Origin of the sequence: Mesorhizobium sp. CO1-1-7, from assembly GCF_020164885.1 — a bacterium.
Classification (GTDB): domain Bacteria; phylum Pseudomonadota; class Alphaproteobacteria; order Rhizobiales; family Rhizobiaceae; genus Mesorhizobium; species Mesorhizobium australicum.
Map to the genome: position 1 here is coordinate 1 of NZ_JAIUHA010000001.1, position 57,062 is coordinate 57,062.

At 64.0% G+C, this 57,062-nt stretch carries 52 protein-coding genes (1 of these 52 running past the window's edge); 22 read left to right on the forward strand and 30 right to left on the reverse strand.

All coding sequences use genetic code 11. The features are described from left to right. The 6 genes from LB516_RS00005 to LB516_RS00030 all read right to left on the reverse strand — a co-directional run. Positions 1-1,652: VCBS domain-containing protein (locus LB516_RS00005; RefSeq protein WP_224718686.1), on the reverse strand; the 1,652-nt coding region annotated here is incomplete at its 3' end. Between the two features lie 758 nt (positions 1,653-2,410). Continuing rightward, on the reverse strand, positions 2,411-3,973 hold the full coding sequence (gene guaA / locus LB516_RS00010) for a glutamine-hydrolyzing GMP synthase (protein ID WP_140660887.1): 1,563 nt from the start codon (positions 3,971-3,973) through the stop codon (positions 2,411-2,413). A gap of 55 nt (positions 3,974-4,028) precedes the next feature. Further along, positions 4,029-4,697 (reverse strand): 5'-methylthioadenosine/S-adenosylhomocysteine nucleosidase, encoded by a 669-nt coding sequence (locus tag LB516_RS00015; RefSeq protein WP_140660886.1) that lies wholly within the window; start codon positions 4,695-4,697, stop codon positions 4,029-4,031. Positions 4,698-4,802: 105 nt separating this feature from the next. Further along, on the reverse strand, positions 4,803-5,261 hold the full coding sequence (locus LB516_RS00020) for a PaaI family thioesterase (RefSeq protein ID WP_023771340.1): 459 nt from the start codon (positions 5,259-5,261) through the stop codon (positions 4,803-4,805). A gap of 93 nt (positions 5,262-5,354) precedes the next feature. Then, on the reverse strand, positions 5,355-5,807 hold the full coding sequence (locus LB516_RS00025; protein ID WP_224718687.1) for a TspO/MBR family protein: 453 nt from the start codon (positions 5,805-5,807) through the stop codon (positions 5,355-5,357). Positions 5,808-5,879: 72 nt separating this feature from the next. Beyond that, positions 5,880-7,169, reverse strand: a complete 1,290-nt coding sequence (locus LB516_RS00030) for an RsmB/NOP family class I SAM-dependent RNA methyltransferase (protein WP_224718688.1) — start codon at positions 7,167-7,169, stop codon at positions 5,880-5,882. Positions 7,170-7,485: 316 nt separating this feature from the next. Between LB516_RS00030 and LB516_RS00035 the strand changes: the two genes are divergently transcribed. Next, the gene (locus LB516_RS00035; protein ID WP_140614553.1) at positions 7,486-8,163 is read left to right on the forward strand and encodes an MIP family channel protein; all 678 of its coding nucleotides are present in this window, start codon (positions 7,486-7,488) and stop codon (positions 8,161-8,163) included. Between the two features lie 68 nt (positions 8,164-8,231). On the opposite strand, the gene katG is transcribed toward LB516_RS00035, so the two are convergent. After that, positions 8,232-10,442 (reverse strand): catalase/peroxidase HPI, encoded by a 2,211-nt coding sequence (gene katG, locus LB516_RS00040; RefSeq protein ID WP_224718689.1) that lies wholly within the window; start codon positions 10,440-10,442, stop codon positions 8,232-8,234. A 177-nt stretch (positions 10,443-10,619) separates the two neighbouring features. Here katG and LB516_RS00045 point away from each other — a divergent pair, with 177 nt between their 5' ends. Beyond that, on the forward strand, positions 10,620-11,528 hold the full coding sequence (locus LB516_RS00045) for a hydrogen peroxide-inducible genes activator (RefSeq protein WP_015316520.1): 909 nt from the start codon (positions 10,620-10,622) through the stop codon (positions 11,526-11,528). Positions 11,529-11,547: 19 nt separating this feature from the next. Here the strand turns inward: LB516_RS00045 and LB516_RS00050 are convergent, their stop codons facing one another. The 4 genes from LB516_RS00050 to LB516_RS00065 all read right to left on the reverse strand — a co-directional run bounded on the left by LB516_RS00050 (position 11,548) and on the right by LB516_RS00065 (position 15,300). Then, positions 11,548-12,300, reverse strand: coding sequence for an amino acid ABC transporter ATP-binding protein (locus LB516_RS00050; RefSeq protein WP_167331151.1), 753 nt, complete (start codon positions 12,298-12,300; stop codon positions 11,548-11,550). 50 nt (positions 12,301-12,350) lie between these two features. Then, the gene (locus tag LB516_RS00055) at positions 12,351-13,292 is read right to left on the reverse strand and encodes an amino acid ABC transporter permease (RefSeq protein WP_140715522.1); all 942 of its coding nucleotides are present in this window, start codon (positions 13,290-13,292) and stop codon (positions 12,351-12,353) included. Positions 13,293-13,348: 56 nt separating this feature from the next. After that, positions 13,349-14,206, reverse strand: a complete 858-nt coding sequence (locus LB516_RS00060) for an ABC transporter substrate-binding protein (RefSeq protein WP_140660879.1) — start codon at positions 14,204-14,206, stop codon at positions 13,349-13,351. Positions 14,207-14,286: 80 nt separating this feature from the next. Then, complete coding sequence (locus LB516_RS00065; protein ID WP_015316516.1) at positions 14,287-15,300, reverse strand: isopenicillin N synthase family dioxygenase; 1,014 nt, start codon at positions 15,298-15,300, stop codon at positions 14,287-14,289. Between the two features lie 102 nt (positions 15,301-15,402). On the opposite strand from LB516_RS00065, the gene LB516_RS00070 reads away from it, so the two are divergent. Both LB516_RS00070 and LB516_RS00075 read left to right on the forward strand, forming a co-directional pair. Beyond that, entirely contained in the window at positions 15,403-16,347 is a 945-nt protein-coding gene (locus tag LB516_RS00070; RefSeq protein ID WP_224718690.1) for a nucleoside hydrolase, read from the forward strand. A gap of 103 nt (positions 16,348-16,450) precedes the next feature. After that, positions 16,451-17,125, forward strand: a complete 675-nt coding sequence (locus LB516_RS00075) for a TetR/AcrR family transcriptional regulator (RefSeq protein ID WP_140792903.1) — start codon at positions 16,451-16,453, stop codon at positions 17,123-17,125. Between the two features lie 16 nt (positions 17,126-17,141). On the opposite strand, the gene LB516_RS00080 is transcribed toward LB516_RS00075, so the two are convergent. Beyond that, positions 17,142-17,783, reverse strand: a complete 642-nt coding sequence (locus LB516_RS00080) for a class I SAM-dependent methyltransferase (protein WP_224718691.1) — start codon at positions 17,781-17,783, stop codon at positions 17,142-17,144. A gap of 174 nt (positions 17,784-17,957) precedes the next feature. On the opposite strand from LB516_RS00080, the gene LB516_RS00085 reads away from it, so the two are divergent. Next, positions 17,958-19,502, forward strand: coding sequence for an alpha/beta hydrolase (locus tag LB516_RS00085; RefSeq protein WP_224718918.1), 1,545 nt, complete (start codon positions 17,958-17,960; stop codon positions 19,500-19,502). A 7-nt stretch (positions 19,503-19,509) separates the two neighbouring features. Here the strand turns inward: LB516_RS00085 and LB516_RS00090 are convergent, their stop codons facing one another. The 4 genes from LB516_RS00090 to hisS all read right to left on the reverse strand — a co-directional run bounded on the left by LB516_RS00090 (position 19,510) and on the right by hisS (position 24,872). Then, positions 19,510-21,282: an AMP-binding protein gene (locus LB516_RS00090; RefSeq protein WP_224718692.1), complete on the reverse strand. Its 1,773-nt coding sequence runs from the start codon at positions 21,280-21,282 to the stop codon at positions 19,510-19,512. A gap of 92 nt (positions 21,283-21,374) precedes the next feature. Further along, positions 21,375-22,073, reverse strand: coding sequence for an ATP phosphoribosyltransferase (hisG, locus tag LB516_RS00095; protein ID WP_015316510.1), 699 nt, complete (start codon positions 22,071-22,073; stop codon positions 21,375-21,377). Next, entirely contained in the window at positions 22,070-23,188 is a 1,119-nt protein-coding gene (locus tag LB516_RS00100) for an ATP phosphoribosyltransferase regulatory subunit (RefSeq protein WP_224718693.1), read from the reverse strand. Before LB516_RS00100 ends, hisG begins: the two co-directional genes overlap by 4 nt. Positions 23,189-23,366: 178 nt before the next feature. Further along, on the reverse strand, positions 23,367-24,872 hold the full coding sequence (gene hisS / locus LB516_RS00105) for a histidine--tRNA ligase (protein ID WP_224718694.1): 1,506 nt from the start codon (positions 24,870-24,872) through the stop codon (positions 23,367-23,369). A 249-nt stretch (positions 24,873-25,121) separates the two neighbouring features. On the opposite strand from hisS, the gene LB516_RS00110 reads away from it, so the two are divergent. After that, entirely contained in the window at positions 25,122-25,373 is a 252-nt protein-coding gene (locus tag LB516_RS00110) for a hypothetical protein (protein WP_015316507.1), read from the forward strand. Positions 25,374-25,384: 11 nt separating this feature from the next. Here the strand turns inward: LB516_RS00110 and LB516_RS00115 are convergent, their stop codons facing one another. Next, positions 25,385-26,023 (reverse strand): DNA-3-methyladenine glycosylase I, encoded by a 639-nt coding sequence (locus LB516_RS00115; protein WP_140725614.1) that lies wholly within the window; start codon positions 26,021-26,023, stop codon positions 25,385-25,387. 212 nt (positions 26,024-26,235) lie between these two features. Between LB516_RS00115 and LB516_RS00120 the strand changes: the two genes are divergently transcribed. Both LB516_RS00120 and LB516_RS00125 read left to right on the forward strand, forming a co-directional pair. Further along, positions 26,236-26,982 carry a L,D-transpeptidase gene (locus tag LB516_RS00120; RefSeq protein ID WP_140660870.1) on the forward strand — a complete coding sequence of 249 codons (747 nt, stop codon included), beginning with the start codon at positions 26,236-26,238 and terminating at the stop codon, positions 26,980-26,982. A 289-nt stretch (positions 26,983-27,271) separates the two neighbouring features. After that, positions 27,272-28,192, forward strand: a complete 921-nt coding sequence (locus LB516_RS00125; RefSeq protein ID WP_140715542.1) for a bifunctional 5,10-methylenetetrahydrofolate dehydrogenase/5,10-methenyltetrahydrofolate cyclohydrolase — start codon at positions 27,272-27,274, stop codon at positions 28,190-28,192. Between the two features lie 8 nt (positions 28,193-28,200). Here the strand turns inward: LB516_RS00125 and glcF are convergent, their stop codons facing one another. The 4 genes from glcF to LB516_RS00145 form a co-directional block, all read right to left on the reverse strand. After that, positions 28,201-29,526 carry a glycolate oxidase subunit GlcF gene (gene glcF / locus LB516_RS00130; RefSeq protein ID WP_224718695.1) on the reverse strand — a complete coding sequence of 442 codons (1,326 nt, stop codon included), beginning with the start codon at positions 29,524-29,526 and terminating at the stop codon, positions 28,201-28,203. Positions 29,527-29,536: 10 nt separating this feature from the next. After that, positions 29,537-30,742, reverse strand: coding sequence for an FAD-binding protein (locus LB516_RS00135; RefSeq protein ID WP_224683113.1), 1,206 nt, complete (start codon positions 30,740-30,742; stop codon positions 29,537-29,539). A gap of 238 nt (positions 30,743-30,980) precedes the next feature. Further along, positions 30,981-32,477, reverse strand: coding sequence for an FAD-linked oxidase C-terminal domain-containing protein (locus LB516_RS00140; RefSeq protein ID WP_224683114.1), 1,497 nt, complete (start codon positions 32,475-32,477; stop codon positions 30,981-30,983). A 155-nt stretch (positions 32,478-32,632) separates the two neighbouring features. Further along, the gene (locus LB516_RS00145; RefSeq protein WP_140821116.1) at positions 32,633-33,955 is read right to left on the reverse strand and encodes a DUF3422 family protein; all 1,323 of its coding nucleotides are present in this window, start codon (positions 33,953-33,955) and stop codon (positions 32,633-32,635) included. 207 nt (positions 33,956-34,162) lie between these two features. Between LB516_RS00145 and LB516_RS00150 the strand changes: the two genes are divergently transcribed. From LB516_RS00150 to LB516_RS00160, 3 genes are read left to right on the forward strand one after another with little or no spacing between them, the layout of a single operon-like run. Continuing rightward, positions 34,163-34,966, forward strand: a complete 804-nt coding sequence (locus LB516_RS00150) for an FCD domain-containing protein (RefSeq protein WP_015316499.1) — start codon at positions 34,163-34,165, stop codon at positions 34,964-34,966. Between the two features lie 25 nt (positions 34,967-34,991). Further along, positions 34,992-36,128 (forward strand): alpha-hydroxy acid oxidase, encoded by a 1,137-nt coding sequence (locus LB516_RS00155; protein WP_015316498.1) that lies wholly within the window; start codon positions 34,992-34,994, stop codon positions 36,126-36,128. A 33-nt stretch (positions 36,129-36,161) separates the two neighbouring features. Then, positions 36,162-36,935 carry a metallophosphoesterase gene (locus LB516_RS00160; protein ID WP_140821705.1) on the forward strand — a complete coding sequence of 258 codons (774 nt, stop codon included), beginning with the start codon at positions 36,162-36,164 and terminating at the stop codon, positions 36,933-36,935. Between the two features lie 66 nt (positions 36,936-37,001). Here the strand turns inward: LB516_RS00160 and LB516_RS28795 are convergent, their stop codons facing one another. Continuing rightward, complete coding sequence (locus LB516_RS28795) at positions 37,002-37,133, reverse strand: hypothetical protein (protein WP_013893872.1); 132 nt, start codon at positions 37,131-37,133, stop codon at positions 37,002-37,004. Positions 37,134-37,422: 289 nt separating this feature from the next. After that, a complete protein-coding gene (locus tag LB516_RS00165; protein ID WP_224718919.1) occupies positions 37,423-38,121 on the reverse strand; it encodes a type 1 glutamine amidotransferase in 699 nt (232 codons plus the stop codon). Positions 38,122-38,208: 87 nt separating this feature from the next. On the opposite strand from LB516_RS00165, the gene LB516_RS00170 reads away from it, so the two are divergent. The 4 genes from LB516_RS00170 (at position 38,209) to LB516_RS00185 (ending at position 42,262) form a co-directional block, all read left to right on the forward strand. Beyond that, positions 38,209-38,856 (forward strand): hypothetical protein, encoded by a 648-nt coding sequence (locus tag LB516_RS00170; RefSeq protein WP_224598716.1) that lies wholly within the window; start codon positions 38,209-38,211, stop codon positions 38,854-38,856. 31 nt (positions 38,857-38,887) lie between these two features. Beyond that, positions 38,888-39,622, forward strand: coding sequence for a 16S rRNA (uracil(1498)-N(3))-methyltransferase (locus LB516_RS00175; protein ID WP_224718920.1), 735 nt, complete (start codon positions 38,888-38,890; stop codon positions 39,620-39,622). Between the two features lie 144 nt (positions 39,623-39,766). After that, positions 39,767-41,140, forward strand: a complete 1,374-nt coding sequence (locus LB516_RS00180; protein ID WP_224718696.1) for a glutamate--cysteine ligase — start codon at positions 39,767-39,769, stop codon at positions 41,138-41,140. A gap of 90 nt (positions 41,141-41,230) precedes the next feature. Further along, complete coding sequence (locus tag LB516_RS00185; RefSeq protein ID WP_224718697.1) at positions 41,231-42,262, forward strand: DUF937 domain-containing protein; 1,032 nt, start codon at positions 41,231-41,233, stop codon at positions 42,260-42,262. 160 nt (positions 42,263-42,422) lie between these two features. Here the strand turns inward: LB516_RS00185 and LB516_RS00190 are convergent, their stop codons facing one another. After that, positions 42,423-42,713, reverse strand: coding sequence for a DUF1127 domain-containing protein (locus tag LB516_RS00190; protein ID WP_023771371.1), 291 nt, complete (start codon positions 42,711-42,713; stop codon positions 42,423-42,425). Between the two features lie 234 nt (positions 42,714-42,947). Between LB516_RS00190 and LB516_RS00195 the strand changes: the two genes are divergently transcribed. The 3 genes from LB516_RS00195 to LB516_RS00205 all read left to right on the forward strand — a co-directional run bounded on the left by LB516_RS00195 (position 42,948) and on the right by LB516_RS00205 (position 46,728). Next, positions 42,948-43,904 carry a LysR substrate-binding domain-containing protein gene (locus LB516_RS00195; protein WP_140614583.1) on the forward strand — a complete coding sequence of 319 codons (957 nt, stop codon included), beginning with the start codon at positions 42,948-42,950 and terminating at the stop codon, positions 43,902-43,904. A gap of 72 nt (positions 43,905-43,976) precedes the next feature. Then, positions 43,977-45,608, forward strand: a complete 1,632-nt coding sequence (gene xseA, locus LB516_RS00200; protein WP_224718698.1) for an exodeoxyribonuclease VII large subunit — start codon at positions 43,977-43,979, stop codon at positions 45,606-45,608. Positions 45,609-45,612: 4 nt separating this feature from the next. Then, positions 45,613-46,728 carry a P1 family peptidase gene (locus LB516_RS00205; protein ID WP_224718699.1) on the forward strand — a complete coding sequence of 372 codons (1,116 nt, stop codon included), beginning with the start codon at positions 45,613-45,615 and terminating at the stop codon, positions 46,726-46,728. Between the two features lie 64 nt (positions 46,729-46,792). On the opposite strand, the gene LB516_RS00210 is transcribed toward LB516_RS00205, so the two are convergent. The 4 genes from LB516_RS00210 to LB516_RS00225 all read right to left on the reverse strand — a co-directional run bounded on the left by LB516_RS00210 (position 46,793) and on the right by LB516_RS00225 (position 50,732). Next, positions 46,793-47,044, reverse strand: a complete 252-nt coding sequence (locus tag LB516_RS00210) for a DUF768 domain-containing protein (protein ID WP_015316487.1) — start codon at positions 47,042-47,044, stop codon at positions 46,793-46,795. Positions 47,045-47,444: 400 nt separating this feature from the next. Beyond that, positions 47,445-48,134 carry an SDR family NAD(P)-dependent oxidoreductase gene (locus LB516_RS00215; protein ID WP_140660860.1) on the reverse strand — a complete coding sequence of 230 codons (690 nt, stop codon included), beginning with the start codon at positions 48,132-48,134 and terminating at the stop codon, positions 47,445-47,447. 284 nt (positions 48,135-48,418) lie between these two features. Further along, positions 48,419-49,438: an isopenicillin N synthase family dioxygenase gene (locus tag LB516_RS00220; RefSeq protein ID WP_224683119.1), complete on the reverse strand. Its 1,020-nt coding sequence runs from the start codon at positions 49,436-49,438 to the stop codon at positions 48,419-48,421. Between the two features lie 253 nt (positions 49,439-49,691). Then, complete coding sequence (locus LB516_RS00225) at positions 49,692-50,732, reverse strand: ornithine cyclodeaminase (RefSeq protein WP_224718700.1); 1,041 nt, start codon at positions 50,730-50,732, stop codon at positions 49,692-49,694. Between the two features lie 158 nt (positions 50,733-50,890). On the opposite strand from LB516_RS00225, the gene LB516_RS00230 reads away from it, so the two are divergent. From LB516_RS00230 to LB516_RS00245, 4 genes are read left to right on the forward strand one after another with little or no spacing between them, the layout of a single operon-like run. After that, entirely contained in the window at positions 50,891-51,829 is a 939-nt protein-coding gene (locus tag LB516_RS00230; RefSeq protein ID WP_140715566.1) for a MurR/RpiR family transcriptional regulator, read from the forward strand. Continuing rightward, a complete protein-coding gene (locus LB516_RS00235) occupies positions 51,826-52,473 on the forward strand; it encodes a cysteine hydrolase family protein (protein WP_015316481.1) in 648 nt (215 codons plus the stop codon). The genes LB516_RS00230 and LB516_RS00235 overlap by 4 nt, the downstream gene beginning before the upstream one ends. Next, complete coding sequence (locus LB516_RS00240) at positions 52,470-53,792, forward strand: glutamine synthetase family protein (RefSeq protein WP_224718701.1); 1,323 nt, start codon at positions 52,470-52,472, stop codon at positions 53,790-53,792. Before LB516_RS00235 ends, LB516_RS00240 begins: the two co-directional genes overlap by 4 nt. Further along, on the forward strand, positions 53,792-54,589 hold the full coding sequence (locus LB516_RS00245) for an N-formylglutamate amidohydrolase (protein WP_015316479.1): 798 nt from the start codon (positions 53,792-53,794) through the stop codon (positions 54,587-54,589). Before LB516_RS00240 ends, LB516_RS00245 begins: the two co-directional genes overlap by 1 nt. Before the next feature lie 162 nt (positions 54,590-54,751). Here the strand turns inward: LB516_RS00245 and LB516_RS00250 are convergent, their stop codons facing one another. Next, a complete protein-coding gene (locus LB516_RS00250; protein WP_015316478.1) occupies positions 54,752-56,098 on the reverse strand; it encodes an NAD(P)/FAD-dependent oxidoreductase in 1,347 nt (448 codons plus the stop codon). A 319-nt stretch (positions 56,099-56,417) separates the two neighbouring features. Beyond that, positions 56,418-57,062: the 3' portion of a mannonate dehydratase gene (uxuA, locus tag LB516_RS00255; RefSeq protein ID WP_140660852.1), read on the reverse strand. Its footprint extends 540 nt past the window's final position; the window shows 645 of its 1,185 coding nt (coding positions 541-1,185); its start codon lies off the right edge, out of view — the gene reads right to left on this strand; it ends in the stop codon at positions 56,418-56,420.

Consider the following 57,062-nt stretch of genomic DNA (forward strand, 5'->3'; position numbering starts at 1 on the left):
ACCGTGCCGGCAGCCTGGCCGACAGCCGTCGTGATCACCGGCGAATCGTTGGTCCCGGTGATCGTGATCGTCACCGTTTCCGTCGCCGTCGCGCCCTTGTCGTCCGTCACCGTCGCCGTGAACGTCTGCGTGTCGCTCTCACCCTCGGCCAGATGATCGGCCGCGCCCTGGTTGAGCGCAAAGGTCCATGCGCCCGTCGCCGGGTTGATCGCAAACGCCCCATAGGTGCCCGTCGCGTCACCGCTCCAGGTCGCCGTCGCAAGGTGGTCAACATCCGAAGACGTCAGCGTGCCAGACGCAGACGCCGTTCCGGGGACAACCGTCCCGTCGTCCAGATTGCCGGCCTCGACAACCGTGCCGGCAGCCTGGCCGACAGCCGTCGTGATCACCGGCGAATCGTTGGTCCCGGTGATCGTGATCGTCACCGTCTGCGTGTCGGTGCCGGTATGGCCGTCGTCGGCCTTGATCGTGTAGGTGAGCGTCAGAGTCTCGCCTTGGGCAAGGAAGTCGAAGGCTTGCGGTGTCGAGTTGAACGACCAATTCAGATTGTGCGTGTCGGTCGGACTGGCGGCAAGCGAGGCCGGCGACACCGTCAGCATGCCGAGCACCGCGGCGCTGTTCAGACCGCCCGTTGTGCCGGCGAGCGATACAGATGTCACGCTAGGAGTCACCGTATCGGAGAGGTCGGCATCGTTCACCGTCAGGGTGCCGCTCTTCATCAGGGCTGCATTGGTCTCGGTCAGCGAGGCTGTAGCGCTGTCGCCGGCGCCAACGGTGATGTCCGGCGCGTCATTGGTGCCGTTGATGGTGATCGTCACCGTCTGCATGTCGGTGCCTGTATGGCCGTCGTCGGCCTTGATCGTGTAGGTGAGCGTCAGCGTCTCGCCGACAGCCAGGAAGTCGAAGGCTTGTGGCGCCGAATTGAAGGTCCAGCCCAGATTGTTGGTTTCGCCAGGGTTAGCCGTCAGCGAGGTCGGTGAAACCGTCATCATGCCGATGACGGCGGCGCTGTTCAGGCCGCCAAGGGTGCCGGCGAGCGACACTGAGGCGACACTTGCGGTTACTGTGTCGGAGACGTCAGCGTCGTTCACAGTCAGCGTGCCGCTCTTCGTCAGAGCCGAGTTCGTCTCGATCAGCGACGCGGCCGCGCTGTCGGTCGTCACCAGATGGATATCGGGCTTGTCATTCGTGCCGGTGAACTGAACGGTGGCAGTGGCCCAGCTCAGCGTGCCGTTGCCGAGTTGAATAGCGTAGGTCACCTTATCGACGAGAACCTCACCCGCAGAAAGTGCCTGTAGCTGCCCAGCGATACTCGCCGTGTCGTAGTGGATTGTGCCATCGCTGGCCATCCAGATCTTGGCTCCCAAGAAGCTTGTGTCGGTGGTCCCGGCGGCTCCCGAACTATCAGTAGAATATGTCGTATCCCGCGTGAGCAGATCTGCGGGAGCATATGTCTTGGTTGCGGTCGACAAACTGTCTGCGTTGTCGATGGAGTAGAGCTGTTTGGCTGCGCCACCCAGATCATTCGCCAAAACGTTCAGGACAAGGACCCCGGTTGCATCTTCCGAATAGAGGAAGGTGTCATCGTTTGCCTGCGGTGTATTGGAGAATGACGCCGTGGTGCCGCCGGCACCGGTGACCTGAGTAGCCATTTTCAACCCCTGTTTGTGTAGCAGACGCCCCAACGCCTGTTTGTTGATAGTCCTGTACGACCACGCTCTGTCCGAGCACCGATCCCAAAGTCGCCACGCAGCTGGGTTGAAAGCGAGTGCGGCGCATCATCAGCGAGCCTGCCGGACAAGCAGGTGCCGGCTGGAGCTAGCGGATGATGATCGCATGATGGCGGCTGCGACGGCGTTGTCGCAGCGCTGCGTCTCCCAACCCAATTGCATCGCCTAAATCGCCGGTCTGCGATCAAGAGATTTTAGACAATGCTTATATTAGGAGATTATTAACTCTACTGGGGAGGAAGCGTCAACGTCCAACTTGGGCGAACGGTTAATATTCAACATGAAGGAGCTGCAGCCACCCGGATCGGCTTGTGAGATCGAACGAGCGCACGCCTGATATGAGCCAGCGCGGCAGAAGATGCGGGGCAGCGTAACGAGAGCCCGCCAGCGCACTAACGCTGGACCTTGATCGCTGCCACGGGCGAGCCGGACATCCGGAATTTTCACGCTCCAACGCAGATCACTCCAAGGATGACAAGGCGCGAAGCAGATCTTGCCTTTGTGCACGCCGTTTTACGCCGTAGCCCCCTTCTTAAAGGTCTTTACCTCGTAAGGGACTTGGGCAGATCGGACTTGCCAGATTGGAGATGAAGAATACCAGTTCAGCGAAAGTGAGACACGACACGAGAACAATTCTCGATGGCGAAAATCGCCGCCGAATCTACGCGATTGCCGCTCCTTCACTCCCACTCGATTGTGCCAGGCGGCTTCGACGTCACGTCATACACCACGCGGTTGATGCCGCGGACTTCATTGATGATGCGGGTGGCGGCGGCGCCCAGGAAGGCCATGTCGTAGTGGTAGAAGTCAGCCGTCATGCCGTCGACGGAGGTCACGGCGCGTAGCGCGCAGACGAATTCGTAGGTGCGGCCGTCGCCCATGACGCCGACAGTCTGCACCGGCAGCAGCACGGCGAAGGCCTGCCAGATCGCGTCATAGAGGCCGGCCTTGCGGATTTCGTCGAGATAGATGGCATCGGCCTCGCGCAGGATCTCCAGCTTTTCCCGCGTGATGCCGCCCGGGCAGCGGATGGCGAGGCCGGGGCCTGGGAACGGATGACGTCCGATGAAGCTTTCGGGCAGGCCGAGCTCCTTGCCCAGCGCCCTCACCTCGTCCTTGAACAATTCGCGCAACGGCTCGACCAGTTGCATGTTCATGCGCTCGGGCAGGCCGCCGACATTGTGGTGCGACTTGATGGTCACCGAGGGGCCGCCGGTGAAGGAGACGCTCTCGATGACGTCGGGATAGAGCGTGCCTTGCGCCAGGAAATCGGCGCCGCCGAGCTTCTTGGCCTCGTCCTCGAACACTTCGATGAACAACCGGCCAATGGTCTTGCGCTTCTTTTCCGGGTCGGACTCGCCTTCCAACTGCGAGATGAACTTGTCCGAGGCGTCGACCAGGATCAAAGGCAGATTGTAGTGCTGGCGGAACATCGCCACCACACCAGCGGCCTCGTCCTTGCGCATCAGGCCATGGTCGACAAGAATGCAGGTGAGCTGGTCGCCGACCGCCTCGTGGATCAGAAGGGCAGCCACCGAGGAATCCACGCCGCCCGACAGCGCGCAGATGACCTTGCCCTTGCCGACCTGCTTGCGGATCGCCTCGACCGCGTGCTCGCGATAGGCGCGCATCGTCCAGTCGCCTTCGATGCCGGCGATGTTGTGGACGAAGTTCCTGAGCAGCCTCGCACCATCCGGCGTATGCACCACCTCGGGGTGGAACATGATGCCGTACATCCTGCGTTCGACATTGCCGAAGATGGCGAAGGGCGAGCTTTCCGATTTGCCGAACACCTCGAAGCCAGGCGGCAGGGCGATGACGCGATCGCCATGACTCATCCACACCTGATGGCGCTGGCCTGTGGCCCACAGGCCCTCGAATAGCGGGCTGTCCTTCTCGATCTCGACAAAGGCGCGGCCGAATTCGCGATGGTTGGAGCTTTCGGCGACGCCACCCATCTGCACGCACATGGCCATCTGGCCATAGCAGATGCCAAGCACAGGCACGCCGGCATCGAAGACGATCTGCGGCGCGCGCGGGCTGCCGATATCGGACGTCGAAGCCGGGCCGCCGGACAGGATGACCGCTTTCGGGTTGATGCGCTTGAATGCCGCCTCGGCCGACTGGAACGGCACGATCTCGGAAAACACGCCGGCCTCGCGGATGCGGCGGGCGATGAGCTGCGTAAACTGGCTGCCGAAATCGACAATCAGGATGGTGTCGGTGTGATTGGCTGTCGTCATGGCGAGCCTTTAGAGAAAGAAACGAGTCTGCGCAATGGGTTGCGTCGCCTGACTTTCAGAGCGGTATCGCCTCGTCACCAGGTGAATCCGGCCGGAGCAAGCCCGAACCGATCGCCTGTTCGAGCCGCATGACGGCGTCGGCCAGCTTTTCATCGATGACGTGCAGATATTCGGTCCAGTCGCCGACGTGCCTGAGATCAGCCGCGCCGTCGGAAATGCCGCGCAGCCCGATGAGCGGGATGTCGAAAAGCTGACAGGCGCGCAGGCAGGCGAAGGTCTCCATGTCGACCATGTCGGCGGCGATCGCTTCGTACGCCGCGCCGGTAATGACGGCGCCGCCGGTCGACAGTGTCGCCTCCTTGATTTCGGGAATACGCAACGGCAACGGTACGATCACCGGCAGGTCGAGAAACGGCGTCGCGCCTTTTTCGAAGCCCAGCGGCGAGGCATCGATGTCGCGATAGCTGACGGAGACGGCCTGGTAGATTTCGGTCTGCTCCAGGGTCCGGCTACCAGCAGAGCCGAGCGATACCACCAGATCGGGCAATGCCTTGTCCGATTTCAACCAGGAGAGCTCAGCGCCCAGCCGCACGCCGGCCTCGACCGGGCCCACGCCCGTCATCAGCGGCGTGAACAATCGCTGCAGATGCGGGCCATATTCGGCCCGCGCCGCCATGACGAAGAGGACATCCTTGCCGCCAATGCGCACGACGTTGCCAGTCATGGCGATCCTCCTGCTTGCGCTACATTATGACCAACGGCATGGCCGCTGCCGGCGGCAGCTCCGTGCCGCCGGCACGATTAAATTCGCCCGCGGCGAACCGGCCACTCACCCAGCGATACCATCACGGCCTAGCACCGTCATCATCGTCCCGGTCATGGTGGCGATCAGCTTGGCCTCGCCGTCGGTGGCGAAGGCATAGGCCTGGCCGTCGGCAACGATGATGGTACGGCCGGGTTTGGTCACCGAACCGCGGAACAGAAAACGCTCACCCCGGCCCGGCGCCAGAAGGTTGACCTTGAATTCGATGGTCAGCACGCCAGAATTCTCCGGCATGAGCGAGAACGCCGCATAGCCGCAAGCCGAGTCCAGCGCCGTCGAAATGACGCCGGCATGCAGGAACCCATGCTGCTGGGTCAGCGCCGCTGAATAAGGCATCTCAATCTCGATGATGCCGGGGGTCACCAATGTCAGTTCGGCGCCGATCGTCGCCATCGCCTGCTGGCGTGCGAAGGACGCCCTGACGCGATCCTCATAGTCCGGAGCCGGTACGATCTTTGCTGCCATCGCCGTTGCCTTCACGTTTGCCGGGAAAGCTTATCGCAGAGGCATGAGCGGCAGGCAAATACTTTTGCTGCACTGCAGCAAACCGCACGTCACCTAGTTCAGCCAAAGAAGCGAGGCGTTGAGCAAGGTGGCGAACGCCACCCACGCCGCGTAGGGCACGAAAAGCCAGGCGGCGAGCCGATCGCGGGTCCAGACGCATGCGATAAACAGCGCGATGACGGCCAGAAGAAGCACGATGATGACCAGAGCAGGCCCCATCATTTTTGCGCCGAAGAAGATTGGCGACCACAGGAAATTCAGGACGAGCTGAGCGCCCCAGATCTTCATCGCGGTGCCGGCCGGGTCCCGCAACCATGTCCGCCAGCCGGCCACGGCGATCAGCACATAGAGCAGTGTCCAGGCAGGCGCGAAAATCCAGTTGGGCGGATTGAAGGAAGGCTTGGCCAGCGATGCATACCAGGCACCTGGCAAGGTGGCGAAACCGATCAGCAGGCCTCCGCCCAGCACCAGGACGAGGAACAGCAGAAGCGACAGATATCTTTGCAAGCACTCACCCTGTGGCGGCGCAACGCCGCGCATCTGCAATTGGGGCGCTGCGGGCAGCTGTCAACGACAGCGTCAGTTCGCCCGGCGCAAGGCGCAAAAATAAAATCCGTCTGTGCCGCTCAGCGCCGGCGAGAGCGAAATGCCACCCAGGGCACCGATCCGCATCGCGGCGGTATGGCCGGGAAAACGGCTGTCCCAGAGCTGGCGATGATCGACCGGGGCAAAGCCGCCGTGCCGCTCGCGAAACGCGGCGATTTGTTCACCGTTCTCCTCGTCGAACACGGAGCAGGTTACGTAGACCAGCAGGCCACCGGGTTTGACGTAGGTTCTGGCGGCATCGAGGATCGTCGCCTGCTCGCCCTTGCGGGCATCAAGCTGTCTCTGCGTCAGCCGCCATTTGGCGTCGGGACGCCGCCGCCAGGTGCCGCTGCCGGTGCAGGGCGCGTCGACCAGCACGATGTCCATGTGGCCGGTCAATGGGGCAAGCTCGGCCGGCTTGGTGGTGACCTGCACATTGCGGTTTTCCGAGCGGCGAATGCGGTCGAAGATTGGCGCCAGCCGCGCCTTTTCGGCATCGTGAGCGAAGATTTGACCGTGGTTGTCCATCGCCGCCGACAACGCCAGCGTCTTGCCGCCTGCGCCGGCGCAGAAATCGAGCACCTGCATGCCAGCCGTCGCGCCGGCAAGCGCCGCCGCAATTTGCGACCCCTCGTCCTGGACCTCGAACCAGCCTTTCTGGAAGGCCGGCTCGGCTTGCACGTTCGGATGCCGGCCGTCACCGTCGATCGGCGGGATGCGGATGCCGTAGGGTGCGATCCGTGCGGCACTGGCACCGGTCTGCGCGAGTTCAGCCAACACCTTGGCGCGATTGGCCTGCAGCGTGTTGACCCGGATGTCGAGCGGCGGACGTGTGGCGAGCGCCGCGCCCTCCTCGACCCATGTGTCGCCAAAGGCCCGCTGGAAAAGCGGTTCGCACCAATCGGGAATGTCGGCGCGAACAGCAGGCGGCGCGTCGGCAAGCCGGCGTTCCGCGATTGCCTGGAGTTCCGTGGCGCTCAGCAGCGGCGGCGCGAATTTGTCACCTTCGAGCGCTGCGTTGAGCGACTGCGCCGTCTGGCTCCATTCGAGCAGCAGCGCCCCGAAGCCGATGGCTCGCGGCGTGTCTTCGCCCAGCAACCAGCCGGCGGAGCGCTTGTGGCGCAGCGCGTCGTAGACGATGTTGCCGATCGCGGCGCGATCCCCACCGCCGGCGAAGCGATGGGACAGGCCCCAATCCTTCAGCGCGTCGGCCACCGGCCGGTGACGCCGACCAATGTCCTCCAGCACTTCAATGGCCGCAGCCAGCCGTCCGCCCAGTCGCATTCGTCATTCCATCAATCGAGCACATTATCCGGTCTGCTCTTAGAGCCTTTCACGTCCGGATTGAACCCCGCCCGGCCTCGCCGCGAGCGCAAGCTGGCGATGGTCGGCTAAACCTGTCCGACCGGTAAATCTTCGCGGCGGTTAGAAGCAGGCGGACTAGTAGATACAAGATCTCTAATGTTCTTAACTGGCGGCCGGAAGGACGGCGTGTGGCGCTACAGCTCTGCTTTCCAAGTTTTTCGGTTGGGAATACTCTTGCCGTCATGATTCGCGGCGCGGAAAACGTGGACCGGCGGATCGTCACGAGGAGAGGGCAATGAAGATTTATCTGGCGGAAGTTCTAGGCACATTTCTGTTGGTGTTCATCGGTACGGCGTCCGTGGTGACGGGGGGCTTCGGCGGCGCGCTGCCGCTTGGCCAGGAAGGCATCGGTCTGGCATTCGGCATCGGCCTCATCGCGGCGGCCTATGCGATCGGCCCGATTTCGGGCGCGCATCTCAATCCGGCGGTGACGCTCGGCGTGTTCCTGGCTGGCCGGCTGCCGGCCAAGGACGTCATCCCCTATTGGATCGCGCAGATCATCGGCGCCATCATCGCCTCGCTGGCGTTGTGGATCATCGTTTCCGGCCAGACCGGCGGCCATACCGGCGGCTTCGGCGCCAATGGCTGGGACGAGACGAAATGGGGCATGAGCTCGGCGTTCCTGTGGGAGCTGATCGGCACCTTCACCTTCGTCACGGTGATCCTTGGCGTTACCGCTGAAAAACACTCGACGGCGTTTGCCGGCCTGGTCATCGGCCTGACGCTAGCGGGCATTCACTTCGCCATGATCCCGGTCACCGGTACCTCGGTCAATCCGGCGCGCTCGATCGGCCCGGCGCTGTTTACCGGCGGTGCCGCACTCAGCCAGCTCTGGTTGTTCATCGTCGCACCGCTGATCGGCGGCGCCATTGCCGGCGTCGTCGCCAAGGTGCGTGTCTTCGAGAAGGATTGATTCCAGAGCCTGAATGCAAGAGGCGCGGGCCGTGGCCCGCGCCTCTTTCGTAGGTCCTCAAGCTCGGGTCAGGCCGCGATGTCAAAGCGGTCGGCGTTCATCACCTTGGTCCATGCCGCAACGAAATCCCGGGCGAATTTCTGCCCGGCGTCCGCCGATCCGTAGACCTCGGCCAATGCCCGCAGCTGCGCATGCGAACCGAAGATCAGGTCGGCACGGGTGCCGGTCCACCTGACTGCCTTGGTTTTGCGGTCGCGCGCTTCGTACACTTCTTCCGAACCCGGAACAGAACCGGCAGCCGGATCCCAGACCGTGCTCATGCTGAGCAGGTTGACGAAGAAGTCGTTGGTCAGCGTGCCGGGTCTGTCGGTAAGCACGCCGTGCCTGGACTTGCCGGTATTGGCGCCGAGCACCCGCAAGCCCCCAACGAGCACCGTCAGTTCCGGCGCCGTCAGGCCCAGCAACTGCGCGCGGTCAACCAGCATGGCTTCAACCGACATGGGCTGCTTGCCCCTGACATAGTTGCGGAAGCCGTCGACTTTCGGCTCGAGCGCGGCAAAGGAGTGGACGTCCGTCTGCTCCTGCGATGCATCCATGCGGCCGGGCGTGAACGGCACCTTCACGTCGTTGCCGCCATCCTTCGCGGCCTTCTCGACCGCGGCGATACCGCCGAGCACGATCAGGTCGGCCAGCGAGACCTTCCTGTCGCCGGTCTGCGCGGTGTTGAATTCCGTCTGGATGCCTTCGAGCCTGGCAAGCACCTTCGACAGTTCGGCCGGCTGGTTGACTTCCCAGTCCTTCTGCGGCGCCAGCCGGATGCGTGCGCCATTGGCGCCGCCGCGCTTGTCGGAGTTGCGGAAGGTCGAAGCCGAGGCCCAGGCCGTCGAGACCAGTTCGGAAACCGACAGGCCGGAGGCCAGGATCTTGGCCTTCAGCGATGCGATGTCCTGCTCGCTGACCAGTTCATGGTCGAGCGCCGGGATCGGGTCCTGCCAGATCAGCTCTTCCTTGGGCACCAACGGGCCGAGATAGCGCACCGCCGGACCCATGTCGCGGTGGGTCAGCTTGAACCAGGCGCGGGCGAAGGCATCGGCGAACTGATCCGGATGTTCATGGAAACGCCGCGAGACCTTCTCATAGGCGGGGTCAGCCCGCAGCGCGAGGTCGGTGGTCAGCATGGCCGGCGCGTGACGCTTCGAGGGGTTGTGCGCATCCGGCACCGTGCCGGCACCGGCGCCACCCTTCGGCGTCCACTGATGGGCGCCCGCCGGGCTCTTCGTCAGCTCCCATTCGAAATTGAACAGATTGTCGAAGAAGTTGTTGCTCCACTTGGTCGGCGTCGTGGTCCAGGTGACTTCGAGACCCGAGGTGATGGCGTCGCCGGCAATGCCTGACGCATGTTTGCTCGACCAGCCGAGGCCCTGCGCCTCGATGCCGGCACCTTCCGGCTCCGCGCCCACCAGCGAGGCATCGCCGGCGCCGTGGGTCTTGCCGAAAGTGTGGCCGCCGGCAATCAGCGCCACGGTTTCTTCGTCGTTCATCGCCATGCGCGCGAAGGTTTCCCGGATATCACGGGCCGAGGCCAGCGGATCGGGCTTGCCGTTCGGCCCTTCCGGATTGACGTAGATCAGGCCCATCTGCACGGCGCCGAGATGGCCGCGAAGCTCACGATCGCCCGAGTAGCGCTCGTCGCCCAGCCACTTGGTTTCCGAACCCCAGTCCACGTCCTGCTCGGGCTCCCAGACGTCGGCGCGGCCGCCGGCGAAGCCGAAGGTCTTGAAGCCCATCGATTCCAGCGCGACGTTGCCGGTGAGGATCAGCAGGTCGGCCCAGGAGATCTTGCGGCCGTACTTCTGCTTGACCGGCCACAGCAGGCGGCGCGCCTTGTCGAGATTGGCATTGTCCGGCCAGCTGTTGAGCGGTGCGAAACGCTGCTGGCCGGCGCCGGCGCCGCCGCGGCCGTCGCCGATGCGGTAGGTGCCGGCGCTGTGCCAGGCCATGCGGATGAACAGCGGCCCGTAATGGCCGAAGTCGGCCGGCCACCAATCCTGCGAATCCGTCATCACTTGGTGCAGGTCCTTGATGACCGCATCGAGATCGAGGCTGGCGAATTCCTTGGCATAGTCGAAGTCCTCGCCCATCGGGTCCGACAGGTTCGACTGCTGATGGAGAACGCCAAGGTCAAGCTGGTTCGGCCACCAGTCACGGTTGGTCCGGCCGGCGGATCCATGCGCGACAGGGCATTTGCCCGCGCTGCTGTCGTCGGTTTTCGCGTCCATCTCTCACTCCAATTTGCCGAGGTTTGATTTGCCGGGGTTGATTTTTGCCGAGATTTTGGGGGCGGCCAGCGGCCCGCGCCAATCTGGAACCATTCCAGCCTAGGCCAGACCGCCGATAAAAACAAATTGTCTTTCCTGTTTATTTCGATAGGATTTTCTTATGATGGCCTTGACCGCATGATCGGACTGACAGTTCGCCAAATGCATTATTTCGACGCGCTGGCGCAGACGCTGCATTTCGGGCGTGCGGCGAAACTTGCCGGTGTCAGCCAGCCGGCGCTGTCCTCGCAGATCGCCGAAATGGAGCAACGGCTGAACTGCCGGCTGTTCGAACGCGGCGGCAAGTCGGTGCGCATGACGGACGAGGCGATCGCCCTGTTGCCGCGTATCGAGCGCATCCTGGCTGACATACGTGACGTGGAAACGACGGCCCGGCGCGGCCGCACGGCTATGGAGGGACGCTTCCGGCTGGGCATCATCCCGACTGTCGCGCCCTATCTTCTGCCACGCGCCTTGCCCGAACTGAAGAAGCATTTCCCGGCCTTGCTGCTCGAATTGCGCGAGGCGGTCACCACCTCCCTGGTCGAAGACACCGCATCGCGAAAACTCGACGCCTTCATCGCGGCACTTCCGCTCGACCATCCAGGACTGATCACCGAGGCGCTCTTTCCCGACCGGTTCTTCCTGGCCGTGCCGTCGGACGATCCGGCCTTTGCCTCGCCGCCGGTTCCACCCGAGAGCCCGGCGCTGGAAAGACTGATGCTGCTGGAAGAAGGCCATTGCCTGCGCGAACAGGCGCTGGCCGTCTGCGGCAATGTGCGGCCGGTGGCGATGGCAAGCTATGGCGCGACCAGCCTGACCACGCTCCTGCAGATGGTGGCGCACGGGCTCGGCGTCACGCTCATCCCCGAAATGGCGACCGGCCCCGCCGGCACCATCCCCGACCTCAAGATCGTGCCGTTCCAGGAACCGATGCCGCAGCGCATGATCTGCCTGGCCTGGCGACGCAACAATGCGCGGCACGGGGAATGCGTCGAGCTAGCCAAGATTATACGGGGGCTAGGCCCGGCGCTGTTGGCGGCCTGAGAGGTGGCCCTAACGCTCGTTACAGCACCCGCGACAGGAACTCGCGGGTGCGCGGCGACACCGGGTTGGCGATCATCTCGCGCGGCGCGCCGCGTTCGACGATCACGCCGCCGTCCATGAACACGAGCTGGTCGCCGATCTCGCGGGCAAAGCCGACCTCGTGGGTGACGACGACCATCGTCATGCCGCTCTCGGCAAGGTCGCGCATGACCTGCAGGACTTCGCCGACCAGTTCCGGATCCAGCGCCGAGGTCGGCTCGTCGAAGAGCAGCACCTTGGGCTTCATCGCCAGGGCGCGCGCGATCGCGACACGCTGCTGCTGGCCCCCGGACAGTTCGCGGGGATAGCGGTCTACCTTATCGGCCAGGCCGACACGCCGCAGCAGCACCTCCGCCTCGGTCTTTGCCTGGTCGACTGGAATGCGCCGCACCTGCGTCGGCGCCTCGATCAGGTTCTCCATCACCGTCATGTGCGAGAACAGGTTGAACGACTGGAACAGCATGCCGATCTCGGCGCGGCGCCGGCACAGAAGATCGTCCTTCACCTCATAGAGCTTGTCGCCCTGGAGGTCGTAGCCGACGAACTGGCTGTCGACGAGCAGGATGCCGCCGCTGAGTTTTTCCAAATGGTTGATGCAGCGCAGGAACGTGCTCTTGCCCGATCCCGACGGGCCGATGATGCAGGCGACCGATCCCTCCGGTACATCGAGGTCGACACCTTTGAGAACTTCAAGCTGGCCATAGGTTTTGCGCACGCCGCGCGCGAACACCATGGAGTTGGCGGGCACCCCGAAGCGGGCACGATTTTCGGACTTCACATCACTCATCGAGCAACGCCGCGCAGGCTGATCAAGTTGCGCAAGGTGCGCATCGTCAGGGGGTCGCGTCTGACATCGCTGCGGCCGAAATGGCGCTCCAGGAAATGCTGCCCCACCGACATGATGCTGACCACCGCGAGATACCAGAAGGCGACCACGATCAGCAGCGGAATGGTCTCGAAGGTGCGCGCATAGATGCTCTGCGCGGTATAGAACAGGTCGTCGACGGCGATGAACGTCACCAGCGACGTCATCTTCAGGAGGTTGATCGCCTCATTGCCGGTCGGCGGCAGCACGAAGCGCATGGCCTGCGGCAAGGTGATGCGCTTCAGGATCATGCGGTAGGGCATGCCGAGCGCGCTCGCCGCCTCTGACTGGCCAGACGGCACCGACTTGATGCCGGCCCGGATGATCTCGGCCATGTAGCCGGCCTCGCACAGCGAAAGCGCCACCACGGCGGAGAAGAACGGCGTCATGAAATCATTGGTGCGCACGGAAAACAGCGTGCCTATGAACGGCAAAGTCAGCGAGATTTCGCGCACCAGCAGCGACAGGTTGAACCAGAAGATCAGCTGGATCAGGGCTGGGACACCCCGGAAGAACCAGACATAGACGCCGGAAAAGGCGCGCAGCACCGGGCTCGGCGACACCCGCATGATCGCGATGACGGTGCCGACAATGATCGCCAGCACCATGATGATGACGGTGAGCATCAGCGTGTTGCCGAGGCCTCGCATGATCGAGGGATGGAACAGGTATCCGGCTGCCGTGCCCCAGGCAAAGGCCGGGTTGCTGGCGAAAGCACGAATGATGAGGAAGGCCAGCAGCAGGGCGAACGCCGTACCGACCCAAATGCCATAGCGGCGCTGCGGCACGACGGTCAGTCGTGACACGGCGGCGGAAACGCTTGGCTCGACGCCGATGTCGGTCGGGAGGGCAACGCCCATCGGATGTCTCCAGCTTGCGGGCCGGCGCCTGACGTTCATCAGGCGCCGGATGGTCTCTATTCGGCGCGAAGCGCGTCCATGGTGCCGACGAAGTAGGGTTCCTTGATCGCATAGGCGCCCATGCCGTATTTCTCCAGGATAGCTTTGTACGTGCCGTTCTTGAACAGTTCGGCAAGTGCCGCCACCATCATGTCGGCGGTCTGCTTGTCGTCCTTGGCGATCGCCATGCCGAGCGGCGCAACCTCGTAAAGCGTCGGCAGGACCACCAACTGGCCCTTGCTCGTCACCTCGAAATAGCTCGATGCGGTGGCATCGTCCATACGCGCGTCGACGCGGTCCGAAAGCACGGCCTGGACGATATCGGTGGAGGAGTTGAACACCGATTTCTCGATAGCCTTTTGGCCCTTGTCGGTGCATTCCTTACCGAGCTTGTCGACCAGGAAATCCGAGGCGCTGCCGGCCGAGACGCCGATGCGCTTGCCACAGAGCGGCATGTCGCCGCTGAAGCTCGCCTTCTTGTCGGGCGATGTCGAGACGGCGAGCCCTGCCTTCAGGAACATGATGAAATCGACCTGCTTCAGGCGCTCCGGCGTGGCCGAGAAGGTCTCCCAGGCGATCTTGAAGCGGCCCGCCGCAAGACCCGGGATCATCGACGGGAACGGCGTGCGCTGGATATCGAGCTTGGCGTCGACGAGCTTGGCCACCTCGCCGGCGAGTTCGACGATGATGCCGGTCTGCTTGCCGTCGGCGTCGAGATATTCGAACGGCGCGAAGTCCAGAGTGTTGGCGACGGCGAGCGTTCCGCTCTCTTTCACCTCAGCCGATTTCGGCACGTCGGCGGCTTTGGAAACCCCGCCCCCGACGGTGGTGGAGAGCGCCAGTGCAAGGCTGGTCATTCGCAGATATCTGTTCATTGCTGTTCCCCTTTTCTTGTCCTTGTTTGCAGTCTTTCCGGCAGAGCCCGGGCCAGTGGCCGGCACGGGCTCGGTGTCCCTTAGGAAGCGGCTGCTTCGGCCGCCTTCTTCTTTCGATAATGATAATTCTTGTCGATGCGCTCCATCAGGTAATCGCCATAGAGCACTGGCTCGTATTTCGGCTGTGTGCCGGCCGGCACACAGACCGAAAGTGCGGCGATCGTCTCGTCCATTGATGGATCGAAGAAGAAGGGCTGCGAATAGCGCTCGCGTCCGGAGCGGTTGATGACGCGGTGCGGCGTCGAGACGAACTGGTCATTCGACCAACGCGCCAGGATGTCGCCGACATTCATGACGAAGGAATCCGGAACCGGCGGCGCGGGAACCCAGTCGCCCGCCTTGTTCTTGACCTCGAGGCCGCCGACATTGTCCTGGGCTAGCAGCGTGATGAAGCCGTAGTCGGTGTGCGGCGCCGAACCGAAAAGCCCCTCTTCCTGGGGCTGCGTCGGATAGTGCAGCAGCCGCAGGAAAGTCGTCGGCTGCTCGAAATAGCGGTCGAGACTGTCGGAGGGCAGCCCGAGCGAAAGCGCGATAGCGCGCACCATCTTGCGGGCGAGCGTGCCCATCTCCTGGACATAGCGCTCGATGGTCTCCCTGAAGCCGGCAAGGGCGGCCTCGTCAGGCCACTGGTTGGGGCCTTGCAGCGGCTTGCCGGCCAAGGCCCGGGGGTCGTCGGCGCCGACCTCGTGCATGAAGAAGATCGATTCGCTCTGGTTCGGCTTGCTGACGGCCGCCACGGACGAGGTCACGATGGTCGAGCCGGCAAAGGGCAAGTAGCCGCGGAAATTCTTGTCGATCTTCAGCTTCGCCTTCTCCTCCTCGGGCAAGGCGAAGAAACGCTTGGAGGCCTCGCGGACCGCTTCGACATCGGTGCGCGGAATGGGGTGGCCGGTGACATAGAGGAAGCCGATCGTCTCGAGATAGCGGCGCAGTGTCGCTGCCGTTTCCCTGATCGCGCCTTCGTCGTCGCCATAGAGCGGCGAAACGTCGAGGATCGGAATTTCGGAAAAATCGCCGCGCTCTTGTGCATCCATTTCGAACACCCTGTCTTGAACATAAGATACAGTACTGTATTTCTACACATCCGAACGGCCTCATCAATAGGCTTTCGATCGCAAAAGGAAGGACGCGGCATCATGGCACCACGCAAGATCATCATCGATACCGATCCGGGCCAGGACGACGCCTTCGCCATCCTCTTCGCACTGGGGTCGCCTGATGAACTCGACGTGGTCGGCATCACCACGGTCGGCGGCAACGTGCCGCTTGCCCTGACCTCGAAGAATGCGCTGAAAGTCGTCGAACTCGCCGGGCGGCCCGATGTGCCCGTTTATGCCGGCTGCCCGGCGCCGATGGTGCGCAAGCTGATCACCGCCGAATATGTCCATGGGGAAACCGGCCTCGACGGCGCCGACCTTGCCGAACCGGTGACGCCGCTGCGGGGCGAACACGCGGTGAACTACATGGTGCGCACCATCATGGACGCGCCGGAAGGCGAATTGACCGTTTGCACGCTCGGGCCAATGACGAATCTGGCCATGGCCATGACCATGGAGCCGAGGATCGTGCCCCGTCTGCGCGAAGTGGTGCTGATGGGCGGCGGCTTCTTCCAGGGTGGCAACGCGACGCCGGCCGCTGAGTTCAACATCTTCGTCGACCCGCATGCCGCGCACAAGGTGTTCGACAGCGGCGCGCCGGTGACCATGGCGGGCATCGATTGCACCTACACGGCGCTGATGACGCCTGAGTGGCTCGACCGCCTGCGCGCAAGCGGCAGCCGCGCGGCGATCGAGGCCGCGAACCTGGCCGACTTCTACCGCCAGTATGGCACCCACAAATTCGAGACGCCGGCACGCCCCATCCACGATGCCTGCGTCACCGGTTATCTCCTGGCACCGCAAATCTATGAACAGCGCCAGTGCGCGGTGACGGTCGACATTGTCTCGCCTGAGACAATCGGCATGACCGTCGTCGACTGGTGGCACGTCACCGGCCGGCGCAAGAACTGCAACGTCCTGCGGCGCATCCATCCCGCGCCGTTCTTCGAACTCATGCTGGAGCGGATCAGCGCATTGCCCTGAGTTGCGCCTTCCGCGATAGATGGACACTTGATGAGTCGCGAAGCGCATCGGAGCCGGCGAACGGTTTTGTGGGCGTTGCGTGTGCGATGAAGGTCTTGATCGGATGAAATCGGACAGCGCCCCGGCCAAAGGCAAGAGACCAGCCAAAGCCGCGGGACCTGGGAAGACGGCGCGGCAGACGCTGAGTCGCGAGGCCTGGATCGCAGCGGCGCGCAAGGTGCTGGAGAAGCACGGCATTGGCGAGGTCAAGATCGACCGCCTCGCCAAGCAATTCAAGGTGACGCGCGGCAGCTTCTATTTCCATTTCACCAGCCTGGCCGATCTTCGCGACGGCCTGCTGCAAGAATGGCGAGATATCAATTGCGAGCCCTTCTGGGCAATGCGCGAGATGCTGGATATAGACGGCTTGCAGTTCTTCACCGACATCGTGCATGTTTGGGTCGACGAGGCGCCGTTCAGTCCCCTGCTCGACCTCGCCGTGCGCGACTGGTCACGAACGTCGAAAAAGCTGGCGCAGGAGGTCAAGGATATCGATGACCTGCGCATCGAACTCCTGACCCGCTCCTTCCGCGCCATGGGTTATCCCGAGGACGAAAGCCTGGTCAGGGCCCGCATCACCTATTTCCACCAGATCGGGCAATATGCGCTGTCCTTCAAGGAGGACCCGGCGGTGCGCCGCAGCTACCAGCCACTGTTCGGCGAGGTGCTGCTGGGGCCGCTGGTGCAGGAGCCGGGTTCGGCGCCACGGCCGGCGGAAATACGGCGCGGGCGGCGTTAGCGGACGAGGCATCCCGTCAACCCGTTAGGGGTATCGCGATGCCGGCATGGTGACTTCCCAACTGCCAGAAGGGTAGCTGGAACCGCTCACGCTGCGCTTCGACGATATGGAAGCCCGCCGTCCGGATCAGGTGCAATGGATCGCGATTGAGGTGGCAGCCGCCGGCGAGCCGGCCCCATATCAGGTTCAGACGCTCCTGCCACCGGCGGCAACGCGGCCCTTCGGCCTGGCCGTGCTCGATGAAGATCAGCCGGCCCGTGGGCTTGAGGATGCGCCGGATCTCGGTCAGCGCCGCCTCGGGGTCCGGAATGGTGCAGAAGGCATAGGTGACGACCACCGTATCGGCGAAGCTGTCGGCCAAGGGCAGCCTTTCACCGCTGGCCCTGATGCAGTCGACATCGAATGGCACGGAACGGCTCTTCGGTTCGGCAAGGCCCAGCATCGTGCCGTCGGGATCGACGCCGACCAGCCGCTTCACCCTGGCGGCGTCGTAATGGGGAAGGTTCAGGCCGGAGCCGAAGCCGACTTCGACGACGACGCCTCCTGCCCGCGGGATCAGGCGCCTTCGCATGTCCGTGAAAGCGTTGGCCGAACAGCCGGCGTGGACGAGGTAGGGAGCAATGCAGCGCGCGTACCAGGAGAGACAGGATTGGCACATGTCTCAGCCTCCTTGCCGTGTGTTGGCGGCACCGACAGGGCGGGTGAGAGTATTGACCAGTGACATTTCTCGCTCCAAGGGAGTCCCGTGATCGGGCCCGATCGGCCCGACGTCGTGGGAATGGATAGAAGGCCGGCGTCCCCTCAACGTCCCTGCATGGCCGTGGTCGGATCGATGGAGCGATTGGAATTCCGATTTCTGGGTTTTCCGGAGTTCCGGTTGAACGGCCGGCGGGTGGAACTCGCCCTGCGCAAGGCGGCAGCCCTGCTCATCTATCTCGCCGAGGCCAGCGGGCCGGTGGCGCGCGAGGTCGCCGCCGCGCTGTTGTGGCCGGAAGCCGACGAGCAGGCCGCACGCGCCCGCCTTCGGCGCACGCTGTACAAAATCCGCATCGCGTTCGGCAACGAGATCATCGCCGCCACAGGCGTCTCGCTAAGCCTGCACCCGGCGTTGTCCGCCGAGATCGACACCAGGATTTTCGAGCAGGCCTGCAATTCCGGCGCTCTCGACAAGGCAGCCGAGATCTACAAAGACGACTATCTCGCCGGCTTCTTGCTGCCGGACTGTCCGCAATTCGAGGAATGGGTCTTCTTTCGGCGAGAGACGTTGCGTGGCCGGCTGGTGCAGGCGCTGGAGCGGCTCATCGACGCCAAGATCGCCGACAGCCAGCCTCGTGGCGCGGTCGTTCACGCGAGACGGCTGGCGGCACTCGACCCCTTGAGCGAAAGCGCGCACCGACATCTGATCCGTGCCCATCTGGCGGCCGGGGACAGGGCGGCGGCCGAGCGGCAGATCGACACGTGCATCCGGCTCTTGCGGGACGAACTCGGTGTAGCGCCGGACCCCGCCACGCTTGCCATGCTGAGCCAGCCAACTCAGGACGCCGCCCTGGACGTGCCCAGGACGCGCTATGTCGCGGTGGGCGGCATCCACATCGCGTACCAGATCGTCGGCAGCGGCCCGACGGACATCGTGCTTGTTCCCGGCTTTATTTCGCATGTCGAGCGTATCTGGGAAGACCCGTGTTGCCGCGCCTGGCTGACCGCGGTTTCGCGCCTGGGTCGCCTGATCCTCTTCGACCGGCGCGGCATGGGGCTTTCCGACCGCGTCGGTGCCCGCCCCACGGTCGAGGCGACGGCGCAGGATATTCTGGCGGTCATGAACGCGGCCGACAGCCGCCGGGCCTTGCTGGTCGGCGCATCCGAGGGTGGGCCGGGCTGTACCCGTTTTGCGGTCCAGCATCCCGATCGGCTGACGGGCCTTGTCTTGTGGGGCTCGCTCGCCAAAGGCAGCCGTGCACCTGACTATCACCACGCCTTGACCGTCGCGCAGTATGATCTGTGGAAGCAACGGCTGCTGGCGGGCTGGGGTGGCCCGGCGGAAATCGACACCTTCGCACCGAGCCTCGCTGGCAACCGCCAGGCGAGGACCTGGTGGGCCGGATTGCTCAGGGCAGCCTCCAGTCCCGGCGCGGTCGCAGGGCTGCTCGACGCGTTGCGGGACACCGATGTCCGTCACCTCCTCGCAAAAGTTTCCGCCCCGACGATGATCCTCCACCGTTCCCGCGACCGCGCCGTGCGCATCGAGGCGGGGCGGTTCCTAGCGACCAAGATTCCAGGCGCGCGGTTCATCGAGGTCGATGGCGACGATCACTGGTTCTGGGTCGGCGACCAGCAGGCGCTGCTCGAGGCTATCGGCGCGCTTGTGCGACACGGCTGATCCGGCCTCACGCCGTCTTCTGCGCCACCAGCCCGAGTTCCTCCACCATCGCCTGACGCATCAGGAATTTCTGCGGTTTGCCGGTCACCGTCATCGGCAATTCGCTGCGAAAGCGAATGTGGCGCGGCACCTTGTAGTGGGCGATCTGGCCCGCGCAGAAAGCCTTGATCTCCTGTTCGGTGGCGACCTGGCCAGGTTTGAGCACGATCCAGGCGCACAGCTCCTCGCCATATTTGGCGTCCGGGATGCCGAAGACCTGCACTTCCCGCACCTTGGGATGGCGGTAGAGGAATTCCTCGACCTCTCTGGGATAGACGTTCTCACCGCCGCGGATGACCATGTCCTTGACGCGACCGACAATGTTGCAATAGCCCTCGGCGTCGATGGTGGCGAGGTCGCCGGTGTGCATCCAGCCATCGCTATCGATCGCCTCGCGGGTCTTTTCGTCGTCGTCCCAATAGCCCTTCATCACCGAATAGCCGCGCGTACAAAGCTCGCCCGGCGCGCCAACCGCAACGGTGGCGCCATCGGCGTCGATCGCCTTGACCTCGACATGCGGGTGGATGCGCCCGACAGTCGAGACACGCTTTTCCAACGGATCGTCGGTGCTGCTCTGGAACGAGACCGGACTGGTCTCGGTCATGCCGTAGGCGATGGTCACTTCAGCCATGTGCATGAGCGAGACCACCTTCTTCATCACCTCGATCGGGCAGGGCGAACCGGCCATGATGCCGGTGCGCAGGCTGGAGAGATCGAAGGTCGGGAAATCCGGATGATCGAGCATGCCGACGAACATGGTCGGCACGCCGTAGAGCCCGGTGCAGCGCTCCCGCGCGATCGCCTTCAGCGTCAGGCCCGGATCGAACCCCTCGCACGGGAAAACCATGGTCGCGCCCTTCGACACACAACCCATGGTGCCCATCGACATGCCGAAGCAGTGATAGAGCGGCACCGGGATGCAGAGCCGGTCGTCGACAGTGAGCTTGATGGCCGAGGTGACGAAATTGCCGTTGTTGACGATGTTGAGATGGGTGAGCGTCGCGCCCTTGGGTGCGCCCGTCGTGCCTGAGGTGAACTGGATGTTGATCGCATCGCCAGGCTTCAGCCCTTCCGAGATGCGGTCGAGGCTATCATGCTCGTCGCGACCGGCCATGGCCAGCACGTCGCCGAAATTGAACATGCCTGGCGAGTTCTCCTCGCCCATACGGATGACGATCCTGAGCGCCGGCAATTTCGCAGCCTTCAGCTTGCCGGGTGTCGCCGTCGCGATCTCCGGCGCCAGAGTCTCGATCATGCCGAGATAGTCCGATGTCTTGAAGCTCGCCGCCGTCACCAGTGCCTTGCAGCCAACCTTGTTCAGGGCATATTCCAGCTCGGTCAGCCGGTAGGCCGGATTGATGTTGACCAGGATCAGGCCGATGCGGGCGGTGGCGAATTGCGTCACCAGCCATTCCCAGCGGTTGGGCGACCAGATGCCGACCCGGTCGCCCTTCCGGAGGCCGAGCGCCAGAAAGCCGGCGGCCAGTGCATCCACCGTGTCCGACAGTTCGCTCCACGTGAAGCGCTTGTCCTGGCCGACGAACACGGCGGCATCGAGCGTGCCGTATTTGCCGACGGTGTCGGAGAACAGCGCGGGAATGGTCTTGTCGAGCAGCGGCACTTTGCGGTCGCCCGAGACATGCGCCCTGCCATCGACCGGTGCAATAAAGACGCTGCCGGCGCGCGCGCCGCGTCCGCGCAGATTGGTGGCATTCTTCAGCTCGTCGAGATTGACCGGCATTGCTGTCTCCTCCCAAGACTGGCCGAACCTATCAGCCTGCCGGGACGCTGGAAATCCCGTCGATGGTACTGGAGCCCCTTCCCTGGAGGTCGCTATGCGACCGCTGCCGCCATTTTCGCGACGATGTCGCGCAAAACGGCGTCGTCGGCCGCTGCACGTGTCTTCCTCGACGCGACCAGACAGGCCTGCGACTTCAGCACGACGCCGTCGGCCAGCACCTTGAGATGGTTGGCGCGCAGCGTCGAGCCCGTGCTGGTGATGTCGACGATGACGTCGGCGAGGCCGGCCGCCGGCGCGCCCTCGGTGGCGCCGAGGCTCTCGACGATGCGATAGACCTGAATGCCGTGCTTTTGGGAGAAGAACTGCTGCGTCAGCCGCCAATATTTGGTGGCAATCCGCAGCCTGCGGCCATGGCGCTGGCGGAAATCGGCGGCGACATCGTCGAGATCGGCCATGGTGTCGACATCGAGCCAGATCTCGGGCACCGCGACCACCACATCGGCATGGCCGAAGCCGAGGCGGGCGACGATCTCGGCCCGCGCTTCCCAGTCAGCGAGATTTTCCCGCACCAGGTCCTCGCCGGTGATGCCGAGATCGACCGCGCCTTGGCCTATTTCGCCCGATATTTCGGAAGCCGACAGGAAGAGCACTTCGACATTGTCCAGGCCCTCGACGCGGGCATGATACTTACGCTCGTCGCCGGGCAGGCTGACGGCGAGGCCGGCCTTGGCCAACACCTCCAGCGCCTGCTCCTTGAGCCTACCCTTCGAGGGAACGGCGAGCGTGATCATGATGCCGCCCCCCGCAAAGCCTCGATGCGGTCGAGCCACACCGAAAAGCCGACGCCGGGGATCGCGGTCTTGGCGCCGAGCAGCGTCAGCAACCGGTCGTAGCGCCCGCCACCGGCCAAGGGGCGCTCGCCGCTGGCGGCCGCGATTTCGAAGACGACACCGGTGTAGTAGTCGAGCGGACGGCCGAAAGCGGCGTCGTAGCGGATTTTTTCGGAGGGCAAGCCATGCGCCTCGATCGCCTTGGCGCGGGCCGAGAATTTTTCCAGCGCCGCACCCAGCGAAAGTCCGGCGCCGGCCGCGAAGGTTTCCAATGCCTGGGCCGCGCCATCGAGCGGCACGTCGATCGCCAGAAAATCTTTCAGCGCCGCGAAAGCCTCGTTCGACAGCCGCACGCTGCGCAACTCGGCTTTCTCGATCAGCCGTCGCGCGATATCCGACGGCGCGCGCCCGGCCGATGCCGACAAGCCGGCTTCCTCCATGCCGCCGGCAATATGCTGGGAAAGACGGTCCAGATCGCCATCGAGGACAAGCGCCGCGACCGGCCCGGAGAGCTGGCTGTTGCGCGGCGGGTTGGCGAGATCGGCGAGTGCTGTCTCCAGCATAGGCGCCGAGCCGAAGGCGCGGGCCAGCCGCATGCGCCAGCCGCGCGGCAAGCCGAGCGCCGCCAGCACCGCCTCGAAAATCGCCTGGTCGCCAAGCGTGACCGCCAGCGGCTGGCCGGGCAGCACCAGCGACAGCAGCGCATGCGCGTCGGCGACCGAGCGGGCATCGGCTTCGGCCGTGTCGCGGTCGCCGAGATCCTCGATGCCGGCCTGGAAGAACTCATTGCCGCCCTCGCGGCGCTGGCGAAACACTTCGCCCAGATAGGAATAGCGGCGTGGCGTGCCGGCCTGGCTGGCTATGTGGTCGAGGCAGACGGGAATGGTGAATTCGGGCCGCAGACAGAGCGTCTGCCCGGTTTCGCTTTCGGTCAGGAAAATGCGGCGGCGCAGATCCTCGCCGGCCATGTCGAGGAAGGGATCGGCCGGCTGCAGCACCGCGACTTCGACGGCATGTGTGTTGCGCGCGGCGAAGAGGGTGGTGATGTCGGTGGCGATCGCGGGGCGGGAGGTCATAGACAGGTTGGGCGCGAGGCACCCCCCTCCGGCCTGCCGGCCATCTCCCCCGCAAGGGGGGAGATCGGCAACTTCGGGCTCGGCGCGTTTTTCCCAACATCGGAGATTGGCGAAAACCTACGCGACATCCCATCTCCCCCTTTTCGGGGGAGATGGCCGGCAGGCCAGAGGGGGGTGCTCAAGCGCCACCCTTGGCGCGATCAGCGGCCTGCGCCGCCAAAATCTTCTTCACCTCGGCGACCAGTTCGCTTTCCGCCACGGTCACCTGGGCCGGCCGCGCCGCACGCCATTCGGCGTTGTCGGTGATCTCCGCCGACATACGCGCGCCTTCGATCAGGTCCTTGATCTGCAATTCGCCCTTGGCCCGCTCGTCGCCGCCCTGGATGACGGCAATGGGGCAACCGCGCCGGTCGGCATATTTGAGCTGCGCCTTCATGCCGGCGCCGCCGAGATACATTTCGGAGCGAATGCCGGCGGCGCGCAATTCCGAGACCATCTTCTGATAGCGGCCGAGGCTTTCAGTGTCCTTGTCCATGACCAGCACGACGACCGGCGCGATCACTTCCGATACGTCCAGCTTGCCGAGGTTCTTCAGCGCCGTCATCAGTCGCGAGACGCCGATGGAAAAGCCGGTCGCCGGCACCGGCTCGCCGCGAAAGCGCGAGACCAGACCGTCATAGCGGCCGCCGCCGCCGACCGAGCCGAAGCGCACGATCTGGCCGTCTTCATTGGGGATTTCGGCCAGGAGTTCGGCCTCGAAGACGGGGCCGGTGTAGTATTCGAGGCCGCGCACGACGGAACGATCCATGGCGATACGGTCCTCGGCATATCCGGCAGCCCGGACCAACGATTCGATGGTCGCAAGTTCGCCAACGCCCTCCTGGTAGACCGCGTTCCCGCTGACGCTGGCATCCAAACCCGCCTGCACATTTCGCGCTGTCGCCATAAGAACAGCCTCGGCTTGCGTTTCATTCAGCCCGGCGCCCTTGGCGAAGTCACCCTCGCCTTCCTTGCCGCCGTCCCAGCGCCCCGGGCCAAGCAGAAGCCGGACACCGTCCGGACCGAGCTTGTCGAGCTTGTCGATGGCGCGCAGCACCGTCAGCCGGCGGCCGGCATTTTCCTCGCCGCCAAGGCCGATCGCTTCCAGCACACCGTCCAGCACCTTGCGGTTGTTGACGCGGATGACGTAGTCGCCGCGCTTGATACCGAGCGCTTCCATGACGTCGGCCATCATCATCGCCATCTCGGCGTCCGCCGCGACGCCCGGCGTGCCGATCGTGTCGGCGTCGAACTGCATAAACTGGCGGAAGCGGCCGGGCCCGGGCTTTTCGTTGCGGAACACCCAGCCGGAACGGTAGCTGCGGTAGGGTTTTGGCAGGCGTTCGAAATTCTCGGCGACGAAGCGCGCGGTCGGCGCGGTCAGGTCGTAGCGCAGCGACAGCCACTGGTCGTCGTCGTCCTGGAAAGAGAACACGCCCTCGTTCGGCCGGTCCTGGTCGGGCAGGAATTTGCCCAACGCATCGGTATATTCGATCAGCGGCTGGTCGGCCGGTTCGAAGCCATAGAGCTCATAAACCGAGCGGATCGTCGCCATCATCTTCTCGACGGCGCGGATATCCTCGGCGCCGCGGTCGGCAAACCCGCGCGGCAGCCGCGCTTTCGTCTTTTCCGAGTTGTCGGCCATAATCTGGGCACCCGATGTTCATGACTTCGTGACGCGGCAAATCTAGCGCGTTCACAGCGCGCGTTTCCTAACCGATGAAGCCGGGAGCGGCAAGGGTTGGCGCCCCGGAGCGCACCCGACAAGATCAGGAAGAATCGAAACCCCCTGAAACAAAAACACACCAGAAATGAAACAATGCCGCCACGGGCGCGGCATCGTGCCGACACAATCGCGGCCGATATAGCGCACCGAAACGAAGGGGTTCGGGACATGACCAGCGCAACGGAATTTGAGGCCAACAGCGAGGCCGGCGAAGTGCCGACGCGCCTGCGCCCGGCGGGCACCCATGCACCGCAAATGGTTGGTCAGGCTGCCGGGCCGTTCGATGTGCCGGCAGGCACCAGCAAGGATCCTTCCCTGCGCGACGCGTTGGTGACCGGTCTGCTGGTGATCTATCCGACGGTCGCCACGGTGGCCGCAATCGTCGCCGGGCTGTTCCTGGCCAGCGCCAACGGCACCTGAGCTGCCCGCGGCTATTTCGGCCGCTGGAAAGCCTTCCGCTGCTTCTCGACCTCCTTACGGCACACGCAGCCTTCGAGATGGTCGTTGACCAGGCCCATGGCCTGCATGAAGGCGTACACGGTGGTCGGGCCGACGAAAGTCCAGCCGCGCTTTTTCAGGTCCTTCGAAATCCGAACGGAAACCGCGCTGGTCGGGTTGGCGCGCAGATGGGCGAGGTCGACGATCTCCGGCCGCTCCTCCTTGCCGGGTTCGAACTTCCAGAACCAGGCGGCCAGCGAGCCGAACTCATCCACCATCGCGCGGGCGCGTTTGGCGTTGTTGATGGTCGAGACTATCTTGCCGCGATGGCGGATGATGCCGGCGTTGCCGAGCAGGCGCTCGACATCCCGTTCGTTGAAGGCGGCGACCTTATCGAAGTCGAAGCCAGCGAAGGCCTCGCGAAAATTCTCCCGCTTGCGCAAAATGGTCAGCCAGGACAGGCCCGACTGAAACCCTTCCAAGCAGATCTTCTCGAACAGCCTGCGGTCATCGGCCACCGGCCGGCCCCATTCATGGTCATGGTAATCCAGATAATCGGGCAGATTGCCGTGCCAGAAGCAGCGCACGACACCGTCAGGACCGGCAAGCAGGCCGGTGTTTTCATTGCTCATCCCAAGAAATCCATCCGTTAACGCGCTTGCGCGCTGTCTTTACCGTGGCTTTACCAGATTCCTGAACCGGGCGGTAACCACACCAAAGAGTTTACTGACAGAACCGCATTTTACGCATTCCGATTCATGTTTCGGTTGCTGCTCGCCGCCAATGATCGCGCAAGCCGGGAGCGTTCTTGCCCGGCGTATTAGACGATCAAGGTGCGTTCCCGATGAAAAGAGTTCTGTTTCCCTTGCTCGGCGCCGTGGCTGTGTTTGCCGCCGGCGTCACACCCTCAACCGCCAACGACCGTTATGCCGACAGACCGCCGGTGATGGTGAGCCCCGACCTTTCCGCGCCCTGGGTGCTGCAGCTCGGCCATGCGCCCGGAATCGTGCGGCAGAACCGACAGGCCGTGCAGCAGCAGCCGCGCCAGCGCACCGCGCAGCCGGCACAGCCCGACAGCGTACAGACGGCCGCTGTGCAGGCGCCTGCCAAACGCATGGTCATGCGCCGGCAGATCAACCCCGTCTACCTGCCGCAGGAAGTTGCCTATGACGGCGCCCAGAAGCCGGGCACCATCGTCATCGATACCACGCAGAATTTCCTCTATCTGGTCGAGAAGAACGGCAAAGCGCGGCGCTACGGCGTCGGCACCGGCAAGCCCGGTTTCGAATGGTCGGGCACCCACAAGATCACCAACAAGCGCGTCTGGCCGGACTGGCGTCCACCGGCCGAGATGATCAAGCGCGAAGCGGCCAAGGGCCGATACCTGCCGACCTATCTGGCCGGCGGCATGGAAAACCCGCTCGGCGCGCGCGCTCTCTATCTCGGCACGACCGAGTACCGCATCCATGGCACCAACCAGCCCTGGACGATCGGCGGCGCGGTATCATCGGGCTGCATCCGGATGCGCAACGAGGACGTGGTCGACCTTTATGAGCGGGTCAATGTCGGAACCACCGTCGAGGTGATATAGTGGCGGCGAATCAGCCGGTTAAGCAGTGCTGAGCAGGTTTTGGCGCGCTGTTGCCCTTAAGTCATAGCGCACTTTTGGAAGACGTGCTTAGACTGGCAACGAGTTAACGGGGGACGGGCCGTGTGGGGATACGGCCAGTCACGAGAGGGCAGCACGGGTAACCGGGCTGCCCTTTTCGTTTCACGGTGCGACAGGTCGCCCCGGAGGCACGGTGTTTCGTTTTCAGGGCTGATTTCCGGGCCGTGCTCTGCTATTGCAGTGCACAATTTCCCCACCAAAGGTTCGAACCATGTCCCTGTCCGACGACAGCCGCTATCTCAGGGGCGGCCCGGTTGCCCAGCGCATCATCGCCGCCGTGCGCGAGGACGCGACCATTGCCAAGGCCGAGGGCTTTCCGCCCAAGCTGATCTCGATCACCGTCGGCGATACCGACGCCGTCGACGTCTATGTGCGCAACCAGCGTGCCAAGGCTCAACTCGCCGGCATCGATTTCGAGGAACGGCGCTTTCCCGCCACGATCACCTCAGGTGAACTCGAAGCAGCCATCCATGGGCTGAATGCCGATCCGCGTGTCACCGGCATCATCATCCAGCGGCCGGTGCCGGCGCATATCCCGATCAAGATGCTGCAGGCGGCCGTGCATCCGCTGAAGGACGTCGAGGGCATGCATCCGGCCTCGATCGGCAACATCGTGTACAACCAGCTCGATCTCGCACCTTGCACGGCGGCCGCCTCGGTCGAACTGCTCAAGGAAACCGGCCTCGACCTCAAGGGGCTGGAAGTGGTCATCGTCGGCCATTCGGAAATCGTCGGCAAGCCGATCGCCTTCCTGCTGATGAGCGAAGGCGCGACGGTGACGGTCTGCCATCATATGACACGGTCGGTCGCTGCCCATGCGCGGCGCGCCGATGCGCTGTTCGTCGCTGTTGGCAAGCCGCGGCTGATCAAGGCCGACATGGTCAAGCCGGGTGCCGCCGTCATCGACATCGGCATCAATTCGGAGGTCGGACCGGACGGCACGAGCCGCATCGTCGGCGACGTCGACACCGACAGCGTCAAGGAAGTGGCCTCGTGGATCACGCCGGTGCCGGGAGGCGTCGGTCCGCTGACGGTGGCGATCCTGCTGCGCAATACCATGGTCGCGCTCAGCCGCCAGCGCGCGCTCTACGAGGCGACCTACGGCACGGCCGACAGGCTTGCGGCGGAATAGCGCCCGGCCTACTCCGCCGCGACGAGGCTCTCATCCAGGATGCCATCCGGCCTCGGCCCGCCATAGGCCCAGTCGAGCAGTTTGATCGTGTGCACCACCGGCATGCTGGCGGCGGATGCGATCTGCGTGATGCAACCGATATTGCCGGTGGCGACGATCGAGGCGCCCGTCGCCTCGATGTTTTTCACCTTACGATCGCGCAGCCTGGCCGAAATCTCGGGCTGCAGGATGTTGTAGGTGCCGGCCGAGCCGCAGCAGAGATGGCCCTCGCGCGGCTCGCGCACAATGAAACCGGCCTTGGCGAGCAGCTCCGTCGGCTGCCGGGTGATCTTCTGGCCGTGCTGCATCGAGCAGGCCGAGTGATACGCAACGACCGTGCCCGGCTTGCGCACCGGTTCAGGGAGCTCGAGACTTGCCAGATATTCGGTGATGTCCTTGGCCAGCGCCGACACGCGCGCGGCCTTGTCGGCATAGGCCGGATCGAGCCGCAGCATGAAACCGTAATCCTTGATCGTCGTGCCGCAACCCGATGCGGTGATGACAATGGCGTCGAGCCCGCCCTGCTCGATGGAGCGTGTCCAGGCATCGACATTTTGCCTGGCCGAGGCAAGGGCGGCTTCTTCCCGCCCCATGTGATGAACCAGGGCGCCGCAGCAGCCCTCGCCCGGTGGCACCACGACCTCGACACCGAGCCGCGTCAGCAGCGAGATGGTGGTGTCGTTGATGGCGGGGTCAAGCACCGATTGCGCGCAGCCGGTCAGGATGGCGACGCGGCCCTTTTTCGCCCCCTGCCCGGCATGGACACCCGGCAAAGCCATCGGCGAGGCCGCCGGGATCGATTCAGGCGCGAGCTTGAGCATCGCGGCGAGCGGCTTCAGTGCAGGAATCTTCTCGAACGGGCTGATGAAAGGCTTGCCCAGCCTCGCAAGCTTGAGCGCGGCGCGGAAGCGCTGGGGATAAGGCAGCACGAAAGCCAGCATAGCGCGAGTCAGTCGGTCGAGCAGCGGCCGCTTGTAGGTTTCCTCGATATGGGCACGAGCATGGTCGACCAGATGCATGTAATTGACGCCCGACGGACAGGTGGTCATGCAGGCCAGGCAGGACAGGCAGCGGTCGATATGAGTGACGATTTCCTTATCGGCGGGACGGCCGTTTTCCAGCATGTCCTTGATCAGGTAGATGCGCCCGCGCGGCGAATCGAGCTCGTTGCCAAGCGTCACATAGGTCGGGCAGGTGGCGGTGCAGAAACCGCAATGCACGCATTTGCGCAGGATCTTTTCGGACTCGGCGACATCAGGGTCGGCAAGCTGGGCGGGCGAAAAATTGGTCTGCATCTCTGATGTCCTAGGCCATGCGGCCGGGATTGAGGATGTTCTTCGGGTCGAATTCCTGTTTCAGGCGCTGACTCAGCGCGGCAAGCGCCGGCGCCTGCGGCTCGAACACCGGTAGCGCGGCGCGATGGGCGGGGGCAGCGCGCACCAGCGTCGCGTGGCCGCCGCCATGTTTCCGCAACAGCCCACGAAGCAGGGTGGCTTCGGGATCGCCCTCCTCCATGCGCAGCCACACCAGCCCGCCCTGCCAGTCGTAGAAGGCACTGACGGCGGCCTGCATGCGTAGGGTCAGAACCATCTGGTGCCCCTGTGCGGGCGTCATCGAGACCCGCCAGACAGGCTTTTCGCTGCCGTCAACGAAGGGCCTGATATCGCGCACGTCGCGCCAGATTGCCTTGGAGGTCTCACCGGAAATCTCCTCCAGCGGCCCGGCCTTGCCGAGCAGGGTGTTCAGCGCGGTGATGCGATAGGCAACCGACGGGCCAAAGCCCTCGACGCGCAGCAGCGTGGCGGCTTCACTGCCGAGCGTCCCGCCGGCCACGCGGGCAGCGATGCGCTCCGGCAGATGGGCAGCGCTCGATACTTCCGCGCTGGAACCAAGGGCCAAGGCCATGGCGGCGCAGGCTGCATCATCGAGCAGGCCACGCACAGCGAGCGTGACTTCGGTCTCGGCCGCAGGCAGCACCTTGAAGGTGACGTCGGTAAAGACGGCCAGCGTGCCCCAGCTGTTGGCCATCAGCTTCGACATATCGTAGCCGGTGACGTTCTTGACCACGCGGCCGCCCGACTTGAAAGCTTCCCCCCGGCCGGAGACGACGTTGATGCCCAGGATATGATCGCGCGCGGCACCCGCCTTCAGCCGGCGCGGACCGGACAGGTTGGCGCCAAGCACGCCGCCGATGGTGCCTTTGCCCGGCTCGCCACCGAGCAGCGGGCCGTAGTCCATCGGCTCGAAGGCAAGCTGCTGGCCGTTTTCAGCCAGCAGCCTTTCGATCTCGGCCAGCGGCGTGCCTGACTTGGCCGACAGCACCAGTTCGGCGGGTTCATAGAGGGTCACGCCCGAGAGTTTCGACAGGTCGAGCGTATGCTCGGTCTGCAACGGACGGCCGATGCCGCGCTTGGAGCCATGGCCGAGAATTTCGAGCGATGCTTCTTCTGCCGTCGCCCAGGCAACCGTGGAGAGGACTTCGGCTGAAGTGGTGGGGGTGAAGATGGTCATGCACGCGTGCCCTTCCTCTGCCCCGCAAAGCGGGCGAGAAGTGATAGGTCGCGTTTCTTCACACCCCCCTCTGTCCTGCCGGACATCTCCCCGGCAAGGGGGGAGATCAGATGCCGCATCGGATTTCGCCAACATCCAATGTCTGTTGAACGGCGAGACGCCGGAACTGCTAATCTCCCCCCTTGCGGGGGAGATGTCCGGCAGGACAGAGGGGGGTGTTCAAGCGCCAACATGTCCATCAAAACCTCGGAATGTCGGGAAACGCCACCTGCCCGCGATGCACATGCATGCGCCCCAGTTCGGCGCAGCGGCGCAGTTGCGGGAACACCTTTCCGGGATTGAGCAGATGATTGGGATCGAAGGCGCACTTGACGCGCATTTGCTGGTCGAGGTCGACCTGGTTGAACATCTCCGGCATCAGGTCGCGCTTCTCGACCCCGACGCCATGTTCGCCGGTGAGCACGCCACCGACCTTGACGCAAAGCCTCAGAATGTCAGCGCCAAAGCTTTCGGCCTTGTCGAGTTCACCAGGCACGTTGGCGTCATAAAGGATCAGGGGATGCAGATTGCCGTCGCCGGCGTGAAAGACATTGGCGACTCCGAGGCCGTATTGTTCCGACAGCTCGCGCATGCCGGCCAGCACGCGCGGCAGCTCCTTGCGCGGGATCGTGCCGTCCATGCAGTAGTAATCGGGCGAGATGCGGCCAACGGCGGGGAAGGCCGCCTTGCGGCCGGCCCAAAAACTCAGCCGCTCCTGCTCGGACTGCGAGATGCGGCAGGTGGTCGAGCCGTTGCGAATGGCGATCGCCTCGACCGCGGTGATGAGATGATCGACCTCGACGCCCGGCCCGTCGAGTTCGACGATCAGCAGCGCCTCGACGTCGAGGGGATAACCGGCATGGACGAAATCTTCCGCCGCATGGATCGCCGGCCGGTCCATCATTTCCATGCCGCCCGGAATGATGCCGGCGCCGATGATGTCGGCCACGCATTGGCCGCCCTGCTCGCTGGTCGGAAAGCCGATCAGCAGCGCCCGCGCCGTCTCCGGTTTCTTCAGGATGCGCACGGTGACCTCGGTGACGACGCCGAGCAGACCTTCCGAACCGGTCATGACGCCGAGCAGGTCATAGGCTTCCGCATCGAGGTGGCCGCCGCCGAGCCGCACCACCTCGCCATTCATCAGGACCATCTCGATGCCAAGCACATTGTTGGCGGTGAGACCATATTTCAGGCAGTGCACGCCGCCGGAATTTTCGGCGACATTGCCGCCGATCGAGCAGGCGATCTGGGATGATGGGTCGGGGGCGTAGTAGAAACCCTCCTGCTCGACGGCGGACGTGATGCCGAGATTGGTGACGCCAGGCTGGGCGACGACGATGCGGTTGGGAAAATCGATCTCCAGGATGCGGTTGAACCGGCTCATGACCAGCAGCACCGCGTCTTCCAGCGGCAGCGCGCCGCCCGACAGCGAGGTGCCGGATCCGCGCGGCACGACGCGGATGTTGCGGTCGTTGCAGTATTTCAGCAGACGGGAAACCTGCGCCACCGTCTCCGGCAGGACCACGACCAGCGGCACTTGCCGGTAGGCGGTCAGGCCATCGCTCTCGAAGGCCCGCATTTCGTTGGCCGCGTCGACCACGCCCTCGCCCGGCACGATGATGCGCATGTCGGCGACGATTTCGCTGCGCCGGCGCAGCGTCTCGGCGTCTGGCTTGGGCATGGCAAGGCCGGACATCGGCGCTTCCTCCACTCAACTGGTAAAAATGATTTACCAGCTAGGGACATTTGTTGCAAACCTTGCTTTGATGGCATCCGGGGCGGATGCAGGCAAGGCTTCCGCAGCGGCAATCTGCCGCTGCACATCCATCGCGCTTCGAAGCTTGGCGCGGTCTATTCGGCCGGATGCTTCGCCGGCTCGGAATGCATCTGTCGCACCCTGCGCACGCCCCACCAGACCAGTAGGATGGCGACAGGCACCGATGCGGCGGTAACGACCTCCGGCGCGAAAGCGTGGCCAAAGACCGACGCGCCCTTGGCGACATAGCCTATGAGGCCCACCACATAGTAGGAGACGGCGGCGACCGAGAGCCCTTCGACGGTCTGCTGCAGGCGCAGTTGCAGCCGGGCGCGGTTGTTCATCGAGGCGAGCAGATCGCGGTTCTGCTTCTCGACCTCGACATCCACCCAGGTGCGCAACAGCGTGGTGGCACGGGTCAGCTTTCGCGACAGATTGGCCTGGCGCTCCTCGACCGAGCGGCAGGTGCGCATGGCTGGCGCCATGCGCCGCAGCAGAAAGCCCGCCCAGGTGTCGTAGCCCAGCACTGGCTCCTCATCCAGTGCCTCGAGCCTTTCAGTGACGATGCCGTCATAAGCGCGACTGGCGCCGAAGCGGTAAAGGCTGGAAGCGGCATCAGCCTCCAGTTCGGCGGCAAGCTCCGTCAGGTCGGCGAGCAGCGTCTGGCTGTCGCGGGTCTCGGCAACTTTCATTTCCAGGGTCGTCTGTGCCAAGCGATCCTCGATGCGGCGGGCGCGGCTGGACAAGGTGAGCGCCAGCGGCAAGCCGAGCATGGCAAGCGTGCGGTAGGTCTCGATGTCGATCAGCCGCTGCGACAGCGCGCCGGTGCTGGCCGGGGTCAGACCACGATCAAGCACCAGCATGCGGGTCATGCCATCGCCGTCCTGGCGGAAGTCGGTGACAATAGCCGCGCTGCCGCGCTCGACGAGCGAGTGACAGAGGCTGGTCGGGTCGAAGCCGGCGATCAGCCTCTCGTTCGCCTGCGTCCACTTGCGGATCTCGAGCCGGATGCCCGAGATGACGGTTCCCGGCGGCGAAAAGCCATTGCCGAACGGCGAATCCTCTTGCCCCCGGCCATTCTCGGCCAGCGGTCCTTCCCAGAGATAGGTCGAGAACTCCGTATGCCGCTCCCAGCGCAGCGTGCCCTTGCCCCATTTCATGGCGTGGTGGCGGGCATGACGCTCGGGGGCGGCGATGCCGAGGCGGCGCGACAGTTCCGAAAGCACGGCATGGTCGACCGCGGAGCCTCCTTCGGTCATGAAGGAGAGCTGGACGAGGACGCGCGGCTTCTCGACGAGTGGATGCGGACGGGCATGAACCTCGCCGAGCGCGCCGGGCCGGCCTTCATGCGCCGGAAAGCCCATGACGCTGCCTTGGCTGCGCGACTGGAATTCAAGATTGGACGTCTCGTCCGACACGTCTGGTCCCCCTGGTTTCGACCCTTCGTGCAATGGTGCCGTCTTGCGGCAATCGACAAGGGACGTAAACAGCAAAGTTTAGCGCGAGGCGACGTGCCGGCGCGATGCGAAAATCGACCGAACCAGGCGAATTGGATAAATAATTTGACCAGTTGGCGACAGACGCTTTAATCTGCGCGACATTCATTCCGTCCCCAGGCGCTTCCTTTGAGCGATATTTTCTCCAGGATCGAGCATTCGCGCACCGCCGACGAAGTCGTGCAGCAGATCGAAAGCCTCATCCTCGAAGGCGTGCTGCGCACTGGCGACCGGCTGCCGGGCGAGCGCGAACTGGCGCGTCAGTTCGATGTGTCGCGGCCCATCCTGCGCGATGCGCTGAAGGCGCTCGAAGGACGTGGGTTGCTGACGACCAAGGCCGGCGGCGGCACGCATGTCGCCGACATTATCGGCCAGTTGTTTACCAAGCCGGTGGCGGACCTGATCTCGACGCATCGCAAGGCGGTGACGGACTATCTGGAGTATCGCCGCGAGGTCGAGGGCATAGCCGCCGAATACGCGGCACGGCGTGCCACACCCGAAGACCTCGCCCTGCTCGACCGCATCATGGCGCGCATGGATGAGGCGCATCGTACCGGCGACTTCGACGACGAGGCGGAAATCGACGTTGAATTCCACCACGCGATCTGCGAATGCGCGCACAACATCCTGCTCTTGCACACGCTGCGCTCCTGCTACCGCCTCTTATCGGAAGGCGTGTTCCAGAACCGGCTGCTGGTGTTCACCGTGCCGGGCGCGCGAGAGGCGCTGCTGGCGCAGCACCGGGCGATCCACACCGCGGTCAGGGCTGGCGATCCGGCCGCCGCCCGCCAGGCGGCGATGGACCACATGACCTATGTCGAGCGCTCGATGGCGGAAGCCGAGCGCAGCGGCGACTGGCAACGCGTGTCGCGGCTGAGGCTAAGGCAGCGCTCGGAAACCGGCGGCAGCGAACCAGCGCGCAGCCGCTCCTAGTTAATTCGATCAAGCGGGGACCATCATGAGCGACATTCTCACCATCGCAGACCTCAAGGATCTCGCGCGCCGGCGCGTGCCCAAGATGTTCTTCGACTATGCCGACTCCGGCGCCTGGACCGAGAGCACCTACCGGGCAAACGAGGAAGACTTCCAGAAGATCAAGTTCCGCCAGCGCGTGCTGGTCGACATGAGCAACCGCTCGCTGGAATCGACCATGATCGGCCAGAAAGTGTCGATGCCGGTGGCGCTTGCGCCGACAGGCCTGACCGGCATGCAGCACGCCGACGGCGAGATGCTGGCAGCGCAGGCGGCTGAGGAATTCGGCGTGCCGTTCACGCTTTCGACGATGAGCATCTGCTCGATCGAGGATGTCGCGTCGGTGACGAAGAAACCGTTCTGGTTCCAGCTCTATGTGCTGCGCGACAAGGATTTCGTCCTCAACTTGATCGACCGGGCGAAGGCGGCGAAGTGCTCGGCGCTGGTGCTGACGCTCGACCTGCAGGTCCTCGGCCAGCGCCACAAGGACGTCCGCAATGGGCTTTCGGCGCCGCCCAAGATGACGCTCGCCAACATCGCCAACATCGCTGTGCGGCCTGGCTGGTGGATGGGCATGGCTGGCACGAAGCGCCGTACCTTCCGTAACATCGTCGGCCATGCCAAGGGCGTCGGCGATGTGGCTTCGTTGTCGTCATGGACGACCGAACAGTTCGATCCGCACCTGTCGTGGAAGGACGTCGCCTGGATCAAGGAGCGCTGGGGCGGCAAACTGATCCTCAAGGGCATCCTCGACAAGGAGGACGCGCTGATGGCAGCCAACACCGGCGCCGATGCCATCATCGTTTCCAATCATGGCGGCCGCCAACTCGACGGCGCATCGTCCTCCATCATGGCGCTGGAAGAGATCGCGGATGCGGTCGGCGACAGAATAGAAGTGCATATGGACGGCGGCATCCGCTCCGGCCAGGATGTGTTGAAAGCACTCTGCCTGGGCGCCAAGGGCACTTATATCGGCCGGCCGTTTCTTTACGGCCTGGGCGCGCTCGGCAAGGAAGGGGTTACCAAGGCGTTGGAAATCATCCGTAAGGAGATGGACATCACGCTGGCGCTGTGCGGAAAGCGTCTGGTCACCGACATGGGCAAGGACCAACTCCGGCGCTAGGCCATGACATCTGACCACGGAGATACCAGAACCTTGGCGGAACCCGGCATCCATTTCCTCGACGCACGCGGGCCGGACGGCGTGCGTCTCTACGCGATCGGCGACGTGCATGGCCGGCTCGACCTGCTGGCCGCCATGCACGGACAGATCGAGGCCGAGATCGCCAGGGACCTGGTCGCGGACTGGCGCATCATCCATCTTGGCGACTATGTCGATCGAGGGCCCGACTCCAAGGGCGTCATCGACTTCCTGATCGAAGCGCGCGAACGCGATCAGCGAAACATGATGCTGGCCGGCAACCACGACCTCGGCTTTCTCGACTTTCTCGAGACACCCGACCCCGAAGGGCTCTTCCTCCGTTTTGGCGGCATCCAGACCGCGCAATCCTATGGGGTGACGATCAACAACGGCAGCGGCATTTGGTTCGGCAAGGCCGAGTCAGCCATGCGCAAGGGCCACCAAGCCTTGCTCGCAGCCGTGCCGCAAAGCCATATCGACTTCCTGCGGTCGCTGCCGTTCTCGGTGACGTCAGGCGACTTCTTCTTCTGCCATGCCGGCATAAGGCCAGGCATTGCGCTGGAGAAACAGAATATCCAGGACCTGATCTGGATCCGTGACGTCTTCCACGATCACACCGGTCTCCTCCCGAAGATCGTGGTGCATGGCCACACGCCGGTCCCCGAGGCGGAAGTGATGGCCAACCGCGTCAATGTCGACACGCTTGCCTGGCAGTCAGGCAAGCTTACCGCGCTCGTCGTGGACGGCGCGGACAAACGCATCCTGGAAATGTCGATAAAGGAACCTTGAGGCCCCGGCGCCCAAGGGCGCGAGGATACTGGCGCGAGGGATACTCGCGCGAGCGATGCCTGGGCTTTAGCGCAGGGAGGCGGTGACGCCGTAGCCGTCGACCGCATTGTGGTTGTTGGCGGCATCGGCGGCATAGATGCCAAGGCCGCAAAGCACGATGGCGGACAGCATGGCAAAGGACAGAAGAGCTGCTTTCACGGACGTCATCTCTTGTTGAGCTTTCTGCATCTGTGCACGAGGCGGTTACCAATGCGTTGAAACGGAAAAATCGCTTCAAAGTTTCGACGATTTCGCGCTTCTAGGCGTGTTCTGTATCGATGGTGTGTCGCACGGGTCACACAAAAGGTTCATCCCGGTTGCACAGCCGATATAGCGCGCGCCTTCTAGGATAGCGGGCGGACACAAGCCAAGGATGAAAGGGTTTTCCCCAGACGGATTCCGGCCCACGTGCCAATTATGTCACGCGGTAGGACGCGGAAGCGAATGCTTAGATCGTCGCCACCCAGGCGCGGGCGATGGCGAGGCCGGCAGCATCGGCATCAGGGCCGTTGCGGGCCATTTCGTCCTCGAGCTCGCCGGCCCAGTCGGGATGGCGCGCGGCAATGGTCGGCGCGAAGGAGGAACTCCAGTCCTTCACCAGCGGCCGGTCGGCCTCGAAATGGAACTGGAAGCCGTAGACGGCGCGGCCGACCCGAAACGCCTGGTTTTCGGCGACATCGTTGCCGGCGAGCCGCACGGCGTCGTCCGGCAGCTCGAATGTATCGTCATGCCACTGGAAGATCGGGAATGTTTCCGGCAGTGCAGACAGCACTGGGTCGGCCTTGGCATCCGGGGTCAACGACACGCCGCGCCAGCCGAATTCATTGGCGCCGCCAATGCGGTTTTCGCCGCCAAAGGCGCGGGCGACGAGTTGACCCCCGAGACAGATGCCGAGCACTGCGCGGTCCTTGCCGGCAAAATCGCGGGTCAGTTCCAGCAGCGCCGGGAAATAGGGATAGTCTTCGTCGTCCAGTGCAGTCTGGCCACCGCCGAGCACCACCATGGCATCATGGCCGGTTGCGTCCCGTGGCAGCGCATCACCCTTGTAGGGAAGGCGCACATCGAGATCGGCACCCGCTTCCGCGAGCGCCGCGCCAACCTGGCCAAGGCCGGTATTGTCGAAGTTCTGGACCACCAGCACCCGCATGGCAAACCCTGCTGACATGAAAACGAGGAAACCAGCGATATCATGCCGCCAGTATCGCAGCCAAGATGCGTATCCCAGGAGAAAACCATGCCACTGCAGAACCGGGTCGATCCGTTCGGCGCCATTCATGCCGTGCCGGAGCGCGGCCTGTTCACCGGCAATCGCGGCATCATCCACGACCCCGCGACAAAGACGCTCCTGAAAAAGCGCTGGGCGCTTCAGGCCTGGATCATCTGCGTGTGCCAATTCCGCAATGTGCGGCGCGAGCCGATGGGCCGCAACCGGGCCGGTGGCAAGGCCGGCTGGACCGAATTGTTCTTCCTCGACGAGGTGACGGCGCTCGCCGCCGGGCATCGTCCCTGCTTCTTTTGCCAGCGCGAACGAGCCAGGGATTTTGTCAGGCGCTTCGGCCAAGCCTTCGTCATTGCCGAGCCGCGCGCGCCGCAGGTGGACAAGCGGCTGCACAAGGAGCGGTTGGCGTCGGGTGGCAAACGGCCTGCCGTCGCGATGGACGCGCTTGCCCGCCTGCCCGACGGCGCGATGATCGCAACCGGCGGCAGCACCTACGCCTTGTGCCACGGCAAGGCGTTGCCATGGTCTTTTGCCGGATACGGCCCGCCTACCAGCCTGGGTCGGTTCGAGGACGAGACGCTGGTGCTGCTGACCCCGGAAACGACGGTTGCCATCCTGCGTCACGGCTTTCAGCCTGTGTGGCATCCCTCCGCCAAGGCTTGACGCCGGCGGCCGCCTCGCCCATTCCTCGGCCATGCGCGCCAACTACAAGATGCAACGTCTGTTCGTGCCCGACGACCTCGGACTGGACATCGAGGTCGAACCCGGCCAGCAGCAGAGCCATTATCTCCTGCATGTGCTGCGGCTCGCCGAAGGCGCCGAGATCCTTGTCTTCAATGGCCGCGACGGCGAGTGGTCGGCCGCGATATCAGCGAAATCGAAGCGCTCGGTGCGGCTGAAAGTGCTGGCGCTGCAAAGGCCGCAGCCGCCTTTGCCTGACCTGGTCTATTGCTTCGCACCGCTGAAGCAGGGCCGGCTGGATTATCTCGTGCAGAAGGGGGTCGAGATGGGCGCCGGCGTCCTGCAGCCGGTCATCACCCAGCACACGCAGGTGGCCAAGCCGTCGCTCGATCGCCTGCGCGCCAATGTCGTCGAGGCTGCCGAACAATGCGGCATCCTGGCGGTGCCAGAAGTGCGCGACGCGGAAAAATTCGAGCGCCTGCTGACCGGCTGGGACAAGGAACGCCGGTTGATCTTCTGCGACGAGGACGCCTCGACCAACAACCCACTGCCAGCATTGCAGACGGTGAAGGAGAAGAAGCTCGCCCTGCTGGTCGGGCCCGAGGGCGGCTTTTCCGACGAGGAGCGCAAGATGCTGCGCGCGCTTCCCTTCGTGACCGCCATTCCGCTCGGGCCGCGTATCCTGCGTGCCGACACGGCGGCCGTGGCAGCGCTTGCGGTGATGCAGGCAACAATCGGCGACTGGTAGTGCTCTGTCTCTTGCAAGAGGTGTTTGCTGAACGTGGCCTTCAATTCCTCTTGACCTGTGGCTCAGGATTTTTCGCTTGATCGGCTACTGACATTTCGTCCATTTAGCGCCGGCGGTGGTCCAACCGCCTTTGAGGGCTTGAGAATGGCGCGCGACACAACCGATTTCCGGCCCATCGAAGGCATAGACGAGCTTGTCGAGCACCTGGCCGAAGGCAACAAGCCGCGCGAAAAATGGCGCATCGGCACCGAGCACGAGAAATTCCCGTTCTATGTCGATGGCAACGCACCGGTGCCCTATGGTAGTGAGCGCGGCATCCGCGCCATCCTTGAAGGCATGCAGAACAAGCTTGGCTGGGATCCGATCATGGATGACGGCCGCATCATCGGCTTGGTCGAACCGACGGGCCAGGGGGCAATTTCGCTCGAGCCCGGCGGCCAGTTCGAGCTTTCCGGCGCGCCGCTGGAGACGATCCACCAGACCTGCCGCGAGGGCAATGCCCATCTGGCGCAGGTGCGCGAGATCGCCGAGCCGATGGGCATCCGCTTCCTCGGCCTCGGCGGCAGCCCGAAATGGTCGTTGGCCGAGACACCGAAAATGCCGAAGTCGCGCTATGAGATCATGACGCGCTACATGCCCAAGGTCGGCACCAAGGGCCTCGACATGATGTACCGCACCTGCACGATCCAGGTGAACCTCGACTTCGAGAGCGAGGCCGACATGCGCCGCAAGATGCAGGTGTCGCTGAAGCTGCAGCCGCTGTCGACCGCACTGTTCGCCAACTCGCCCTTCACCGACAGCCGGCCGAACGGGCTGCAGAGCTGGCGCGGCGACATCTGGCGCGACACCGACAACCAGCGCTCGGGCCTGCTCGAATTCTGCTTCTCGCCCGATTTCGGTTTCGCCGACTATGTCGAATGGGCACTCGACGTGCCGATGTATTTCGTCATTCGCGATGGCCGTTATCACGACATGACGCATATCACCTTCCGCCAGTTCATGGCCGGGGCCGCGCGCAATGAAGTGCCGGACGGGCTGCCGACGATGGGCGACTGGGCGAACCATCTGTCGACGCTGTTCCCGGACGTGCGGCTCAAGCGTTTCCTTGAAATGCGCGGCGCCGATGGCGGTCCCTGGCGGCGCATCTGCGCGCTGCCGGCCTTCTGGGTCGGGCTGCTCTACGACGAGGTGGCACTCGACGCGGCCGAGGCGTTGACGTCGAGCTGGACCTACAAGGAAGTCCTGGCCATGCGCAACGCCGTGCCGGAGCTCGGCATTGCCGCGCCCTTCCGCAACACGACGTTGCGCGAGGTCGCCCGCGACGTCATGGCCATTTCGCGCACGGGGTTGAAGAACCGCGGCAAGAAGAACCGTGACGGCTACGACGAAACCTCGTTCCTCAACACGCTCGACGAGGTCGTGGCGCGCGGCACCACCAGTGCGGAGGAGATGCTGTCGGCCTACCACACGCGCTGGGGCGGCTCGATCGAGCCGGTGTTCATGGAGTATGCCTATTAACCGCGAGCCATGGCGGGTGGCAAAAGTAACTTCAATCGGGCGCTGAAACGAATTAGGCTCTCTTTCGAGGATTTCCCGGAGGAGAAGCCGATGCCTACCTTGTTCGACATGCTGGCGCAGGCCCAGAACGGCAACGGCATGCAGGCGCTTGCCCAGCAATACGGGCTTTCGCTGCAGCAGACGCAGGCGGCGGTCGCCGCACTGCTGCCAGCCTTTTCACAAGGGTTGCAACGCAACACCGCCGATCCCTATGGGCTCGGCGCCTTCATGACGGCGATGGCAAGCGGCCAGCACGCCAAATATTTCGAGGACGCCACGCGCGCCTTCTCGCCGCAAGGCGTCGACGAGGGCAACGGCATTCTGGGACATCTGTTCGGTTCGAAAGACCTGTCGCGCGCCGTGGCCAGCCAGGCCGCGCAGGCGAGCGGCGTCAGCCAGCAGATCTTGCAGCAGATGCTGCCTGCTATCGCCTCGATGGTAATGGGCGGACTGTTCAAGCAGACGACAAACCAGATGCAGGCAGCGGCTGGTCTTGGCGGCGGCGGCAACAATCCACTGGGCGAGATCATCGAGCAGATGATGCGGCAAGGCGGCATGCAGGCGCCAGCGCCGCAACAGCGCCAGGCGCCACCGCCTCAGAACCCCATGGACAACCCGCTCGGCAAGGTCTTGCAGGACATGTTCGGCGGCGGCTCACCGCAGCCGCAAAGCCAGCCGCAGCCGGCGCCCAATCCCTATGGCGACAATCCGCTCGGCAAGGTGCTGCAGGACATGTTCGGTGGCGGCGCGCCGCAGCAACCACAAAGCCGGCCCCAGCCCCAGCAGACACAGAGCCCCTACGGCGACAACCCGCTGGGGAAAATCTTCGAGGAGATGCTGCGGCAAGGTGGAGGCGGCGGCCTCGGGATGCCCGGCCGGCAGCCGGCGCCGCAACCTCAAGCGCCGCAACCGCAGCAGCGCCAAGCACCACAGCCCCAAGCCAATCCGAGCGGACGGCCACGGAACCCGTTCGACGACATTTTCGGCAAGATGTTCCAGACCGGAGCCCAGCAGCGCGACGAATACCAGAAGGGCGTGGAAACGATCTTCGACCAGTTCAAGCGGGACATGGACCGGCGGTAGTCGCCCGGCCTTCGGTAAACCTTAAAGGAAAAGCCCGGTCCTTGGGAGGACCGGGCAGCGTGCAGGCAGGCCGGCGGGGAACCGGCAGGGAGTGGGGAGCCTGCAGAACCTTGGTCGCGCTGAACCGTGAAAGGGTTCAACGCAACCGAAGCTGAACCAATCAGGCCACCTTGCGAGCGATTTCCTCGATCGTTTCCACGCGATCGCTGGCGATCTCACGCAGGATTGCCGTCGGGTCACGGCCAAACGGCACGTCGATTGCGACATGCAGGTCGGCGCGCGTGAGGCCGATATCGGCGAGTTCTGCGTCCGACATCTCGCCAAGGCGGTAGAAGGCCCGGCGGTTTTTCCAGGCGCGGTAGGCGTTGGAGACAATGTTGGCCACGCGCGTCGCAACGGCCGGACGCGAGGTGATGCGCGAGGTCTCGGTGGCGAAATCGATCGTGGTCATATCGGTCTCCTTCAGACTCGAACGGACGAAACCCGACGATCGGCGCTGGCGACAGCGACCGTTCCGGTCTCAATACAATTCTAGAGATGCATGTCGTCGTCCCAAAACCGGTGTCCACTTTTGGGCGACATGCATGGGCTTTCATTTGGACAATGCCAATTTGCCATCGACCGATTGATTAATCCAACGAATGTTTCTAATCTTTAATATCAACAGCAGTGATGGATTGGACCGATGAAAGCGCCGCTCGATCTCGATCAATTGCAGACCTTCATCTCGATTGCCGATACCGGCAGCTTCACCCGCGCTGCGGAAGAAGTGCACCGCACCCAGTCGGCGGTGTCGATGCAGATGCGCCGGCTGGAGGAGCGGATCGGCAAGCCGCTGTTCGAGAAGGAGGGGCGCTCGAACAGGCTGACGGAGGAAGGCGACAAACTGCTCTCCTACGCAAGGCGATTGCTCTATCTCAACCGCGAAACGCTCGCCGCCTTCGACGACCAGCGGCTCGAAGGTACCATCCGCATCGGCACGCCTGACGATTATGCGGACCGTTTCCTGCCCGAGATCATGGCACGGTTCACGCGCTCCAATCCGCGCGTCGAACTGACCGTCATCTGCGAACCGACGCCGGGGCTGGTCGAGCACATCAAGCGCGGCAATCTCGACCTGGCGCTGGTGACGCACAATGATGTGCGCGGCCAGTCGGAGGTGGTGCGGCGTGAACCGCTGCTCTGGGTCTCCTCGGCCAACCATGCGACACATGAACAGGAGACGCTGCCGATGGCCTTCGGCCGGCCGAACTGCATCTGGAGGCGCGCCGCGGTCGACGTGTTGGACCAGCAGAACCGCGACTACCGCATCCTGTTCACCAGTTTCTCAGCGACCGTGATCACCGCCGCCGTGCTGTCGGGGCTGGCGATCTCGGTGCTGCCGGAATGCGCGCTCAGGCCCGGCATGCGGGTGCTGGGCGAGGCCGACGGCTTCGGCGCCCTGCCCGACTGCCGCATCGGCATCATGCGCGGCCAGACCTCGCGGCCGGAGATCGTCGATGCGCTTGCCCGCCACATCTCGGAAAGCCTGGACAACATCTCGGTGCCGCTCGGCGAGGAGACGGGGACGTTCGATTTCGCGGCCCTCGCCTTTGCCAAGATGAAGCGAAGCAAGCCGAACCAGATCCTGCCGGGCTGGTAAAAAGCGGGTCATGACTATCGGGCCTGACACGGCCGCCTTGACGTCGGCGTCCAACCGGCCCCCAATCGACCGATGAGCGAAGCAGCATCCGAATCACGCACCAACGCCACCGAATACACGGTGAGCGAAATATCAGGCGCGCTGAAGCGCACGGTCGAGGACGTCTTCGGCAATGTGCGGGTGCGCGGCGAAATCTCAGGTTATCGTGGGCCGCATTCCTCCGGCCATGCTTATTTCGCGCTCAAGGACGACCGTGCGCGGCTCGACGCCGTGGTCTGGAAAGGCACGATGAGCCGGCTGAAATTTCGTCCCGAGGAAGGGATGGAGGTGATCGCCACCGGCAAGCTCACCACCTATCCCGGCAAGTCCAATTACCAGATCGTCATCGACAATCTCGAGCCGGCCGGCGCCGGGGCGCTGATGGCGCTGCTGGAGGAACGCAAACGCCGGCTGCAGGCGGAGGGCCTTTTCGATGCGGTGCGCAAACGCCGGCTGCCGTTCATGCCACGCGTCATCGGCGTGGTCACCTCGCCGACCGGCTCGGTCATCCGCGACATCATCCATCGCATCAAGGACCGCTTTCCACTGCATGTGCTGGTCTGGCCCGTGCGGGTTCAAGGCGACACGGCGAGTGCGGAAGTGACCAGTGCCGTCACCGGTTTCAACGCGCTGGCATGGGACAGCCCCATTCAGCGCCCCGATCTGCTGATCGTGGCGCGCGGCGGCGGCAGCCTGGAAGATCTGTGGGGCTTCAACGACGAGGCACTCGCCCGCGCGGTCGCCGCCTCGGGCATTCCGGTGATTTCGGCTGTCGGCCACGAAACCGACTGGACGCTGATCGACCTTGTCGCGGATGTGCGGGCGCCGACACCGACGGGCGCGGCCGAAATCGCCGTGCCGGTGAAGGCTGACCTCGAAGCGACGCTGGCCAGCCTCGGCGCGCGGCTCAAGGCCGCCGTCTTGCGCAATTTCGAGCGCAAGCGGCAGGCAGCCCGTGCGGCGGCGCGTGCGATGCCCTCGCCCGATCAATTGCTGGCGCTGCCGCGCCGGCGCCTGGACGAGGCGACATCGAGGCTCGGTCGTGGCCTGATGGTTTCCACCGAGCGCAAGCGGGCGCGATTCTTCGCTGTAAAATTGACGCCGGCAATGCTGTCGCAGCGGATTGCCGAAGCGCGGCGCACCAACGACCGTAGCCTTTTGCGGGCGCAAGGGGCGCTGCGCACTCTGGCCAGAAGCCGGCGCGCGGAGCTCAATCGTGCCGCGGATCAGTTGCCGAAATGCGCCAAGGCATCGCTGCAGCGGCACAGGCAGCAATTGGCTTTGCTGCAGGGTCGCATCACGATCGAGCCGACAGCCCGGCGCCAACGTGTGCAGAGGGATCTTCTGACGGCTTTGACGAGACGCGGCGGCCAGGCGATGCTGCTCAGGCTGGAGCGGTTGCGCGGCCGCATCGTCCAGGCCGACCGGCTGATGGCGACGCTTTCGCACAAGGCCGTCCTGGCGCGCGGCTTCGCGCTGGTGAAGGATGCCGACGGCGCGGTTATCAAGCAGGCCGCCGACGTGGTGTCGGGGATGGCGCTGTCGCTGGAGTTCGCCGATGGCACGGCGGATGCGGTGGCAACCAGTGGCGCGGCGCGGCCAAAGCCCGTGGCCAGACCGGCGGCAAAGGCAAAGGAACCCGGCAATCAGGGATCCTTGTTCTAAGAGCATGATCGACAATCCGCACCATCTGGCAACGCCGTCCGCCAAGCCGCGCGCGCGAAGCTTCGCTATCGGCTTCGACGGAACGCCCGGGCCGTTCAACGCGATCACCGACGTGCCCGGCGTCGCTGTAGGCTATGCGACGCTGATATCGGGCGATGGTCCGCTTATCGTCGGCAAGGGGCCGGTGCGCACCGGCGTGACCGCAATCCTGCCGAGGCCGCGCCCCGAATTGGCCACCCCGGTCTTCGCCGGCATTTTCAGCCAGAACGGCAATGGCGAGATGACCGGCTCGCACATCATCGAGGAAACCGGCGCCTTCAACTTCCCGATCACCATCACCAACACGCATTCCTGCGGTGTTTCGCGTGACGGCACGCTGCGCTGGATGAACCGGGTGCTGCCGGCCGCGATCGACAGCGCCTGGGGGCTGCCGGTGGCGGCGGAGACTTATGACGGATTTCTCAACGACATCAACGGCCACCATCTAACGTCGGAGCACGTCGCCGAAGCCCTTGACGGCGCCGCCGGCGGACCGGTCGAGGAAGGCAGCGTCGGCGGCGGCACCGGCATGATCACCTTCGGCTTCAAGGCAGGGTCCGGCACGGCCTCGCGCATCGTCGCATGGCAAGGGCGCACCTACACGGTCGGCGCCTTCGTGCAGTCGAATTTCGGCAAGCGGCATAATTTCACCATTCGCGGCCTGCGCGCCGAGCCCGAACTCACCGAACCGGCGATCCGCGAAGCCACGCGCGCGGAAAAGGGCTCAATCATCGCCGTCATCGCGACCGACGCGCCTTTCCTGCCGCATCAGATGAAGCGATTGGCGCGCCGTGTGCCGCTCGGCGTCGCCTTGACGGGCGGCTTCGGCTATCACAGTTCGGGCGATATCTTCCTCGCCTTCTCGACGGCCAATCCCGCCGCGGCGCTGGGGCTGTCCGGCCGCATCGCCAGCGCCGATTTCATCCCCGATACAGACATCGACCCGTTCTTCGATGCGGTGATCCAGACGGTGGAGGAATCCATCCTCAACGCTCTTATCGCCAATGACGACATGACCGGGCGCGACGGCAATTTCGTGCCGGCGCTGCCAAAGGCCTGGCTGGAAGAAAAGTTTGGCTGAGAGGAATGGCTGAGACGAAAACGCGGGCCGAAGCCCGCGCGTTTCGAACAGGTTTGACCCGCAGTTATTCCGCGGCTTTGCTTGAGGCCTGCTGGTTTTCGTCGGCCTCGGCCGCTTCCTCGAGCCGGGAAGCGATCAATTCCTGGATGTCGCCGACTTCCTCCTGGATGTCCTCCAGCGGTATGCCGACCTCGGCCGCCTTGGCGGCGCATTCGCGGGCCAACGTCTCGGCCTGCTTCTCGATCCTGGCGTGGGACTGGCAATGGACCTTTTCGCCGATCCATCCCCGCAAGAACTCGATCGCGTGTTCACTCATACTGCTGTTCCCTGGCGGCAAAGCCGGTTGGTAATCATAAGCGTCGGCATCCCGCGAAGGATGCATGTTCCCATTCGAGCCGAGTCGCGGCCAACCGGCAAGCCGAAGCCGTCCAGGGTCCACAGAGCCGAAGGAAATCGAGGGGTGAAGAACATTTTCTGATTCTGAAGGACTGTACCGTTGGCGGGGTCTTCCCGCTCCGAGCAATTGCTTCTACCTTTTACGGCTTCCAGTCCGTTTCTTAATCTCACTGGCTGTCGCTACAGCCGCCTATGACGTTGCGCTTCAAGGCGTGAGCCCGCGAAGCCGCCGCTATATAGTGACATCCACATCCGATGTCGACTCTCCTCAAGGCCCGTGCAGACGAGCCATGCAAAAGTCGCATGGATCGCTGATCCAGTCAGAAATTTTCGACCCACGGCCTGAGTTCCATTTCCCAGGTCCAGGCGCTGCGGTGCTGGCGGTGGATGGCGAGATAGGCCTCTGCGATCGCATCCGGAGACAGCCGGCGATCCTGCGGCCCAGGCTCCTGTCCGGAAGCGGCCGAAGCAATGGCGCCGTCGATGATGAAATGCGCAACGTGGATGTTTTTGGGCGCCAGTTCACGGGCCATGGATTGCGCCAGCCCGCGCAATCCGAATTTGGGCATCGCAAAGCCGGCGGAGCCGGCGAACCCCTTCACACTTGCTGTCGCTCCGGTGAAGAGGATCGACCCCGCCCCTTGAGCGATCAGCCGGCGGGCCGCTTGCTGAGCTACCAGGAACCCGCCATAGGCCCCGACCAGCAAAGCCTGTCGGACAGCCTCGGGATCGAGTTCGGCTATTGGACCGCGAGCGCGGCCACCGGCGTTGAAAATCACGAGGGAAAGCGGGCCAGCCTTGTCCGCGATATCGAACAGATGCTCGACCGATGCCGGATCCGAGACATCCGTCGCCACGGCTTGCGCGCCGGTTTGCGCTTGCAATGCATCGAGCTTCTCGATGTTTCGGGCGGCCAGGACGACATGGAACCCTTCCCTGGCGAGAAGACGCGCGAGCGAGGCGCTCAATCCGGAGCCCGCTCCGGCAATCACGGCGACGTCGGATGTCATGAGACCCTCTCCTCTTCCAGTGATCGCAATGGCCGGCGCGTGTTGAACTCTGCCGGATCGGCGCCGCACCGGCAACACGCAGGGCGAAAAGAAAAATGGCCGGGCGCCAAACGGCCCGGCCAAAAAAGAAGGTCATAACCTTCAGAGGGGAACACCGCTCGGTGAAATGGGAGGAAAACACCGAACGTTTTTTCCTTTTTGAGCCGATTCCCCGACGAATACGACGAATGATTTTCTAAGAATCGGTCGGGATGGCAAAAATCCCGTTCTTTCTCGTCCAAGACTCAGCCGGCCCGGCTTTCCGGCTCGAGCAGATCCACATAGTGGCGCCGAGCGACGTCGGGATGCGAGCGCAGCCGGCTTTTCAGCACATTGGTTCCGACATCGCGAAACAGCGGATTGTCCGGATCGCTGGCCGGCCCGCGCGCCTGCGCCGCCAGATCCTCGGAAAGGCTAAGCAGCGGTATCGTCGCATCGAGCCTGGCGCTGAAGAAGAACGGCACCGAAATGCGTTCAATGCCGGCCGCCGGCGTCACGACACGATGCACGGTCGCCCGCAAATAGCCGTTTGAGGCCAGTTCGAGCAATTCGCCGATGTTGACGACGAGCGTACCGGGAATGGGGTCCACATCCACCCAGCTTCCGTCATAGTCGACCTGCAGCCCCTTATTGTCATCCTGAAGCAACAGCGTCAGGAAACCGCCATCCTTGTGCGCGCCGACACCCTGGTCATCGCCGGTCGCCTCTCGGCCGGGATAGCGCACGATTTTCATGCGGTGGTTTGGCTGCTCGCGGTAGATCGGGTCGAAAGCGTCCTCGGCTTGATCGAGCGACAGCGCGAAGGCTTTCAACAGCCTGATGGCCACTGCTGTTGCCTTGGCCTGCCATGCCAGCAGGGCGGGTTTGAGTTCCGGCAACGCAGCGGGCCACTGGTTCGGCCCCTGCAGCCGCGTCCAGGCGGGAATTCCTGGCCCTTGCGCTATGGGCTGACGCTCGACGCCGATGTCGAGCTGTTCGCGCCAATCGGCCTTGCCCTTGGTCAGCTCGCCGCCGGCGCGGGTATAGCCACGGAACTGCGGGGATTTCACCATTTCGATCGCGAGCTTGTCGGCCTCGGCCAAGGCAAAGAAGCGGCGCGACGCGGTGAGCACTTCACTGATTTCCGCCCACGAAATGCCATGTCCGGCCAGGTAGAAAAAGCCGATGTCGCGCGACGCGGAACGCAGATCCGCCAGAAATGTCCGGCGTTCCGACGCGCCTTGTTCAAAGCGGCTCAAGTCGAGCACGGGTACTATTCTGGGCATATCAGGCTCCTTTCCCGGCTTTGTGCGGATGTTACCGTCCGCAAACCAGGACTGTTGGACAGGCGTGCACTTTTCGGCGGTCACACCCGCCGGCAATGCCTGCAAGTGTCATCGACTCCAGATTGCCAAGAAAGAAACGATCGGCCCTTCGAGACCGCCGCGATGAACAATTTTTGCGCGCGCGCCGGCAAGCTGACAATGACCGCGATCATTCGCGCAGATACGGACCGCCAGCAGGCGCGCGACCTCCACGCTATTGGGCTGCCCTGAGCAGCATGCCGAACAGGTCGCGTGGCTCGTCGGGGTCGGCGAGCATATCGAGCTCCTGGTACAGGCCGGTCGACCTCAGTTGATCCCTGACATAGCGCAACGCCGAAAAGTCCTCGATAGCGAAACCCACCGAATCGAACAGCGTGATCTGGCCGGCGTCGCGCCGGCCCTCAACGGCGCCGGTGACCACCTGCCACAGCTCAGTCACCCGATGATCCGGCGCGAGCTGCTGGATCTCGCCTTCGATGCGGGTCTGCGGCGGGTATTCGACGAAAATGTCGGAGCGCAGCAGGATGTCGCGGTGCAGTTCGGTCTTGCCGGGGCAGTCGCCGCCAACGGCGTTGATATGTACGCCCGAGCCGATCATGTTGTCGGTCAGGATGGTGGCGTACTGCTTGTCGGCGGTGACGGTGGTGATGATGTCCGCACCCTCAACCGCTTCCTGCGCGCTCGTGCAGGCCGTCATGTCGAAGCCGAGGCCGGCGAGATTGCGAATGCATTTCTGTGTTGCCGAACGGTCGATATCGTAAAGCCGCAGCCTGTCGACGCCGAGCAGTGCCTTGAAGGCCAGCGCCTGGAACTCAGCCTGGGCGCCGTTGCCTGTCAGCGCCATGCAGCGGGACTCGGCCGGCGCCAAGTGCTTCGCGGCAAGGGCCGACATGGCCGCCGTGCGTAGTGCGGTCAGAATGGTCATCTCGGACAGCAACACGGGATAGCCGTTGTGGACGTCGGCCAGCATGCCGAAGGCAGTCACGGTCTGGCGGCCCTCGCGCATGTTCTTGGGATGACCATTGACATATTTGAAACCATAGACCTCGCCGTCGCTGGTCGGCATCAACTCGATAACGCCCTCGGCGCTGTGCGAAGCGACGCGCGGGGTCTTGTCGAACAGCTCCCAGCGGCGGAAGTCGTCCTCGATATAGCCGGCGAGCTCAACCAGGAACCGCTCGACGCCGATCCTGAGCACGAGCTTCATCATATTGTCGACGCTGACGAACGGCACGATGTTGAGATTGGGTATCATTTGTTCCTTGCCGGTACACCAGTCAGCCCTGGCGATGCGGGTTGTAAACCTTCATCATCGTCGGCAGTCTCGGAAAGTATGTCAATACCTCTTCATTATTGACCATAATTAAAATATCTGAAATAGACTCGACACAGCATATATTTCAGGGGAGGCCTATGGCGATACGCGATGTTCTGATGCGCGGGGATCTGGCGCTGACGCCGTCGGAAGAGAAGATCGTCAGGCTGCTGCTGACGGACTATCCGACCTCGGGCCTCGGTACCGCATCGTCGCTTGCGCGACGCGCCGGCGTCAGCGATCCCACCGTTGTCCGGCTGGTCGTCAAGCTCGGCTATGAAGGGTTCCCGGACTTTCAGGCAAAGCTGCTCGCCGAGGTCGAGGCCAGGCTGCATTCGCCGCTGTTGATGATGGAGACCAAGCGGCAAAGCGGTTCCAGCGACAGCGCGGTGCTTGCCTATCTCGATTCCGTTACCACGGCCCTGCAGAAAGCCACCGCGGCGACACCGGTCCAGACCTACGAGCGTGCCGCCCGCCTTTTGATGGAGGCCAAGGGCGAAATCTTGCTGGTCGGCGGCCGGTTCAGCCGCCACATCGCCGGGATGCTGGCTGGATATCTCGTGCAGTTCCGCACCGGGGTCCGCGATCTCGGCGTGCTCTCTCCGCAGTCGTTCGACACGCTGGCCGACCTCGGTCGTCGCGACGTGCTCGTCGTCTTCGACTATCGCCGCTACCAGTTCGACGTGATGGCCTATGCGCGCCAAGCCGCCGCGCTCGATGTACGCATTCTTCTGTTCACCGACCAATGGCTGTCGCCGATATCGGACCTTGCCGAAGTCACGATCGTCAGCCCGCTCGAAGTCGCCTCGCCCTATGACACGCTGGCGCCGGCGATCGCACAGATGGAGGCGCTGACGGCCCAGATCGTTTCGACGCTGGGCGACGACGCTCGGGCTCGCATCGAGAGGATCGAGAAAGTGCGGCACGCCAATGCGGTGACGCTCGACAGCGATGCGGAAGGGAGCGGCATGCGCAAGACATCAGGACCGCGCAAGATACCTGGACCCAAAGCAGCAAAGCAGGACGAGAAGGCATGACCCAAGCCCTACCCAAGCGAGACGAAGCTTTTCGTACCGGCGAGACAGCGCTGCTGCTGGTCGACATGCAACGCATCTGGTTGGAGCCGGGTGCCGATCCTTCGCATCCAGAACGCGGACCCGATCATTATTTCTACCGGCAGACATGCTCGCAGACGATCCCCAACCAGGAGCGCCTGCTGGCGGCGGCGAGGGCCAATGGCGTCGAAGTGCTGCACACCATCATCCAGAGCCTGACCGAAGACGGCCGCGACCGCTCGCTCGACCACAAGCTGACACCGATCCATGTTGCGCCCAGCCTCCCCGAAGGCCTGCCAGTGCCATCGCTGGGGCCGGTCGGCGACGAGATCATGCTGCCGAAAACCTCGTCGGGCATCTTCAACTCGACCAATGTCGACTACCTGCTGAAAAACCTTGGCATCCGCTATCTCGTCGTGGTCGGCGTGCTGACCGACCAGTGCGTCGACATGACAGTGCGCGACGGCGCCGACCGCGGCTATCTCGTCACCTGCGTATCGGATGCCTGCGCCACCATTACCCAGGAGCGCCACGACATCGCGCTGAAGGCCTTTGGCGGCTATTGCTGGGTCACGGACACCGACACCGTCGTCGACCGCTTCAACGCTCTGGGAAAAAAGGCATGACATCTGCCGTCGAGCCTCTCGTCGCCGTCGTCACCACGGATCTCTCCGCCATTACGCGGGGCCGCTTCGTGGTCGAAAGCAGATTGCAAAAGACCGCCGCGACAGGGATCGGCTGGCTGCAGGCCAATCTGTCAATGACGCCGTTCAATTCGATAGTCGATCCCAATCCCTGGGGTTCGTCCGGTGACCTTCGGCTGATCCCGGATCTCAAGGCGCGCTTCCGCACCGAGCGGACGGGATCGGCGACGCCCTTCGACATGGTGGCCGGCGACATCGTCGAGCTCGATGGCAGCCCGTGGCTTGGCTGCACGCGGACCATGCTCCGGGATGCGCTGGCGGAATTGAAGGCGGCCACCGGCCTTTCCGTCATCGCCGCCTTCGAGCACGAATTCCACGTTGCCGGCGGCAGCTTCGCGCCGGCACATTCGATGTCCTTTGCCGCCCTGCGCCGCACCGACCCGTTCGCCCCCAATCTGATGGCGGCACTCGAAGAGGCAGGTGTCGGCCCCGAAGTGGTCATCGCCGAATTCGGCAGTGAGCAATTCGAAGTGACGCACGAGCCGGCCGATACGCTCACGGCAGCAGATCGCGCCGTCGCCATCCGCGAAATCACGCGCGAAGTGGCACGCAATGCCGGCTGGCGCGCGAGCTTCGCGCCCAAGGTCGCCCCGGATGCCGTCGGCAACGGCGTGCACATCCATTTCAGCTTCGTCGACGAAGCCGGAAAGCCGGCAACTTACGATCCGGCGCGTCCCGGAGGCCTGTCCGCCAAGGCTGGCGCCTTCTGCGCCGGCGTGCTGCGCCATCTGCCTGCGATGACCGCCATGACGGCGTCGAGCGTGTCGTCCTTCTATCGCCTTAAGCCGCACAGCTGGAGTTCGTCCTACACCTGGCTCGCCGATCGCGACCGCGAGGCGTCGCTCCGCATCTGTCCGACGGTGACGATCGGCGGACGCGACCCGGCACGGCAGTATAATGTCGAGTACCGGGCGGCCGACGCCACCGGCAATCCCTATCTGTCGCTGGCGGCGATCATCCGCGCCGGGCTGGAGGGGCTGAAGGCGGACTTGCCATCACCGCCGCTGGTCACTGGCGACCCGACGCTGATGAGCGAGACGGAACGGGCGGAACTCGGTCTGGTGCGGCTTCCCGAGACCTTGCCGGCGGCACTGGATGCGCTCCTGGCCGACAAGACCGTTACGGGATGGTTCGCCCCGATCTTCATCGAGACCTTCGTCGGGTTGAAGCAGCATGAAGCCGAGCGCCTGGCAGGCCTTGATCCGGCTGCCATCTGCGATCTCTACCGGACGCTTTATTGATGACTGCGCAGGCCGAAAAAAGCTCGCGCCCCCAAGAAGATTGGCCCGAAGCCGTCGAGGTGCTCAACGAGCATGGCCGTTGCGAGATCGTGCTGCTGTGCGAGCATGCGTCCAACCATATGCCGGCGGAGTACCGCCGGCTCGGGCTCGATGCCAGTCATCTGCAGCGCCACATCGCATGGGACATCGGCGCCGCGGAGGTGACGCGCCTGTTATCGGCACGGCTTGATGCAGCGGCCTTTCTCAGCGGCTATTCCCGACTGCTGATCGATCTCAACCGGCCACTGGGCAGCCTGGGCAGCATTCCGGTGCTGTCGGAAGACACTGACATTCCCGGCAATGCCGGCGTCGACGGAGCGGAACGAGACCGGCGCGCGGAAATCATGTTTTCGCCGTTCCATGAGCGGGTGGCCGCGCACCTCGATCGCCGTGTGGCCGAGGGCCGGCCGACGCGGATCGTGACGATCCATTCCTTCACACCGGTGTTCCTGGGTGTCGCCAGGCCTTGGCATGCGGGTGTGCTGCATGGTCATGCAGCCGATCTCGCAGCGGCGATCCTTTCGGGCCTGCGCACCGACGCCGCACTCAACGTCGCGGCCAACGTACCCTATGTGATCAGCCGCGATGCCGACTACGCCGTACCCATCCATGGCGATGATCGCGGCATCCCCGCCGTCCTTGTCGAGATCAGGCAGGACTTGTTGTCGACACGGTCGGGCATCAAGGAATGGGCGGACCGGCTGGCGGCGGCGCTGCCGGCGCACGAGACGGAGGCATCTCAGCCGGTGCGGAGGTGACGCCGCGACCACGGCGCAGGTCGGCAAGCCGCGCTTCTCGCCATCAGCGCGGCGCTCGCGTGAGCGGGGAACGGTCCGGTCCAAATGGACAACCTCTCGAAAGCTTACAATCAGGTCGCCCGACCTGACCTGCCGCCCCAACCGGCGTCAGGGCAATTTCGCCTAAAGCGATGGTCCCATCCGGATAGGGCTGCCGTCGCTGAACCGGGATTGACGGAACCTGTGAAGGTTGTGCCCAGTCTCGTTGCCCTGGATCAAGTCGGACAGGACGCGGCCCATGCCAGGCCCTATGCCGAAGCCATGGCCGCTCATCCCGGTGGCGATGACGAGGCCATCGACCGTCACGGCGCGATCGACCACAGGCACGACATCCGGCATCGCATCTATCATGCCGGCCCAGCTTGCCCTGAGCGGCACCGCCTCGAATTGCGGAAAAAGCGCCTTGAACCCATGATCGATGGCGCGAAGGGCCCTGGGTTCCGGGGCAGGATTGAGAACGCGCATGCGTTCGAACGGGCTTTCCTTGTCGGCATCCCATTTGCGCGGGGTGGACCAGCTGTCCGGATATGCACGCGGCGCCGCCGGCAGGTAGCGCGTGCCGAAAGGATTTGCCTTCAGGGCAGGCAGGTATTTCGGTGCGTGACGCAATGCATCCGGCCCGACATAGAGCAGGTGGCTGCCTCCCGCCGCGAGCGTGTACCCGCCGTCCTTTCTACGCCGGAAGGCGATGCGTTCGTCCGCGGCAGCGCCGGCATGGATTTCTGGCATAGGCGCGGTCGCCGCGACGGTCGTGCGGACACTGAGCTGCGGGATCGAGACGCCATGCGCGCGCAGGAACAGCGACGTCCAGGCGCCGCTGGCGACAAGCACGTTCGAGGTGGCGATGCGGCCTCGTTCGGTCCAGACACCGCTGATGCGCCCTGCTGAGATGTCGAGCATGCGTGCCGCACAGTTCTCGATGATTGTGACACCCTGGCGAGCGGCCAGGCGGGCAAGCGCCGGCACGGCGACCCAGGGCTCGGCACGCATGTCCGACGGCGTGGTCATGGCGCCCTTGAAGGGGCGTGACATGGCCGGGATCAGCTTGGCGGTCTCGCCCTGGTCGAGGAGGCGCGTGTCGACGCCATGGGCCTCGGCGATCTTCAGGAACTTGGCGAAACCGGCCATCTCCTTGTCGGTCCGCGCAAGATAGGTCACGCCCGTCTGCGTCAAGCCTATGTCCTCGCCGCACTCCTCGGCCAGTTGGCGCCAGAGACGCTGCGCTTCGATGACGATGGGCAATTCGTCCGCGTCGCGGCCCTGCTGGCGAATCCAGCCCCAATTGCGCGAGGACTGCTCCGCGGCGATGCGTCCCTTCTCCAGCAAGGTCACAGGTATGTTGCGACGGGCCAGGAACAAGGCCGCGGTCACGCCGATGATGCCACCGCCGACAATGACCACATCCGACGTCTTCGGCAGCGGCGCCTGGAACTGGATCGGACTGGCTTCGGTGAAAGGGAAGATCGTCAAAGGACTGTCCTTTTCTCATAAGCGTGCCCCGCGCCGATGGCTGGTCCCAGTGGCGCGAAAGTCGCCCGCTTTCATCGGACACTGGCCAAGCATGAAGTGCGCCGACGAGCACTACACGACCGGCCTCGAAAATTTGCGTGCCAGCTCGATGAAATTGTTGACCACCCGTCGAGGCCACTTCTCGTCGCAGGGCAGCCCCGGCTTCATCGACAATCGGGTGGCTAGGGCACGCGGATGCCGGACGAAGCGAAGCGCTCGCTCAGACCTGTCGCGACATTCCGGCGGAAGATCGCAAACGTTAGCTTGCCGCCCGATGGCTTCAGGCCAGCCCGAACCGCTCCACCGCACGCATGATGCCGCGCAGCTCCGCGAGGCCTTTCAGCCGGCCGATGAGCGAATAGCCGGGGTTGATCTTCTTCTTGCCGATGTCGTCGGCAAGCAGATGGCCATGATCGGGCCGCATCGGAATTTGCCAGTCGGCTCGGCCTTCTCCGCGACGGCGCTTCTCTTCCTGCATCAAAGCGAGGATGACATGCGCCATGTCCGTGCCGCCCTCGAGATGCTCGGCCTCGTAGAACGAACCGTCCTCCTCGATGGTGATGTTGCGCAGATGGACGAAATGGATGCGGTCGGCGAATTCCTTGACCATGGCGACAATGTCGTTGTCGGCGCGCGTACCGTAGGAGCCGGTGCAGAAGGTCAAACCATTGGCCGGGCTGCCGACCGTCTCGAGGATGAAACGCGCATCCTCGGCCGTCGAAACGACGCGCGGCAGGCCATAAAGCGAGAAGGGCGGATCGTCGGGGTGGATGCACATACGCACACCCGCCTCTTCGGCCGCCGGGATGATCTCGCGCAGGAACCAGGCAAGATTGTCGCGCAGTTCCTTAGGCCCAATCGCGTCGTATTCCGCCAGCGCCTCGCGGAAACTGTCCCTGTTATAGCTACGCTCCGTAGCCGGCAG

Coding starts and splice junctions, on each gene's coding strand:
- LB516_RS00185 (WP_224718697.1), top strand. CDS start 41,231: ATGCCTACCTTGTTCGACATGCTGGCGCAGGCCCAGAACGGCAACGGC.
- katG (WP_224718689.1), bottom strand. CDS start 10,442: ATGGACGCGAAAACCGACGACAGCAGCGCGGGCAAATGCCCTGTCGCG.
- LB516_RS00140 (WP_224683114.1), bottom strand. CDS start 32,477: ATGTCCGGCCTTGCCATGCCCAAGCCAGACGCCGAGACGCTGCGCCGG.
- LB516_RS00115 (WP_140725614.1), bottom strand. CDS start 26,023: ATGAGCAATGAAAACACCGGCCTGCTTGCCGGTCCTGACGGTGTCGTG.
- LB516_RS00050 (WP_167331151.1), bottom strand. CDS start 12,300: ATGGTGTTCGCGCGCGGCGTGCGCAAAACCTATGGCCAGCTTGAAGTT.
- LB516_RS00165 (WP_224718919.1), bottom strand. CDS start 38,121: ATGCGGGTGCTGGTGGTCCAGAACTTCGACAATACCGGCCTTGGCCAG.
- LB516_RS00195 (WP_140614583.1), top strand. CDS start 42,948: ATGAAAGCGCCGCTCGATCTCGATCAATTGCAGACCTTCATCTCGATT.
- LB516_RS00120 (WP_140660870.1), top strand. CDS start 26,236: ATGAAAAGAGTTCTGTTTCCCTTGCTCGGCGCCGTGGCTGTGTTTGCC.
- LB516_RS00205 (WP_224718699.1), top strand. CDS start 45,613: ATGATCGACAATCCGCACCATCTGGCAACGCCGTCCGCCAAGCCGCGC.
- LB516_RS00085 (WP_224718918.1), top strand. CDS start 17,958: ATGGAGCGATTGGAATTCCGATTTCTGGGTTTTCCGGAGTTCCGGTTG.
- LB516_RS00035 (WP_140614553.1), top strand. CDS start 7,486: ATGAAGATTTATCTGGCGGAAGTTCTAGGCACATTTCTGTTGGTGTTC.
- LB516_RS00030 (WP_224718688.1), bottom strand. CDS start 7,169: ATGCGACTGGGCGGACGGCTGGCTGCGGCCATTGAAGTGCTGGAGGAC.
- LB516_RS00080 (WP_224718691.1), bottom strand. CDS start 17,783: ATGTGCCAATCCTGTCTCTCCTGGTACGCGCGCTGCATTGCTCCCTAC.
- LB516_RS00015 (WP_140660886.1), bottom strand. CDS start 4,697: ATGACTGGCAACGTCGTGCGCATTGGCGGCAAGGATGTCCTCTTCGTC.
- guaA (WP_140660887.1), bottom strand. CDS start 3,973: ATGACGACAGCCAATCACACCGACACCATCCTGATTGTCGATTTCGGC.
- LB516_RS00135 (WP_224683113.1), bottom strand. CDS start 30,742: ATGACCATCTTCACCCCCACCACTTCAGCCGAAGTCCTCTCCACGGTT.
- LB516_RS00070 (WP_224718690.1), top strand. CDS start 15,403: ATGGCACCACGCAAGATCATCATCGATACCGATCCGGGCCAGGACGAC.
- xseA (WP_224718698.1), top strand. CDS start 43,977: ATGAGCGAAGCAGCATCCGAATCACGCACCAACGCCACCGAATACACG.
- LB516_RS00225 (WP_224718700.1), bottom strand. CDS start 50,732: ATGATACCCAATCTCAACATCGTGCCGTTCGTCAGCGTCGACAATATG.
- LB516_RS00065 (WP_015316516.1), bottom strand. CDS start 15,300: ATGGATGCACAAGAGCGCGGCGATTTTTCCGAAATTCCGATCCTCGAC.
- LB516_RS00210 (WP_015316487.1), bottom strand. CDS start 47,044: ATGAGTGAACACGCGATCGAGTTCTTGCGGGGATGGATCGGCGAAAAG.
- LB516_RS00180 (WP_224718696.1), top strand. CDS start 39,767: ATGGCGCGCGACACAACCGATTTCCGGCCCATCGAAGGCATAGACGAG.
- LB516_RS00230 (WP_140715566.1), top strand. CDS start 50,891: ATGGCGATACGCGATGTTCTGATGCGCGGGGATCTGGCGCTGACGCCG.
- LB516_RS00245 (WP_015316479.1), top strand. CDS start 53,792: ATGACTGCGCAGGCCGAAAAAAGCTCGCGCCCCCAAGAAGATTGGCCC.
- LB516_RS00170 (WP_224598716.1), top strand. CDS start 38,209: ATGCCACTGCAGAACCGGGTCGATCCGTTCGGCGCCATTCATGCCGTG.
- LB516_RS00090 (WP_224718692.1), bottom strand. CDS start 21,282: ATGCCGGTCAATCTCGACGAGCTGAAGAATGCCACCAATCTGCGCGGA.
- LB516_RS00075 (WP_140792903.1), top strand. CDS start 16,451: ATGAAATCGGACAGCGCCCCGGCCAAAGGCAAGAGACCAGCCAAAGCC.
- glcF (WP_224718695.1), bottom strand. CDS start 29,526: ATGCAGACCAATTTTTCGCCCGCCCAGCTTGCCGACCCTGATGTCGCC.
- LB516_RS00235 (WP_015316481.1), top strand. CDS start 51,826: ATGACCCAAGCCCTACCCAAGCGAGACGAAGCTTTTCGTACCGGCGAG.
- LB516_RS00055 (WP_140715522.1), bottom strand. CDS start 13,292: ATGGGCGTTGCCCTCCCGACCGACATCGGCGTCGAGCCAAGCGTTTCC.
- LB516_RS00215 (WP_140660860.1), bottom strand. CDS start 48,134: ATGACATCCGACGTCGCCGTGATTGCCGGAGCGGGCTCCGGATTGAGC.
- LB516_RS00175 (WP_224718920.1), top strand. CDS start 38,888: ATGCGCGCCAACTACAAGATGCAACGTCTGTTCGTGCCCGACGACCTC.
- LB516_RS00125 (WP_140715542.1), top strand. CDS start 27,272: ATGTCCCTGTCCGACGACAGCCGCTATCTCAGGGGCGGCCCGGTTGCC.
- hisG (WP_015316510.1), bottom strand. CDS start 22,073: ATGATCACGCTCGCCGTTCCCTCGAAGGGTAGGCTCAAGGAGCAGGCG.
- LB516_RS00110 (WP_015316507.1), top strand. CDS start 25,122: ATGACCAGCGCAACGGAATTTGAGGCCAACAGCGAGGCCGGCGAAGTG.
- LB516_RS00155 (WP_015316498.1), top strand. CDS start 34,992: ATGAGCGACATTCTCACCATCGCAGACCTCAAGGATCTCGCGCGCCGG.
- LB516_RS00240 (WP_224718701.1), top strand. CDS start 52,470: ATGACATCTGCCGTCGAGCCTCTCGTCGCCGTCGTCACCACGGATCTC.
- LB516_RS00060 (WP_140660879.1), bottom strand. CDS start 14,206: ATGAACAGATATCTGCGAATGACCAGCCTTGCACTGGCGCTCTCCACC.
- hisS (WP_224718694.1), bottom strand. CDS start 24,872: ATGGCCGACAACTCGGAAAAGACGAAAGCGCGGCTGCCGCGCGGGTTT.
- LB516_RS00220 (WP_224683119.1), bottom strand. CDS start 49,438: ATGCCCAGAATAGTACCCGTGCTCGACTTGAGCCGCTTTGAACAAGGC.
- LB516_RS00045 (WP_015316520.1), top strand. CDS start 10,620: ATGATCGGACTGACAGTTCGCCAAATGCATTATTTCGACGCGCTGGCG.
- LB516_RS00020 (WP_023771340.1), bottom strand. CDS start 5,261: ATGGCAGCAAAGATCGTACCGGCTCCGGACTATGAGGATCGCGTCAGG.
- LB516_RS00190 (WP_023771371.1), bottom strand. CDS start 42,713: ATGACCACGATCGATTTCGCCACCGAGACCTCGCGCATCACCTCGCGT.
- LB516_RS00100 (WP_224718693.1), bottom strand. CDS start 23,188: ATGACCTCCCGCCCCGCGATCGCCACCGACATCACCACCCTCTTCGCC.